The sequence below is a fragment of the Thermodesulfobacteriota bacterium genome (assembly GCA_040757775.1).
GTDB lineage: Bacteria > Desulfobacterota > UBA8473 > UBA8473 > UBA8473 > UBA8473.
Map to the genome: position 1 here is coordinate 1 of JBFLWQ010000003.1, position 57,671 is coordinate 57,671.

Consider the following 57,671-nt stretch of genomic DNA (forward strand, 5'->3'; position numbering starts at 1 on the left):
CTAGTTATATGTCTGGGCAAAAGGTACTATAGTTACTTTTTTAGTTCTTAACCGCGAATAGGAGAAAGTTGAGGAAGTCAGTGGCATGTGGAAATCTGGAGGAGGTCTTTAATTCTGCTATGATTTTAAATCGTTAAGAGAAACCTCTACCTCTTCGCAAAATCATCATTGCAAAGCTTTTTTTCTGGACAACGGGAGGCATTATAAGTGTGTTGGGCATCGTTCATGCATATTCGTAAACAGGGGTCTCAATCACTCTGGCTGGCTTTCCCCCCCCCCCCCCTTGATCAAATCTTGGAGATGTTCCACTGTATCAGGGGAAAAGAATTGCTCTCCGGTTTCCCTGCATACACGGGCTGGCACATGCTCAATAATATAGAATTTCCCTCCGTGAGTCAAAGTGTACGTGACTTCTGTTTCAATCATTGTTTCCTTCATAATTACTCACCTAATTGGTTTTGCTGCCTGATCCTGAAGTCCACCCATAGATCCAGGTCTGGTTCATAGAGTGTTATAATCTTGATCAGTGTACGGCTGGGGTAGCTGCACTGTCTTCCCCTAATAGTGTTTTACATCATCACTATCACTACCTGAAATAGCTGTCGGCTTTTTCAAAATAACAAGATTCCTTACTTCGTTCGGAATGACAAATGAGAGAGTCAAAATGATATAGCGGGAGTTTTTTAAAGCTCTCAAACCAATCAGGGTAAAATCTGTAAAAATTTAGCAGCGTGCATGACTCGCACCCGGCCATCGAGAAAATCTTCATTTCCTTCTAATGTGAGTTGATATAGACAAGGAATATTTAACCGCTCCCCGGGATAGTTGTCGTTTAATAAGCATGATTATTTTTACCATGAGGCAAAAATAATCACAACTAAATTTGCCGATAAGCAAAATAATTACGGTACTAACGCCCATTTCTCTACATACTTTTTTAATATGTTTCCTTCGCTCAAAAACCTAGAAACCCTGGAAAATCCTGAATAAGACTGGCTAAAATAATTTCGCGGATTATATTCAATCCCTGGTTTTATCATATACAGATTCTCCTTAGCCCTGGTTGTTGCCACATAAAAAAGCCTTCTTTCTTCTTCGATATTTTCCGCACTGTCCAGAGAATAGGAGGATGGTAAGTAACCGTCAACAAGGAATATTATGAAGACTGTATGCCATTCGAGTCCTTTAGCTGAATGAATTGTAGACAAGGTTAAATTTTCTTTTTCTTTATCAATGGCACCTGCATCAATTTGACTTATTTCCAGTGGTTCCAGGGTTACATCGACTAAAAATTGCTCTAAATTATCATATCTTTCACAAATTTTTACTAATGAATAAAGGTCATTGAGCCTTTTGTTGAAATCATCATATTTATTCTCTAAGAGAGGTTTGTAGTATTCAAGAAGTATTCTTATTTGTTCTGTTGGAGGGATGTCTTTAGCGGAAATCTGTTCAAGCGTTGAAAATAACTTAGTTAAATCTTTATGGTATTTCTTCATTAAAAAGCTGTTTTCTTTTAAAAACTGCAGCCCGGTTTTATTGTCAACGATTTCAGAGGTAATATCATTTGCCGTCTTTGGACCTATCCCTTCTATCAAAAGTAATGTCCTATGCCAGCTGATAGAATCCAGGGGATTGAAAACAACCCTTAAATGGGCGATTACATCTTTAACATGGGCTGTTTCAATGAATTTAAAGCCGCCATATTTTACATAAGGGATTTTGTGGCTTGCCAATTCAATCTCTAAATCATTTGAATGCCAGGCAGCTCGAAACAGAACAGCAATATTATTTAAAGGTATACCCCCATCTCTTAATTCTGAGATTCTCTGGATTATAAATTTTGACTGGTAATTTTCATTTTGTGTCTCAATGAAAACAGGTTTTTTTTTGCCTTCTTTTCTGGTGAATAAGGTTTTAGAATATTTTTCCTTTGCATGTTGGATAATCTCGTTAGTCAGGTCAAGAACCGACTGGATGCTTCTATAGTTTTGCTCTATGGTTATGATCTTTGTGTCTGGAAATATTCTGGGGAAGTCCATAATATTCCTGAAGTTGGCTCCCCGGAAGGAATATATACTCTGGGAATCGTCTCCTACTGCCATAATATTTTGATGTTCTGAGGCAAGGAGCCGGGCTATGTTTGCCTGTAATCTGTTTGTATCCTGGTATTCATCTATCATTATAAATCTGTAAAAATTGGATAGTTTGGCTCTGATGTCATCATTTTCCTGCAGGAGGATTTTCAGGTAAATAAGCAAGTCATCATAATCCATAATGGATTTGGTTTTTTTATATCTTTTGTATTCTTCGTATATCTTTTGCAGATCATATGAATTTTCTGCGAACTGAGGGTAATCTTCTATCAGGACGTCTTCAATGGGACAGCCTTTGTTGATGGATTTGCTAATAACATTTGTAACAGCCTGTTTCCTGGGAAATCTTAATTCCTTCTTGTGAAATCCAAATTGTGCCCTTATCAGGTTAATAACATCTTCGGAGTCCCCGCGATCCAGGATAGTAAAATTATTGTTGAATCCGATAAGATTGGCATATCTTCTGAGGATGGTATTCGCAAAAGAATGGAAAGTCCCCCCTGATACCTTTCCGCATCTTTCATCCAGGATTTCAGAAGCTCTTCTCAGCATCTCATGGGAAGCTTTTCTGGTAAAGGTAAGCAGTAATATATGCTCTGGTTTTACACCCTCTTCCACCAATCTGGCTACCCTATATACCAAAGTTCTGGTTTTTCCACTGCCTGCGCCTGCAATAACCAGAATTGGCCCATCAACGACCTCTACAGCCTTAAGCTGAGCTTCGTTAAGCTCATCTTCGTATTTAATCTTAAAGGGCTTCTTTGCATCTGCCTCTGATTCTATGGTTTTTAAGGTGTATTTTTTCATGTGTTATTTCTCATTTCAAGTGGGTCAAGGGTGAGGGTAAAGTTTATATTACCTCTCACTCACTTTAAGAAAGAAGCTACTATATCTTGCTGATGGCTAAATGCTGACCGCTGAATGCTTACTATAATTCCAACTCCTCTAAATCATGTATAATGAAGTCCCCTGCCATCTTCTTCTCTCTATCAAGAAAGATGGCATTGGCACCTGCCTCCCTGGGGGCGATGTAATCATATTCCCAATGGTCGCCGATATGGAGGAACTCCGAGGGCGATATATCCAGTCTATTACAGATAGTCAGATAGCTGTCCGGGGTCTTCAACTGTTTGAAATCGGATATTACAGAAAAATCAAACTTAAAGAACTGCTTGATTGTCTTTATCTTTACATCCAGGAATTCCCTTGGCATGGCTGTAGTAAGTATCAGGGTAAACCTGTCCTCCAGCCTCTCCAGGGTAGGAATGACATCCGGAAATACCTCTATTCTGGACTCATACTTGGAAAGTATCTCTTCAAAGCTGGTTTGCAGACCGAAGTGCTCAATCCAGTGATTCATCTCGTACCAGCGCAAATCACCTTCTCCGACCTTCTCATACTCCGATATGGTATAAGCCTGAGCATCTTCAAAATTCATACCCTCTTTTTTTGCTATGAGGCAGGGAAGCTCCTCCAGCCAGATCAGGTTGTTGAACTCCATAGGAACCAGCGTACCGTCCACATCAAAGGATACTACCTCTATTTTCTCTTTCATCGGCTTACTCTCTTTCTCCGAATATTGCCGTTCCTATCCTGACTATGGTTGCCCCCTCTTCAATGGCTATCTCAAAATCACTGGACATCCCCATAGAGAGCTCCCTCATGGAGATATTTTCAAGTCCTTCTCGCTCAATCTCCTCTTTTAATTCCCTCAATGATTTAAAGTAAGAACGGGCGTCTTCCGGATCATCGAAGTAGGGGGGCATTGTCATCAGACCTTCTACCTTTATGTTTGTTAAGTTGGCGATTTCTGAGACAAGGGAGATAGCTCTATCTCTTTCTATGCCCGATTTTGTAGTCTCATGGGAGATGTTTACCTGAATCAAGACACTGACTCTCTTCCCGGATTGTTTTGCCCTTTTATCAATCTCTTCTGCCAAAACTTTCCTGTCCACTGAATGGAACATGTCGAACATGCTAACTGCCTGTTTTACCTTATTGGTCTGGAGATGACCAATCATGTGCCAGAATAAGGGCACGACGCGCCGTGCCCCTACCTGATGGCCTATCTCTTCAATCTTTTCCTTCGCCTCCTGCACGTAACTCTCACCTAAAATGGTTGCCCCTGCTGATATAGCCTCCCTGATCTCTTCAACCTCTATCGTTTTCGAAACAACTACAAGTTTAACCTCCCCAGGGTCTCTGCCAGCCTTAAGAGCAGCCTTTTCAATCCTTTCTTTTACCGATAATAAGTTGTCAGCGATTTTCGACATCTGGTAATCCTGAGAAAGAATGTTGGTAGTGTCTTTTATTACATGTTAGCCGTCTGTTGCAGGCAGTTTTAAAAGAACCATCCTATTTTTCTCTAAGGAATCGCTACTTCTTTTTCTTTAACAACACTGGAAAGAGAGTCAAGAACGAAATCCTTTGCATTGAGTATTTCAAGAAGAACAGGCTCACCGTCTTTTGAAAAATGGATAATCATCTGCCCTTCTTCCTCTGCGTAATCTATCTGCTTATCTGAAAGCTCGATAAGAAGGGCATCAACATCCTTGCTGTATCTAATCTTTCTCATACCTTGACCTCCTTCCGGGATAAACGGTTACAATATAATATCCCTCTGTTCCTGTTTCATAGACAACCCTAACTACATGAGAATCATCTATACCTTTTTGGGCGACCAATCTTCCCTCGTAACCTTCTTCTATTTTATCAGGAAATCTGATAATATCTTCAACCATTTCTTTTGAGATATCAAAACCATGTGCCTTTAAAATCTCAATTTTTAACAGAGAATGTAAGCTAAACTCTATCTTTTTGGACATTATAACCCTTTTCCATAAACATTCATGTTGAACAAAGCCTTACCCCCCACCCACTCTTTGCAAAGCCTCCACCACTTCACATATTGGAAGACCAATCACATTGGTATACGAACCTTTTATCTCCCTGATCATAAAAGAACCCTTTCCCTGAATCGCATAACCTCCAGCCTTATCAAACGGCTCCCTGGTCTTAATATATCTCTGGATTTCCTCTTCGGTAAGCTCCTTAAACGTTACGGTTGTTTCCACAGACTCCTTGACTGATTCTCCATTACCTGTGTTAAGGATACAGAAACCTGTTATTACACGGTGGTCTTTACCGCTGAGTTTTAAGAGCATTTGACAGGCATCCTGTTCTCTGGCAGGTTTCCCTAAAATTTCCCCATCCACCAAAACAATAGTATCAGCTGCTATTACACATGAGTCTTCTGAGAGGGGTATGGCGAACTGTGCCCCTACTAAGGCTTTCTCTTCAGCCAGGCGAAGTACATGTTCTACTGGATTCTCTCCGTCTTTGATCTTCTCCTCCACTTCGCTGGGAATAACCTCAAACCGCAGCCCAATCTGCTCCAGTAACTCCTTCCGTCTTGGTGAAGATGAAGCAAGAAACAGTTTCATAATCTTCAGAATAGCTCCCCCAGTTCCTTTGAGCGATTGGTGGCAGCCTCAACGGCATCTATTATGACTGCTCTCAGTCTGCCTGCCTCCATGACGTGGAGACCTGTAATGGTTGTACCTCCGGGCGATGTAACCCTGTCTCTCAGTTGAGAAGGAGTTTCTCCGGTTTCGAATATCATCTTTGCCGAGCCGAAGACTGTCTGTACAGCCAGAGTTTTGGCAGTATCCCGATTCAGGCCAACCTTCACTCCTGCATCTATAAGGGCATCAATAATTAAGAAAACATAAGCAGGACCGCTCCCGCTAAGCCCTGTTACCGCATCCATGTATCTCTCTTCAACTACTACTGTCTTACCAACGGCATCAAATATATTCCTGGCAATATCCAAATCCTCTTTGGTAGCTTTCGATCCGGGAGAGACGGCTGTAACCCCTTCTCCGACCAATGCCGGTGTATTTGGCATAACTCTGACTATCCGGCTGTTGTTTTTGAAATTGCTCTCAATATACTTTAATGTAACACCAGCAGCAATGGATATTACAAGTTTAGAAATATCAACAGCCTTGGCAATCTCCTTTAGAACAAACCCTATAGTCTGGGGTTTTATTGCTAAAACAATAACTTCCGCCTGAGATATAAGCTCAAGGTTACTTGGGGTAGTTATGATCCCAAAGGAATTGCTGAATAATCTCCTTCTGTCCTCCGATACATCTGATGATACTATGTTCTTCGGAGAAACTACCCCTGCCCTTATAATCCCTTTAATAATTGCCTCTGCCATATTGCCTGATCCAATAAATCCGATTTTTTTATCATCAAGCATCTTTCTCCCCTTCTATTTACTTATTTTGAGGGCTTTTAAAAAATATCCCTTTTTGCTTCAGCGTTCATTTAATGAATCTAAGCCATTTTCATAATAAAGTCAATCTATTATACCTACCGTTCTTATCAATCACCATCGGTTTTTCTACCTTGTTTATGGTTATTCAAATTTAGGGTAACTACATACTTGACATACCTTATAAAACAGACTAGTATTATTTTCCAGGGTATAAGCATTATTCCATTACTGCCCGGGAGGTTAACCCTCTGAGAAAATGGGTAATACAACTGTACCTCAGGAGAGTGAAGCGTTTAAACAGGGGGTTTTCTTTCCTGAAAAGAAAGGAAGGGAGGTTGGATCATGGCAAAAGAAAGGAAATTCTGGGATGAAGGGGTAGAGACTCTGCCTCTGGATAAGCTGAAGAAACTCCAGCTGGACAGGCTTCAGGAGATGGCTACACGAGCTTATGAAAAGACGCCTTTCTATAGAAAGAAGTTTGATAAAGCAGGGGTAAAACCTTCGGACATCGCAACGCTGGAAGACATTCGCAAACTCCCCATAACTGAAGATGCTGACACTCGGGGAAAACCGATTATTGACAGGCTGGCTGTCCCTGAAGAAGAGGTCAAAGTCTTCAGCTCTACAACAGGTACCACTACAGGTATCCCCGAACCTCTGGCTTTTAACAAACATGACATTAACACTTTCTTTGATGGAGAAGCAAGGGGAAAATGGGCAATAGGGGTCAGACCGGATGATGTTGTCCAGATCATGACCAGGTGAGACACCTGTAGCTTCAGCTACAGACTGTTCGGGGCAACAGTCATAATGCCAGCTATCCTTCGCTACAAACTAGACCAGGAGATAAACTTGGCTATAAAAGTCGGAGCCACAGTTATTGAATACATGCCCAGTTTCATGCTGGCGTACTTCGAGCGAGCCCGAGAAATAGGCATTGACATAAGACAGACGAAGTTGCGGATTGCAATAGGAATCGGTGAACCCTGGTCTGAAGCCAACAAGAAAAATTTCTTAGCCCAATATGGAATGCCCTATTTTTCATGGTGGGGATCTATGGATTTAGGCATAATGGGTGCTGATTGTGAAGCCCGAAGCGGAATGCACCTTTTCGCAGACCGCTATATTATTGAGGTTGTTGATCCAGAAACGGGGAAAGCTCTTCCGGACGGGGAGGAAGGAGAATTCATCATTACCGCCCTGTCCAATCAGACGATGCCCCTCATCAGATACAGACCTGGAGATGTAGGAAGGATGTTTCCCTATGAACCCTGCTCATGCGGTCGAACCCTGCCGAGGATGAGCTCTGTCAGAGGGAGAGTTTCTCACTTAATTAACATCCGGGGCAAAAAGATTCTGCCACTTGATGTTGAGGAGGTAGTTGCAAGTATCGACGGTCTGGCAGGCGATTATATGGTGGACGTATACAAACCTGGAGAAATGGAAAAACTAAAGGTGAAGATAGAATATAAACCAGATGTACAAAACCTGAAGACCCTTAAGGATAAGGTGCATGAAGCGTTTCAGCGTAATTACGGCTTAGACAGCGATGTAGAACTGGTTCTAAAAGGGTCCCTTAGCACCGGCTTCGCATTTAAGACAGCCCGCATAACCAAAACGTATTAGGAGGAAACCACATGGAAGATAAAAGAAAATACTGGGATCCTGAAAAAGAGACAATGCCCTTGGATAAGCTCCAGGAACTTCAGGGGCAAAGGCTCCGGGTGTTGACAACACTTGCTTATGAAAAGACATCACTCTACCGTCGAAAATTCGATGAAGCAGGTATAAAACCATCAGATATAAAGACAGTTGAGGATATCAGGAATCTCCCATTAACTGACGATGTAGAGGACATCCGAAACAGACCGCTCTCAGACAGACTGACCGTCCTGCCAGGGGAGATAGAAAGATTCAATTCCACCTCCGGCACCACGACGGGTATGCCTGAGCCCATACCATTCAATAAGAAAGACACAGATACCCTTATAGACGCTGAGGCACAGGGAAGATGGACGGTAGGAGTAAGGCGTAATGATACAGCTCAGATCCTGACCAATTATGACATTTCTGAAATGGGCTATGACAGGTTAGGTGCAACATTTCTCCTTCTCAGCGCAGGAAGATTTATGCTGGACAAGCAGATAATGATAAGCAAGACGGCCGGGGTAACGGTTTTAGAGCATTTCCCAAGCCAGCTGAAGAGGTTTGCGTCCCAGGCACAGGAAATGGGAATCAATGTAAGAGACCTTCATTTAAGGATGATTATAGGTGTGGGAGAACCTCTTCCGGATTCCGAGAAAATTCAACTGGAGGAACTCTTTGGTGCACCTGTAATGACCTTGTGGCATATGATGGAATCAGGACCCATCGCTGCAGAGTGTGAAGCAAGGAAAGGATTGCATATCTTTTCCCATCGGTCAATCCTTGAGGTTGTTGACCCTGAAAACGGAGAGGCACTTCCCTATGGTGAAGAGGGAGAATTGATTGTAACCCCCCTGCTATATGAAACGATGCCGCTAATCAGATACAGGACAGGTGATGTAGCAAAAATACTGCCCTATGAACCCTGTTCTTGTGGCCGCACACTGCCAAGGATGAGCCTTGTCAAAGGAAGGGTATCACAAATAACAGGCAGAAAGGGTAAAAAACGCGGGAGGCTATAAAATTCCGGACATTACGTCCTTTATCACCTGATATATTTACATATCTTCTTCCAGGGCGAATTCCCACTTACAACTGACATCCTCAGGAGACTTTCTGGGAGGGCCATCCAGGAACCTTACCTTTACCCTGGGGTCAATACTCTCGGCGTATTTCTGGAAAACTATAGTTCCCACCGGTTCACATGTGAATTCTTTTCTCCCTGCCCTTTCCATTGCCTCAAGGGAAGGACACTTGTAAAGGGCAAAGACCCCTCTTTTCTCCGATACTTCCTCTATCTTCTGTTCCATACAGGGGACAAAGGCAGACTGTTTTAAGGTCTCAATAATCCCCGGAATACCTTCCTCTTTTATCCCAAGGGTCTTTCTCAACAACCTTGCTTCATAAGGAAAGTATCCTTCCCATGCCTTCGTATCCATCTCGAGGGCCGCCTCATAGCCAAACTTCTTTTCCACTTCAAGAAACCAGAATCCGTCAAGGGCAAGAAATAATCTTGCATATACCTTTATCAGGTTTATCAGTTCCTCCTTAGAAAGCCTGGCGAGATCCATTTCCTTCATAATACTAACCTCCTTGTGTATTTTAGAATACTTACCTATCTGTAATTCTTAAGCCTCAAGCATTCCCCCCGAATCCTTGAATCCTTGACTCCTCATGATTTCACCAACTTTTTTGGAGATGATCCATGTTTATTGGTCAGACCCAGTCTCCTCCACGTTATCTTTTCCACTTTGATATTTCCAAACCGCCACGTTATGTTCTCGCAGGCTGCTAGAAAAGCAGTGAGTACCATCATTCTTTGAAACAAAATAGAGATAACCTACTTTAGCAGGGAAAAGAGCGGCTCTTATAGAGTCCTCTCCTGGGTTAGCAATCGGACCTGGAGGAAGCTTGTAATGTAAGTAGGTGTTGTAAGGGCTCCTTCTTTTGAGATGCCTTTTAGTTATATTGCCATCGAAATTGGCAATACCATAGATAACAGTTGGATCACTTTGCAGTTTGATACCCTTCTTAAGCCTGTTATGGAATACAGCCGAGATTAAAGGGCGCTCCGATGGTTTTCCAGTCTCCTTTTCAATAATAGAGGCAAGGGTAACAACTTTTTTCATTGTAAACCCCAACTGTTTTGCTCTTCCATCGTATCTACTGGTATAAACCCTTTTAAACCGGCTTACCATCATTTTCAATATATTGCTTTCGCCTATATATCGGGGCATACTGTAGGTATCCGGGAACAAATAACCCTCTAGGCTATCCCCCTCGATTCCCAAAGATGATATAAAAGAGGGGTCAAAACACTTTTCAAGAAAACTTTCACTATTGGCGAGTTCGAGACTGTCCAGTAAATCTGCTACCTGATATATATTATACCCCTCCGGTATTGTAACAAAATGCTCAACTACCTTTCCTTTAACCAATATATCCAATATCTCTAAAGGCACCATGGCTGTATTCAGGGAATACTCTCCCGGTTTAATCCTCTTAGCTGCCTGATGGAATCTAACTAATAAGGAAAACCCCCTTATATCTTTAATAATCCCTTCCTGTTTCAGAAGCTCAGCCGCTTCAGTGAAAGTGGCTCCTGGATGAATATAGACCACTTTATAGATCTTTGTATAGCTGGCAGGAGTAGCAAGATACAGAAAGATACTCAGTGCCACTAATAGTCCCAGGACAATCAACAACATCAGGATATAAGAAATAGCTCTCTTCATTTTAGCTTACCCTGTCCTGCTGTCTAAGTATCCCTGCAAAATGAATACTGCTGCCATTTTATTGATAACCTTCTTCCTCTTCTTACGACTGATATCCGCCTCTAACAAAAACCTGTTGGCAGCTACTGTAGAGAGCCGTTCGTCCCACGCAATTACAGGGATATTCAGAATCTTTTTAATGGTCTCTACCAGGGCTAGCACCTCTTCTGCCTGCTTACCTATGGTACCATCCATATTTTTAGGCAGCCCCACTACTATCTCTAAAGGATTATATTGGTCCATCAGCTTCCTGAGTTCTTCAAGGTCGCTATCCAGATTCTTACGCGTTATAGTCGTAACCCCTTGAGCGGTCCATCCCATATCATCGCTCACTGCCACACCAATGGTCTTACTCCCCACATCCAGACCCATTATCCTCATGTATCCTTCTCCAAGATTTTAGAATCAGACAGGTAAAAACCGGGCAAATTTATTGATTATGATATAATATACGCAACCTGGAAGTCAAGGAATTTGGACGTTTTTGTTCTTGACTAACTTATATATCTCAAGTAAATTAGCTAAGTCAACTACCATCGGCTAAAACCGATGATTTGAGGATTCAAGGATAATAAAAGGTCATTTCATGTTTAATGCGATAACGGATGTAGAAGGGATCAGGGTAGGACATGCCAGCGACTTTGAAGGTCTTACAGGGTGTACCGTAATCCTCTGTGAAGACGGGGCAACCGGCGGGATCGACATCAGAGGATCAGCGGCAGGAACACGCCAGACAGATTCCCTCCAGTCACAGCATCTCCTTGAAGAGGTCTATGCTATTCTCTTAGCTGGTGGGAGTGCCTTTGGCCTCGATGCTGCCGGAGGAGTAATGAAATATCTGGAAGAAAAGGGAAAGGGGTTTCCCACCTCTGCCACAAAAGTCCCTATCGTACCAACCGCAATAATCTATGACCTTTCCTTCGGAAGCTACAAGGTCCGACCCAATAAGGAGATGGGCTATAAAGCCTGTAAGGCTGCAACATCTGGAAAAGTCAAGGAGGGAAGCATTGGAGTGGGTACAGGAGCTACTGTTGGCAAGCTCTTTGGTATCGAGAGGGCAATGAAGGGAGGGTTTGGCACAGCCTCCAAAAAACTCTCAAATGGCCTGATTGTAGGAGCGGCTGTTGCAGTAAACGCATTCGGTGATGTAGTAAACAACGAGATTAGAGAAATAATTGCTGGTGCCAGGGATTCCGAGGATGGGCATTCGCTTATAAACTCTTTTGAACATATGAAGAAAGGGATAACGGGCAAAGAGGAATTCTTTCAGAATACAACCCTTGGGGTTGTGGCTACCAACGCCCTTTTAACTAAAATGCAGGCAATCAAGGTTGCCCAGATGGCACACACGGGGTTTGCCAAAACAATATCCCCAATACATCTGTCGTCTGATGGAGATCTGGTCATCACCCTTTCAACACGTAAATTAAAGGCAGAGATTAATACCATTGGACTTCTGGCTGAAGAGGCTATAATCGAAGCGGTCAAAAGAGCAGTCATTGCCGCTGATGGTTTCGGGATTGTACCGGCTTATAAGGATATTGTTAAGAATCACATCCCTTGAAATGATGTCTTTTGTAAACAACACTAAAGAAGTACTACGATTACTCAAAGATGCCGAAGGATACATATCCGGCGAGAGAGTCGCCCGGGGATTAAACATCTCAAGGGCAGCTGTCTGGAAACAGATATGTAAACTTCGGAAAGAGGGGTTTTGTATTGATGCCCAATCCAGATTAGGTTATCACCTGGTTATCCCCCCTGATAAGCTGATCCCCCTGGAAATCAAAGATGGCATTAAGACATCCTTCGTTGGACAGGAGATATTCTATTATCCAAAGACAGAATCAACAAATTTAATCGCCAAAAACCTGGCAATAAATGAAGCCAAAGAGGGAACTGTTGTCACAGCGGAGGAGCAGACTAAGGGGAGAGGCAGACTTGATAGAAGCTGGTTATCCCCTGCGTATAAAAATATTCTTATGTCTATAATCTTTCGTCCGGATGTTCGACCTTCGCAGGTATTCTCATTAACAATGCTTACCTCCCTGGCTGTAGTCAAGGCAATTAAAGCCATTACTACACTAAACGCTCTCATAAAATGGCCCAATGATATATACATAGGTGGTAAGAAAATAGGGGGGATTCTGACAGAGTTTAGCGCTGAACATGACCGGGTAAACTTTGTAATTGTGGGAGTAGGGTTAAACGTGAATTTTGATCCTTCAATTTATCCGGAAATTAAGGATACTGCTACGAGCCTTTCAAAGGCATTGGGAAAAGAAATCTCCAGAGTAGTACTGCTCCGATCTATTCTAGAAGAGACAGAGAAAGGCTACAATTTACTTAAGAAAGGCAAGGTTACTCAAATCCGTAATGAATGGAATGCACACTCTTTAATAACCGGAAAACCTGTAAGGATAGCCTCTTTCGGTATCACAGAAGAGGGGGTTGCTGAATCCGTGGATGAAGATGGTTGTCTTATTCTTCTGGATTATAAAGGTAAAAGAAAGAGGATTTTCAGTGGAGATGTATCCTTAAAGATTGACCGATAATTTTTTTTGGTCTATTTGTAAACCATATAATTGGTAATGGTTGACATTAAACTGAAATCCCCCTTTTTTTATGAGATTGCTTCATCCGCCTCTGGTGGATTCGCAATGACGTCTACAGATAAGTAGCCGTTTGAATACAACTTGGTATAACACATATTTACTAAGGAGATCTCAAAGTGTTAAAATTCCTTTATGGATTAACGGATAGGGTTTTAGGAGGCGGAGAGGTTACCTTTGAAGAGGCATCTCGCCTTATGGAGATCACAAAACAGAGAGATATAGTTTCTTTGATCAATTTCGCCAATATCATACGGGAAGAACTCAAAGGTCCCGTTATTGACCTTTGTGCTATTATAAATGCGAAATCGGGCAGGTGCAGCGAAGACTGTGCCTTCTGTTCCCAGTCGGCTCATTACCCCACTGATATTGAAAGATACCCTCTGGTAACTGAGGAGAAAATTGTAGAAAGTGCAAAAGAAGCCTCTAACATTGGGGCGAACAGGTTTGGCATAGTTGTAAGCGGAGAAAATGTCAAGGACCCTGGAGAATTGAAGTCTATATGCACAGCAATCGAGGATATGTCCTCCACGGTAGCCATAGGAAGATGCGCCTCATTGGGAACGCTTACAAGAGAAACTGCCCGTGACTTGAAGAAAGCGGGTTTGGAGCGCTATCACCATAATCTGGAAACATCAGAGAGCTTCTTCCCAGAGATATGCACAACCCACTCATATCAGGAAAGAGTAAACACAGTCAAGATAGCAAAGGAACAGGGGTTCAAGGTTTGTTGTGGTGGAATACTTGGTATTGGAGAGACTCCGGTGCAGAGAGTGGAATTCGCCTTTGCCCTGAAAGAATTGGAAGTGGATTCCATACCCCTTAACTTTTTAAATCCCATATCCGGGACACCATTAGAAAATGCTCCTCCTATTCCCCCAATGGAGTTATTGAAGATTATAGCAATATTCCGATTTATTCATCCCATAAAGGATATAAGGATATGTGGTGGAAGGCAAAGAAATCTGAGAGGTATTCAGCCCCTGATGTATCTGGCAGGTGCAAATGCATCCATGATAGGAAATTATCTGACTACCCCCGGCAGTAATCCCAAGGAGGATTTACAATTGATAGAGGATTTGATGCTGGTACCCCAGCCCCAGTAAGGGCACGGCGCCGCCATGCACCTACTAAAAGAACATACAGGAGACATAAATGGCTATCGAGAGTAAGCATCTTCAACTTGAACTGGATGATAAAAGGTATATATGGCATCCATTTACCCAGATGAAGGATTACATTCAGGAAAAACCCCTTATTATAGAAAAAGGAAAGGGCTCATTCCTATGGGACATATATGGGAATAAATACCTGGACGGCATATCATCTCTGTGGGTCACGGTACACGGACATTGTCGGGAAGAGATAACTCAGGCAATAACAGAACAGGTAAAAAAGGTCTCCCATACCACCCTTCTCGGCTTGTCCCATCCCCCTGCAATAGAGCTTGCCAGAAGGCTTGCAGAGATAACACCGAAGGGTCTCAATAAGGTGTTTTACTCTGACAGTGGTGCTACTGCAGTAGAGATAGCCTTGAAGATGGCGTTTCAATATTGGCTGCAAAAGCCCAACGGGTCCTCCGAGAAAAAAAAGTTTATCTCGTTAAAGAATGCTTACCATGGTGACACCATAGGCGCTGTAAGTGTGGGGGGGATTGAGTTGTTTCACAAAACCTATCAGCCCCTGCTCTTTGATTCCCTGAAGGGAGAGTCTCCATACTGTTATCGTTGCAGTCTTAAGAAGACCTATCCTTCCTGTGCCCTTGAATGTCTGACCCAGTTGGAAGGCATCATGAAACAACACCACCATGATACATCTGCCATGATTGTTGAACCCATGGTTCAGGGTGCAGCGGGGATGGTGGTTTTTCCTCCGGGTTATCTCAAGGGGGTAAGAGAACTCTGCACAAGATACAATATCCTTATGATTGCCGATGAAGTTGCCGTGGGTTTTGGCAGGACCGGCAAGATGTTCGCATGCGAGCACGAGAACGTAGCACCGGATATTCTCACATTGGGTAAAGGGATTACCGGCGGTTACCTTCCTCTGGCAGCCACTATTACAAGCGATGAGATATTTAATGCCTTTTTAGGAGAATACGATGAGTTTAAGACCTTCTTCCACGGTCATACCTACACAGGAAATCCCGTAGCATGTGCTGCTGCACTGGCAAGCCTGGATGTCTTTGAGAAGGATAGGAGTATTATTGAGCTTCAGGAAAAGATTGAGTTTATGGAGAAGGGGCTTAATAGGTTTTGGGATCTGGAACATGTGGGAGATGTGAGGCAAAAGGGATTTATGGCGGGAATAGAACTGGTTTCAAACAGGGATTCAAAAGAACCTTTCCCATCACAAAATAAGACAGGTATAAAGGTTATAATGGAGGCGAGAAGAAGGGGCGTAATATTGAGACCCCTGGGTGATATAATAGTCATCATGCCCCCTTTGAGTGTTACACTGCAAGAATTGGATGAGTTGCTCAAGGTAACTTTTGATTCTATTAGAATTGTAACAGAAAAGTAAACATTCAGGAAGTTCCTATACAATGGATCAATTATTGAATCAAGAGATAGAGAGACTGAAAAGATTAGGCCTCTATAGGGATCTAAAGACGATTGCAGGGTCTATAGACACAACAGTAGCTATAGACGGCAAAGAGGTTATTCTTCTGTCATCCAACAACTATTTGGGGATTGCTACCCACCCCAAATTGAAAGATGCCGCAGTTTCGGCCCTGAACGAGTATGGCACAGGGGCATGTGCATCCCGACTGATTTCTGGGAACATGGAAATCCATGAAGAGTTAGAGAAGAAAACAGCAAGATTTAAAGGGTGTCAATCGGCTATTGTATTTCCTACTGGATATATGGCCAATATTGGAGTAATAACCTCCTTAGTAAACAAGGGGGATCTTATTCTAAGTGACGAACTGAATCACGCCAGCATAGTAGATGGTTGCAAGTTAAGTGGGGCTAAAGTAAGGGTTTATCCTCATAAGAATATTGAAAAACTCAAAGAAATTCTCTTACAAGGCGATGCATCTTCCTCAAAGGATAGCTATAAGAGAATGCTTATAGTTACCGATGGGGTGTTCAGCATGGATGGAGATATAACCCCTTTGCCTGAGATACTAGATATTGCCAGGAAAGAAGATGCCCTGGTAATAGTTGATGATGCCCATGCCACAGGGGTGCTTGGTAAAAACGGAAAAGGCACGGCAGAATACTTTGGTTTAACAGATGAGAATTTAATTCATATGGGAACTTTTAGCAAGGCATTGGGGAGTATGGGTGGATATATAGCAGGATCAAAGGTTATAATCGAGTATCTGAGGAATAAGGCAAGGCCTTTTATCTTTTCCACAGCCCTGCCCCCAAGTGTTTGTGCTTCTTCTATCGCAGCCATTGAGATACTGGAAAAGGAATCTTGGATTCGAACCCGTTTATGGAGGAATATTGCCCGATTCAGGAAAGGATTGGCAAACCTGGGTTACAATACAATGGAAAGTCAAACTCAAATTATACCAATACTGATTGGGGATGCCTCCTTGACTATGGAATTCGCAAGGGCAATATTCCAAAAGGGGATATACGCCCCTGGAATACGGCCACCCGCCGTTCCCGAAGGAAAAAGCAGGATAAGAACCAGTTTAATGGCTTCCCACACAGATGAACAGATAGATAGGGTATTGGAAGTATTTGAGAGTGAGGGGCAAAGGTTGGGTATTATTTAGGTTATTAGATGAAAAAGGGTATCTTTATTACAGGAACAGATACGGAAGTTGGTAAAACAGTAGTAGCTGCTGGATTAGCAGGTGCAATAAAGGCCAAAGGCATAGACGTAGGGGTTATGAAGCCGGTTGCTACCGGGGCTATCAGAACCCCGGATGGGCTTATATCCACAGATGTCCAGTTTCTCCTAAAATCCATCGAATGCCATGATGAACTGAATCTGGTAAACCCTATAACCATAGAACTACCTCTGGCACCTCTGGTTGCTTCCAGGTTGGAGGGATGTGAAATAGAACTGGATAAGATTCGCAATGCCTATTTCAAGCTTAGCCAGAGGCATGATTTTATTGTTGTAGAAGGGATAGGAGGCATCCTGGTTCCAATAAAGGAGGATTACTTCGTTTCTGATATGATAAAGGAGTTAGATCTGCCTTGCATTATAGTTGCAAGACCTGGTCTGGGCACAATCAATCATGCCCTCCTAACCCTGAGAGAAGCACAGCAAAAGGGAATAGAAGTCAGAGGCTTTATTATCAATGGAATGGATGAACAAAAGGCAGGGATAGCCGAAAGAACAAATCCTGAAGTAATAAAGGGGCTGTCCCACATTCCAATGTTGGGGGTCTTGCCTTTTGACCCCAGGGTAGATATTTTTTCACTTGAAATGGGTGACATAATAGGGTTAACATTGAGGCATATAGATGTAGATAATATATTATCGGCTCTTTCTCCAAGTGAGTGGGTAATATAAACTTTTCCCTCTCCCTTGATGGGGGAGGGAAAAGTAGTTGGTGACTTTCCCATTAAGGGAAGGGAGTTTACCCACTTGCTGAACGCTTAAGTTATAATGTTGTAGTGGTCGTACAAATGGACCTGTTTGATCATTATACCAGGGATGAATTGAAGACGGGGGCACCGCTTGCTGACAGGATGCGTCCCCATACCCTGGAGGAGTTTGTTGGACAGGACCACATCCTGAAAAAAGGAAAGGTTCTTCGAAGAGCCATAGAGGCAGATGAGGTTCAGTCGTCAATTTTCTGGGGACCTCCAGGTACAGGCAAGACAACTCTGGCCCATATTTTAGCTGCAAAGACAGGGGCACATTTCATCTCATTCAGTGCAGTATTGGCAGGGATTAAAGATATAAGAGGGGTTATAGAGCAGGCAAGGAATCAGCGGAGATTTAAAAACAAACAAACCATCCTGTTTGTAGATGAAATCCACCGCTTCAATAAGGCACAGCAGGATGCCTTCCTCCCCCATGTTGAGGATGGAACGATAATCCTTATAGGGGCTACAACTGAAAATCCATCCTTTGAGGTTATATCTCCTCTGCTCTCCCGCGCTAAAGTCTTTGTCTTAAACCCCTTAAAGGAAGAGGATCTGGAGATTATACTTAAGCGGGCACTTTCAGATAAAGACAGGGGACTGGGAAACTACAGTGCCAGTATAGACCCGATTGCACTTAAGTATATTGCAGGTATGGCTGATGGTGATGCCCGTCGGGCATTGAATACCCTGGAACTGGCTGTTATGACCACAGTACCTGATAAGGGGGATACGAGACACATAACCAGAGAGATAGTAGAGGAGGTAGTACAGCGCAGGTTTCTACTCTATGACAAGGAAGGCGAGGAACACTATAACCTGATTTCAGCCCTGCATAAGAGCATGAGGGGAAGTGATCCCGATGCTGCCCTCTACTGGCTGGGAAGGATGCTGGAGGCAGGTGAAGATCCTCTCTATATAGCCAGGCGCCTGATACGCTTTGCATCTGAGGATGTGGGAAATGCGGATCCACGGGCGCTTCAGGTGGCGGTCTCCGCTATGCAGGCATATCAGTTTGTTGGTTCACCAGAGGGGGATCTGGCACTAGCTCAGTCTGCAACATACCTTGCCTGCGCCCCTAAGAGCAATGCCCTCTATACCTCATATTCAAAGGTAAAGAAAGACATTCAGGAAACTCAGGCACTGCCTGTCCCTCTCCATATACGCAATGCCCCCACTTCCCTGATGAAGAAGTTGGGTTATGGAAAGGGTTATAAGTATCCCCATAACTTCGCTGATAGTTATGTGGAGGAAGAGTATCTGCCTGAAAACCTCAAAGGCAGAATCTACTACGAACCCACCGATCATGGCTTTGAGGCAGAGATAAAGAGCAGGCTTGAAAAATGGCGGGGGAAAAAGAGGAGATAGTAGGACAGCCCCGATTATATCGGGGCTGTCAAATGGGGATTTTCAAGTGAAACAGTATATTTCCAGAGCCCGCATATTCGCTGACAGGTACGTTAAAGATGACTATGGGAGCTCGGATGATTTAGACAGATACGTAAGCAAATATGAAGAGAGGGTAAGACCGGTTGTTGCCGGAGCCATCTGTTCAAGGCTTGTAGAAAAGACCGACCTGAAGAATTACAAAAGGCTTCTAAAAGGGCTTAGAAGCCTGAGGGGATACATGAGTGACAATATTATGAGAGAGACAGAAGAAGGGATTATGGATGTCTGTGGAGAATATGAATCAAAGAAAGATGAGAGTTATAAGAATTTAAAGAAAAAATTAGAAGCATCCTTAAAAAACGGTTGGAAGCAAAAAGGCATTTCAGGGGCTGCTGTTGAGGTTAATGTGGAAGGGTCTTCTCAGTGGATGGGTATTCTGGATAAGATAGATTCAAAGTATAATAAGCTGCTAGAGGGAGTCAAAAGAGAATTTGAAGCCCTTCTCGGTAAAAACCTTTAAACAGGCATCCGCCACATCAGCATCATAAAGGATTCCCTTGTTCCGGGAGATTTCCTCTAAGGCTTTGTCTGTACCAAGGGCAGGTCTGTAAGGACGGTGAGAAGCCATAGCTTCAACAACATCGGCTACACCTAAAATTTTTGCTTCCATGAGAATGCCTTCACCCGAAAGCCCCTGAGGGTATCCGGAACCATTTATCCTCTCGTGATGCTGAAAGACAATTTGTGCCATGGGCCATGGGAAGTCTATATCTTTCAATATATTGTAACCCACCAGGGCATGGCCCTTAATCAAACCAAATTCAATCTCATTCAGACTGCCAGGCTTGCTGAGAATCTCAGAGGGTACGGATACCTTGCCAAGGTCGTGGATAGTTCCAGCCATACGGGTCCCTTCAAGCTTATCCTCCTGCAACCTCATCTCAGAGGCAATGATATAGGCAAGATTGGCCACACGCTTTTGATGTCCTGCCGTATATGGATCCCTTGATTCAACGGTCATTGCCACAGCCTGAATTATCCCGTCCATACTTTTTCTTAGCTTTTTCAATGCCTCCTGAAGCTCTCTGGTTCGTTCTTGAACCATTTGTTCCAGATTTTCTCGCAGGCACCTTTCATTTATTTCCGACTGGCGACGACGCAGCGCATTTTCCACACTGATTAATAACTCGTTGGCCTCAAATGGTTTAATGATGTATCCGTAGACGCCTAATTCCATAGCCTCCTTGGCAATGCCAGGGCTATCCATCACCGAGACCATTATAGCCCTGGTCTCCGGGTAATTGGGTAAGGCATACTTAAGGAATTCCAATCCTGTCTCTCCCGGCATAACCTGGTCAGAAAGTATCAGTTCGAAGTGGCTCTTTTTCAGGAACTCCCTGGCCTCTTCTGCATTAGCAGCCAGGGTGCACTGATAATCATTTGTCTCGAGCAATCGTTTGAGAAGATTCCTGATCGGTGACTCATCTTCTACAACCAGGATCCTGACCTTTTCCTCTTCCATCTTTTCCTTTCCATTTCCGTTAATTTGAAACTTTATAGATTCATTATGAATCTCGTATTCTGGAATCCGCAATCAGGAATCTAATACCTCCCTGACCTTTTGTGCCAGGACAACAGGTGTAAATGGCTTCTGGAGAAAAGGCATTCCAGGGTTCAAAACACCCTGATGGGCAATGGCGTTTTCCGTGTACCCCGACATATAAAGTACCTTCATTTGCGGTCGAAAGGTTTTTAACCGACCTACGAGATCACGGGCACTAATCCCTGGCATCACAATATCAACCAACATCAGATGAATAGACCCCTCATGTGCCTCACTGAGCTTCAGGGCAGATTCTCCGTCTTCCGCTTCTAAGGTTGTATATCCATAACCCCCGAGAACTTTCCTGGCAAGATTACGCACACTGTCGTTGTCTTCCACCACCAACAAGGTCTCTGTACCGTTGAGCACTTTTACAGGTAATTTTTCCTTTTCCTCTGGTTCTGCATTCCCCTCAATCCTGGGCAGATAAATCTTGAAGGTTGTTCCCCTTCCGGGTTCGGTGTAGACAAATATGTAACCGTTGCTCTGCCTGACGATTCCGTATACCGTGGACATGCCCAGCCCGGTACCCTTGCCTTCCTCCTTTGTGGTAAAAAATGGCTCGAATATGTGGGATTTGGTCTCCTCATCCATCCCGGTGCCTGTATCGGTCATAGCAAGCATCACGTAGGAGCCGGGCTGAAACCCAAGGTATTTCTGAGCATATCTCTCGTCCTGGTACACATTGCCTGTCTCAATGGTAAGCTTTCCTCCATTGGGCATGGCATCCCTGGCATTCACCGCAATATTCATGATTACCTGCTCTATCTGCCCGGGATCCACCGATATGTATCCCAGTTGTGGTTCCAGAACAGTTATCAGGCTGATGTCCTCACCTATCACACGCTGAAGCACCTTATCAACATCGTCTACAATATGATTGAGGTCCACTACTCTGGGCTGCAGAATCTGCTTTCGGCTGAAGGCAAGCAACTGACGGCTCAGGTTTGCCGCACTCTGTCCTGCCTTCTTTATCTGTTCGATATCTTTACAGATATCGCTGTCATGCCCGAGTTTCATCGTGAGAAGGTCGGAATAGCCTACTACAGCCGTCATCAGGTTGTTAAAGTCATGGGCAATACCGCCTGAAAGCCTTCCAATAGCTTCCAACCTCTGAGACTGGATAAGCTGATTTTCAAGTTCTTTGCGCTCGGTGATGTCGATGCAGGTACCAACCCATTCAAGTATACTTCCGTCTTTGGCGAAAAGAGGGACACCACGTGTCAGAAAGTAGCGGTAATTTCCATCGTATCTGCGTAAGCGGTATTCAATTTTATAGTTAGCTTTCTTTTCAACAGCTTCCTTCCACATTTGCACCGTACGCTCAACATCATCCGGATGCAATGCCTTTGACCATCCCCAGCCTTTGACCTCTTCATACGATTGACCGGTAAAATTCCGGAATGAAGGTATATCTTCAACTACCTCACCACTAGCATTAGTAACCCATCCAAGGCCTCCAGCTACCTCAATATATGACTGATAGCGCTTTTCAGATGCACGTAGCGCCTCCTCCGCCTGCTTGCGCTCTGCAACTTCTGCCATCAGTGTAGCGGTTCTTTCTTTAACTTTATCCTCCAGTTGTTCGTTCAGCTTCCTCAATTCTTCCTGTACCCTTTCCAACTCCCGGTTCTTATGGATGGCAGTCTCGTATGTGGATAGAAGGAGATTGAAAATTTGCAGGCGATTTGAACTGATAAAGTATTTCTGTTTCCCGAAGTGGATGGTCAGCCCTCCCTGCGATTCATCAATAGCCTGCAAATGCATATTTGCCAGGAGATAGTTAACACGGGAGATGAGATACTTTTCATCATAGGGCTTTGTAATGAAGTTGTCAGCCCCACACTCCAAGCCTCTGATGACGTCTTCAGGGTTAGACAAGGCGGTCAAGAGTATGACGGGGATACTCTTAAGCTTCTCATTTGCTTTAACCTGACGGCATAGTTCATAGCCGTCCATCTCTGGCATAATGATATCGCTGATGATAATCATTGGGCTGTGCTGCTGCAATAAATTCAAGGCATGTTTACCATTCTTACCAACTAAAACTTGATAGCCGTGTTTTTCCAGAAGGTATTTCAGTTGTTCAGCCTGTGTAGAGCTATCCTCGGCAATGAGAATCTCTACTTTCCCATTTCTGAGCTTTTCTTCTACATTCATAGCTTTACCTCCCCTTTGCTGTTAGTAAAGCTGATTAATGCATCTGCAATTTTTTCTGGCGGCAATACGTATGTAGCCGCGCCAAGGCTTATGGCTTCACCAGGCATACCGTGGACTACAGAGCTTTCCTTATCCTGCGCAATAGTGATAGCGCCCCTGTCCTTCATCAGCCTTAATTCCTTAGCGCCGTCTTTACCCATGCCGGTGAGCAAAATGCCAGCGGCATTCTTGTTAAAGAGCTGTGCTACCGAGCGGAAGAGATAAGAAACAGAAGGACGTAAACCGTTTTCAGATTCACTCTGGCTCAGCATTATTCGATTTCCAGGCACTGCTCCAATATGGAATCCATCCGGTGCCAGATAAGCATGCCCGGGCAGAAAAGGTTCATTGTTAACAGCGACATGAACTGAAAGAGCGGAAGACCCTGAGAGCCATTCTGCAAAACCGTGAACAAATCCGGCAGCCATGTGTTGGACAATCAGCACGGGAACTGGAAATTCTTTAGGAAGCCTGGATAAAATGGCTTGAAGGGCCAGCGGTCCACCTGTTGAGGCACCTATAGCTACCACCTTGACTTCTGCCGAGGATGCCTTGATTTCATTCGCAGTCGCTGGTATAACCTGTTCCTTTTTAGGGCGATGCCAGCGCTTGACCACCTTGACCTCGGCCATCAGTTTTACAGTTTGAACCAGCTCTCTGGCAGTTGTCTCGTATTCCGGGTCACCGATGCCTTTTGGCCGGGAGATGACAGTCAGGGCGCCTGCCTCCACAGCACGGAATGCCGTAGCCGCTTCTTTTACAGTCGAAGTACCGCTGACGATGACTATGGGCGTGGGCTGGGTTTCCATAATTCGGTGAGTTGCCTCAAAGCCGTTCATCTTTGGCATATGGATGTCCATAGTGATAACATCAGGCTTAAGGCACATAGCAGCTTCAACAGCTTCCTCACCATCCCTGGCAGTGTCAACGACCTCTAGTTCCGGATCAGAGCCAAGGATATGAACCAGGAACTCGCGGGCAACGGCAGAATCATCAACAATAAGGACTTTAATCATATCAGTCTCCTGATTACTTCCAGCAAATTGCTCTGGTCAAAACTACTCTTAACGATATAGGCATTAGCACCAACCTCAATGCCCCGCTCACGGTGTTCGCGAGAGTCGAGAGCCGTGACTAAAACTACGGGCAGTTCAGCTAGTTTTCTATCGGCACGAACCTTCGCTGTAAGATCAAAGCCATTCATCCTGGGCATATCCACATCTGATACGACCAGGTCAAACCTTTCGGTCTTCAATGCCGTAAAGGCATCAATGCCGTCAATGGCGGTTTTGATGTTGTATCCTGCTGCCTCCAGAATATTCTTCAGCAATGACCGTGCGGTGATTGAGTCCTCCACTACCAGTATAGACCTCATCTCAAATGCAGCTTTCTTCGCCACGGTGATTCTGGGAGGGGCAGCACTGACTTTCACTGCTGATTTCATCAGGTCACTGACATTGAGAACTGGCACTACCTTGCCTGTAGCTAAAACAGAGGCTCCAATTATATTTCGCACACGGGAAAGCTGCTTGCCAAGACTTTTCACTAAGACCTCCTGTTCATCAATAATCTCATCCACCGAAAAGGCAAGCCGCTTTTCAGCGGAAGCCAAAACCACGACAGGCAAAGTGTTTGCGGAATCTGCTGCAGTATCTTGCAGGGAAAGTTCCAGAACCTCTGTAAGCCTTACAAGCGAGAGGACCTGTCCGTCAAGCTGGATCGTCTCTCGATTTTCCACTGCTTTAATATCTTCCTTGTTCACACTTAGCACCCGCTCTATATTTGTCGTGGGTAAAACAAAGAGGCATTCGCCGGCACGAACGACAATCCCTCGAAATGTAGCCAACGTCAGCGGCAGACTAAGGCGGAATGTGGTGCCAACACCGTGTTCTGTTTCCACCGATACTGTACCGCCGAGTCTTTCTACTTTCTCCTGCACAATAGCCAGACCCAGGCCTCTGCCTGAGATGTTGGTAATGATGGGACTGGTGGAAACCCCTGATTGATAGAGTAGTGACAGTGCCACCTGTTCATCGGGTCTCTCTGCTTCTTCCTGAGAAATAATACCACGCCTCAGCGCTACCTCTCTAACCTTTGCCACGTCGATTCCAGTGCCGTCATCGGAGATTGTGATACCAACGCTGTTACTTTTTGTCTGAGAGATAGCAACGGTAACTGTGCCGCGAGGTGATTTTCCCTTGCGCTTTCGCTCCTCTGGCTTCTCTATGCCATGGTCAATACAGTTTCTGACCAGATGCATGAACGGGGCATTCATTTCTTCCAGGATACGCCTGTCGATTTCGATCTCCTGCCCGTTAATTACCAGCTCTACATCTTTGCCCTGGTCCCGTGAGAGGTCTCGCGCAAATTTGGGAAAAATCTCCAGAATCGACGATAGGGGAAGCATCGAAGCCACTCTCACATCCTGCAGGAGGTTGTTTACCACTCCGTCAAGCACATGACTGTCTTGCTTGGCTGTCTTTGTAAGCGCGTCAAGCCTGCTTTCCAGCGACATAATATGGCTCTGATTCCAATCAAGGAACTCCAGCAGTCGGGCAATGTGGGAATTGGTTCTGCCCTGGTCATGGCAGTTCTTTTCTTCCAGCGACTGTCGTACCATCCTTACATAGGGGAGGAGTTTATTCCACTCTTTTTCCCATTCGGTCAGGCTGGCATTGCACCCGCGCAGTTCAGTAACCAGATGGGCTGTGGCATGTTTGAATGAAAGAAGTTCCTCGATCTGTAGCAGCAAAGATTCCAGCCTTGAGGTGGATATCCGTACGGTATCAGTGGTCGGTGAGCGGTGATCAGGGGTCAGGGGTCGGTGGGCGGTTATCGGTTCCCTGTCCTCTGTCTTCTGTCCTCTGTCTTCTGATTCCTGACTACCAGTGGTGTCAGTCAATATAGACTGCAGTGCTTTAACCGTCGCCGCAGCTCTCGATTTCTCATCAGCGGTACGTTCTCTTTCTATAGATGTAAGGAGTGTCTTGAGATTGTCAACTGCATGGTGAAGCACATCCAGCAGCCTCACTGATACCGGTATTTTCTGGCTTTTTAAAGCGGAGAAGACGCTTTCCAGTGATTGGCATATTGCCTCAATTTCAGTAATGTTGACAGACCGGGCTGCCCCCTTCAGACTGTGTGCTTCCCTGAACACGGTCTCGGTTATCTGTACCTGCCTGTCAAAGCCAGGGTATTTCTCCAGTTCAATCAGCCCGGAGGACATGGCATTGATATGCTCATGGGCTTCGATTTTGAATGTTGCCAGAAGCTTTTTTAAGAAATCATTGTCGTTTTTAACCATGTTTACCTGTTTTTTTTACTCTCTATCAACGACCTTAACTGCAGTGCCAGTTTGTTGAGATCATGCGCCGCCTGCTCCGATTGCTTTATTCCAATCAGGTTCTGCTCGGTGGCATGGTTGATATTTTCCATCGCCTGAGCTACCTGATCCACTCCTACCATCTGCTGTTGGCTGGAAGCCGAAATCTGAATGGCTGCCTTTGCTGATTCATTGACGCTATCCGTCAGTATCCGGATAGACTCATTGGCTGCCGCTGATTGCTTTATGCCAGCTTCAACAGCTTTGTTGCCCTGTTCCGTAGCCATGACCGCGCTGCTGGTATCTCTCTGTATGTCAGTCAATATCGTCCGCACACGGGCTGTTGCCTGCCTTGACTGCTCTGCCAGACTCTTTATCTCCTGTGCCACAACGCCAAATCCTCTCCCCTGCTCCCCGGCCTTGGCAGCCTCAATGGCAGCATTTACAGCCAGAAGGTTGGATTGGTCAGCAATATCGTTAACAGTGGCAATTATCTCTCCGATTGTCTGGCTCTGCTCGCTCAGCCTGACAATGCTTTCGCCAACAGACTCCATCCGTTCCCGAATATTGCTTATCCCGGCAACCAAATCTTCTACGGCTTTTCTGCCATTCTGTGCCGACTGATTTGTCTTCTGGGCATTTTCAGATAAGTATTTAGCTTTCTCACTGGAGACCTGGGCTGTCTGTCTTACCTCTTCAACTGTTGTAGTGGTCTCACTTACGGCTGTAGCTGTTTCTGAGGATCCCGAGACAATCTCGGCCGTGGTAGCCAAAATCTGGGATGAGGAAGTAGATAGTTGAGAAATACTCTCACGTAATTGGCGGCTGGTCGATTGGCTGATAAAAAAGGCTATTGTCAGCCCGCATGCCAATGCGAGGACCAGAATGACCACAATCACAAAGGAAAGACGATTTATATTTGCCGTGAGTTCCGCTCTTCTTTCCACCATTAAATTCGCTTCTCTTTCTCCAAAGCGTTCTGCCTTAACCACCAGTTCATCGGTGAGAGGTTTGACCTCCTGGCTGAGCATTGTCAGCGCTATGGATTCTTTCCCCTGTTGCGCCAGAGCCAAAGCCTTTTCCAGCCCTTCCCTGTGCTTCTTGTGGAGGTTCAGAATATCAGAGAGCATACTGCGTCCTTCCCCGGTGGGAACAACTTTTTGCATCCCCTCAATCACGGCATCGAACTCATGATAACTTTCCCGTATTTTGTTCAAATATTCCTTTCGCTTATCAGGAAATAGAAAGAAGCCGCGATCGTAAGCGACCTGGTTCCTCAGCTCGAATTTGAGTGCCTCAGCATCATGATGTAACCTTGTCCTTAAATCAATAAATTCGTTGTATGAACCTTTCATAGTGCGGATAGTATAGAACGAGACAGATGCAATAATAACCAACAGCACCAATACAATTACGTACCCACCGATGATTTTTTTAGCTATAGTCATGTTCTCTCCTCCTTGAATCGAGTTTCCAGCTTATTTTTAAGCTGCAAGGTTCAAGATTTATCTTGTAACTTGTATTTTGTCTTTCTGAGCACGTTCCTAAGTTACCTCCTCATGCACCACTATCTTAGTGTCAGTCAGTAATTTGTTCATGTCAAGAATAACCGTCTGGTCATTGGCAACACCTCTCAGATACTCCTCCCGAATTCCGGTGAGCGTAGGGAGCGATGGTTGAATGTCTTCAACTGGTATGTGACGCACACCGTGAACTGCATCGGCAAGTATGCCAAGCTCTATTTCACCGGCTTCAACGATTATTATTCTGTCACGGTCGCCAAGCCCTGTCTCAGGGAGGTCGAAGAACTTTTTAATATCTATAACTGAGATAATCTTTCCACGGACGTTAGTTATACCCAGGACAAATGGCGGTGTGCATGGCAGGGGAGTCAATTCCTTCATAGAGTAGACCTCGCGAACGTAATGTGATTCAATACCGTACCTCTCATTTGCTAAAGTAGCCTCCACAACCTCAAGATAGTCTTGAGACCTTTCCTGTTCCTCTGATTCTCTGGCTAATGCCTTTGCTCTTGCATTAAGGATTTTTTTCTTTTCTGCCTGAGTTATCATTAATCCCCGTTCCAATACGACCTGGCTGTCCTGGATGGAGCGATGGGAACCAGCCAGATCAGTTGCTCTTTTTTGGTCTTCTTTTTCAGTAATCTATCATTCGTAGTTACAGGCATCAAGTCCTTACCTGCATCTTGCATCCTGCAAATTGCAGCTTAATGGCTGTTATAATTTCCATTAGCCTGCCAGCAGTCATCCCTTCCGATTCTGGCAGAACATCTTCCTGCTGATAGCTATCCAGCAGTGACAGTGCGTTTTCAAAATGCTTGCGAGCTTCCTGGAGCTTCCTCTGCTGCAGGGTCAGATTTCCCAGAGCAAAGTGAGCCAGCGCAAAATCCTGCTCCAAATAGAGCGCCTGTTTCAGCGAGACCGCTGCTTCGTCAACTTGGTTTTGTTCCTGAAGAATAGTCGCCAAAAGGTAGTAATAGCCTGGATTCAGCCTGTCTGTGGTTATGGCTTTTCGACAGTAATCAAGCGCATCAGAGAGCTTACCCTGGTTAGCATAGACCCGAGCCAGTAAAGCCATTGCTTTTGAGTCAGCTCCATCATGCGACAGCAGATCTATGACTTTTTCTTCGGCTTCTGCATAGTAACCCTGACCATATAACGACAAGGCTTCCTCATACGTGGCCGGGGTCGGGGGCCGGGGGTAATGGATCGTGGGTTGGGGTTCGGGGATCAGGGGTCGGGGTGTATCTTCCCTCTCATAACCTGTAACTTGCACCTTGTCACTTGGGATTGGTAGCTTGAAAGTTACATCTTGAAACCTGTAACTTTCAATCCGGAACTTACCACTTGCCACTTCTTTTCTATAGAGGATAACGCCGAGATAATTGACCGCTGTGAACTGCGGATAGAGGACATGCGATGCTTCGCTCGGGCTCACTATCAACCACCCGCCGTTTGTCAGGCAATCGTAAAAGCCCTGGATGACCTTATTTGCCTGCTCAGGAGCAAAGTACATCAACACATTACGGCAGAAGATTACGTCCATAGCATTGGTTTTATTTAACAATGAAGGATAGGGATCTTCGGCTAAATTATGATGGAAGAATATGACCATTTTCTTGATGCCGCGCGCGATTTCAAAGCGACCGTCCTTTGTCTTTTTGAAGTATTTCTCCTTTACCCATTGCGGGCAGCCTCGAAATGACCATTCACCGTAGATGCCATGTGATGCCTTCTGTAGAAAACGGGGATTTATGTCTGTAGCCAGGATAGCAGTATTCCAGTTGTTCAAATCAATGCTGATTTTGCCTAGTAATATGGCGATGGAATATGGTTCTTCACCTGTGGCACAGCCGGCGCTCCATATTCTTAGACGCTGATCGCCTCCACGGCGAGAGGCAATCAATTCCGGGAGGATATCCTCTTCAAGAACTCTGAAGCCTTTCTCTTCCCGGAAGAAATAAGTTTCCCCAACCGTAAGGTGGCTTGCCAGAGTCTCTATTTTATCTCTGGTCAATGATGAGGAAAGGAGCCAATGGACGCATGACTCTGCATTATCGAAGCCAAACTCCTTCGCGGCAGCTTCAATTCCACGTTGAAGGTCGTCCCACCGCTCTCTGGGGAAACGTAAGCCTGTCCGGGCAGTCACCAGATCACTTATTTGCGACAATGGTATATCTGAAATCAGGCTTTTCATTCTTTGCCTTTCAGCTCTTTCAGTGATTCATTCAAGACTTCCTCTTCTTCCAGCGAAAGAAAGGTGTCGAGGTCGTGAATGAGGACTAACCCATCTTCAAGCTTTATCACACCTTCAACATAATCCATGCAAGGAAGAACCTCCTCCGCAGCAACCACTTTTTGCTCCGGGCTTTCTACGACGCCCTTAGCCTCATCCACCACCAGGGCAACAGTCCGCATGGAAGTACGTGCTATGATTAACCGGTCGCTCAGGTCTATTTCTCGCTCTGACAAGCGGAACCGCTTGCGTATGCTGACCACTGGAACAACCTGTCCCCCAACATTGATTATACCCATAACGATCTCCGGTTCTTTAGGCAGAGGGGTAATCTCAACTATGCGAACAATCCTCTCCACATCTGAAAGATACAGAGCATAGCGTTGCTCATCTAAGGTAAAGACAACGTATTGATTTAGTTTATCCATAGAGTGTCTGCCTTAATGGGGGTAACATAGTATTGGACCTTATTATGCCACATAAAACACTAGACTCCTGTCTGGTGATGAATATGCCGTCCATACTGGTAAACCGGAAGGGGTATAACAAAACCAAAGTCATTAAACGTAAAGCCTACGGTTTTCATGGCTTGAGATACTTTACGCTGAAAATTTACCAGGCTTTCTTCAACTAATTCGGAGAAGAACCATAATCTATTGATTGCCGCCCTAAACACATGGACATATTATTTTTGATTGGGATAGCAATAATAGGGTTACATGATGTGCGTCATAAATGATGCCCTTACTTTCTTACCTCCCATTCTGATTCCAACTGCCGAATTCGTTGCCATCCTCTCCGATTTATAATGCTCAACTTACTGGTATCACGTCTGTTTTTTTACTGTCGGGGGGGGGGTAACATGTCTCCTTTCTTTTTCCAATAGCTACTCATCAATTACATCTTTTCGGAAGCGCAGATGGCGACCAATCTTACTCACCGGTATTTCCCTGTCCTTAACCAGACGGTAAATGCTTGCTTTCGAAACCCGCAGGTACCTGGCTACTTCATCGGTAGTCATTATTCTGAGTCTTCCTTTGCTTGGGGCTTTCACATTCACTCGTTTATCCTTTTTATCTTTGTTTTGATTTCAAACAATTGAGTATCATTATGTAGTCAATAGTGTTAATAATTCTTTAAAGACCTATAATTTTATAGGTTGCATAAAACAAGTTATATGTCAATCAGTATTATCAAAAAAAATAGTATTTAGAGTAAATTAAATGAAATTGGTGAAATCATGAGGGTTCAAGAGGGCAAGGATTCAAGGATTCGAGGATTCGAGGGGAATGCTTGAGGCTGAATAGTTACACTTTTACCCCTATTGACAAAAGTTCTTTTTAATCTTAAAGTAGCATAAAACTGCTGCCCGTGGCGAGAGCTTTAAAAACATAGTTTCTTAAAGCCTCAACTCTTTTTTAGAAAGGAGGTAGGTGTGTTTAAAACAGGTATAGTAAAAGACCAGAGATACTTAGAACACATTACATCAGATTATCATCCGGAAAACCACCATCGGTTAGAGGTTATTTACCGAGTGTTAAACGAAGGGGACATGGCAGGGAGGTTTGTGGAGGTTATGCCGCGGTTTGCCACAAATGAAGAGGTTGAATTGATTCATACCTCTGGTTATATATCACGAGTGGCTGCAACTGCTGGTAAACCCTATACCATGATCGACCCTGATACCCAGACGTCGCCAAAATCCTATGATGCAGCCAGGCTGGCAGTCGGGGGAGTGCTGGAGTCTATTGATAGAGTCATAGGTGGAGAGATAGATAACAGCTTTGCCCTTGTGCGTCCTCCCGGCCATCATGCTGAGTCCGGCAGAGGTATGGGTTTTTGCCTGTTTAACAATGTTGCTATCGGGGCAAGGTATGCAATTGAGAGGCATTCTCTGGAGCGTATCCTAATTGTGGATTGGGACCTTCACCACGGCAACGGCACCCAGAATTCCTTTTATGATGATCCCGGAGTGCTCTATTTTTCCACCCACCAATTTCCATACTACCCTGGGACAGGAGGCTTTAACGAGACAGGAACGGGAGAGGGTAGGGGGTTTACAGTCAATGTTCCTCTATCGGGAGGGCAGGGGGATAGTGATTACATTCAGATTTTTAAAAGGATTTTGAAACCAGTTTCCCTCCAGTTTAACCCTCAGCTCATCCTGGTTTCCGCCGGATTTGATACCTATTTCAGAGACCCTTTGGGCAGCATGAATGTAACCCCAAAGGGGTTTGCAAGGCTTACAAGACTTCTCATGGAGATTGGTGACCGGAGTTGTCAGGGCAGGGTTGTATTTGCCCTGGAGGGTGGGTATGACCTGGAAGGGCTAAAGGAATCTGTTAAGGCTGTTCTTAAGGAATTGAGGGGGGAATCCATTCTGGGAGAAGAGGAATTAAATTTTGAGGATGTGAGTTCTCCGTCTATTGATTCAGTAATAGACAGGGTAGCCGGTATTCATAAGGGGTTTTGGCGGTTTATTACGGTTTGATAATAAAGGATGGATTTTCTCTTGCCTTTTGCTCCTCTTCCCAGATAGCAGAGGATAGACTTCTCTTTACCAATTCTAGGAGAAAGGGATGATGTGAAGAAGGTATCCCTTCGCTCATTAAGGCTAAGGCTGCTGCAAGACAAATCCTAGCATCTTTTTCTTTCCCCAGTTTATAAATAATGTAAGCTGACTCTTCCAGCCTTCTCTTGTATAGAAGGCGTCTCTCTTCGTTGAATAATTCATCTGCGGCATCATTGTATATCTGAGAAATGCGCTCTTGCTTTTGAATAGGCGTCAGGACCAGCTTACTTTTACTGGCTTCATTTATCTTTTCAGCATATTGTTCTATCTCATCTGGTCTTATTACCCAGTTGCCGAATTCGGGCAGTTCAAATAGGGTTCCAGAACTTGTCAGGAGAGCTTCATCAGCTTTTATCGTATCTTCTTCGTAACAGGAATATATAAGTGGTCTTTGGACCTCGCCAGATGGTTTTCCAACTATATCCTTCCATTTCAGATACCCTGTGGGTACGGGGTGCCCTCTCTTAGTTGCCATGGTGTAACCTTCCTGGATGAGGAATTGGCAATAGGATGGTTCTGCCTCCACTATTGGCATTGGGCTTTTTTCTTTGAACCCTGTTAAATATTCCCTGTACATCTTTTTTGTTATTTCTGTACCATGGAAGTCTTTTATCCCTTCTGTATCATTTATTATTACCTGAAAAAAATAGAGGCCTTTTGTAAGTCGGGGTTGGGTCAGCCAGACTAATCTGTATCCAAGATAGTCTATGTACGACAGATACCCTTCAAATACCCTGGCAGGTGGACGAAGAACAGATAGCCGTGACTCCTCAGTGCCTCTGTCTTCTGTTATGATACCCTTCTCTTTCAGGCGATAGAGGGATCTCTTTATTGCCTTTTTAAGGGGTTTGCTTTGAGCTTCTGTAGCCATTTGAAGGAGCAGATTTGCAGACCCCTGTGTGGCAAGGTAAGCCAGAGATTCGGCAATTATCAAGTCCAGCTCTTCATTTTTTCCAAGAAGTTTGGTCAATAGAGACAGAGACTTTTCCCCTGCATCCTTGATCAGCCGGTGAACGAACACTGCCTTTGAGTCATTACTTAACTCCAGGATTCGGTTACTTATCGCAGAAGGGAATTCCTTGTCAGAGTTTGTCAGGGAATCAAGAGATTCCTGCATCAGCCCATAAACTGCCTTTAATGAACTTAGTCCGCCAGAGGCGGACTCGTCTATCGATACTCCAATATCCTTCAATGCTTCCAGTGCCTTTATCCTTGCAGCTAAACCATGTTCTTTGCCAAGGGCTATCCTTCTGAGTTCCAGTGTCCCTGTCCTGTCCATGGATTCATGGGTGTCCTTTAACTTCTTTTGTACCTTCTTAGTAGACTTCTTTACCATCGTCCTTGTGTTGTTCCTTCTTATACCTTCCGTCCTATACCATAATAGGTAAATCCCATCTCCTGTAATTTTCTGGGATTGAATATGTTCCGTCCATCAAAGATCACAGGAGCATTCATCAACTTCGAGATCCTCTCAAAGTCGGGTTCCCGAAATTCGTTCCATTCTGTTATTAAAACCAGGGCATCAGCATCCTTTAAGGCATCATAACTATTTTTACTGTACTCTATCCTGCCTGACTTCGAGCCCCGCTCAGGCAGGTTACCTAATTCCTTTTTTGCCTCAACCATAGCAGCAGGGTCGTAAACCTTTATCCGGGCCCCTACTTCCAGCAGTCTTTTTATGATTATGATTGACGGAGCCTCCCTGATGTCATCAGTATTGGGTTTAAAGGAAAGCCCCCAGATACCGATTATCCTGCCTTTCAGATTTCCACCGAAGTGCTTCAGTATCTTCTGTACCAGCATCTCTCTTTGATGGATATTTACCGAGTCAACAGCCTTCAGTATACTTAAGTCATAATTGTTCTCCTCCGCAGTTCTGATTATTGCCCTGACGTCCTTTGGGAAACAGGAACCGCCGTATCCAACACCAGGGAACAGGAATGAATACCCAATCCTGGGGTCTGCTCCTATGCCTTTTCTGACATCGCTGATATCTGCCCCAACCCTCTCACAGAGGTTTGCCAGTTCATTCATAAATGATATCCTGGTTGTTAACATGGCATTGGCAGCATATTTTGTCATCTCTGCGCTTTCGATATCCATGGTTAGTATAGGATTACCTGTCCTGACAAAGGGAGAATACAGCTCTTTCATTATATCGGCTGCTTCCTGGTTGTCTGTGCCAATTATTATTCTGTCAGGCTTCATAAAGTCATTGATGGCTGCCCCTTCTTTCAGAAACTCAGGATTTGATACGACACTGAAGGGGTATTCTGTTTCTTTGGCGATTGCCTGCCTGACCCTGTTTGTTGTTCCAACAGGGACAGTGCTTTTGGTAGCAATGATCTTGTATCCATTGATAGCTTTACCAATCAGTGCGGCTACCTCAAGTACGTGTTTAAGATCAGCGGATCCATCATCGCCCTGGGGTGTACCAACCGCAATAAAATTTATGAGGGATTCTTTTACAGCCTTCTTAAGATTGGTTGTGAACTTGAGCCTTTCTTTTTTTGTATTTCGTTTCAGGAATTCCTCTAAACCAGGTTCATAGATTGGTACCTTACCTTTCTTCAGCCCCTCAATCTTTTTACTATCTTTATCTACACAGGTCACATCGTTTCCGTTTTCCGCAAAACATGCCCCTGCCACTAGCCCAACGTAACCCGTTCCTATTATACAGATCTTCATGCTGTACTCCTAAAGATATTCATCCATTCCTTCTTTTTCGAGCCTTTCCACTATCTTCTTAACGTCCTGACATTTGTCCTTCCTGGATATGAGTATAGCGTCCCCTGTGTCCACAACAACTATCCCATCCAAGCCAAGGGTCGCTATGAGTTTATCTTTACCATACACCACTGTATCCCTGGTCTCCAGACTAATACATTTCCCTATTAAGATATTCTCGTCCTCATCTTTTGGTAACACTTCATCCAGTGATGCCCAACTTCCAACGTCATTCCACCCAAAATCAGAAGGGACCACCGCGGTAATATTCGATTTTTCCATGACACCATAGTCTATGGAGATACTTTCGATACTTGAATATACCTTTGAAATTGCTTCTCTTTCCCGATCTGTTCCTATAGCTCCTCTTATCTTCGTTAAACCGTTGTACAGGAATGGAAGATGTGTTTCTATCTGTTTTAGAATTGCTGGCACCTTCCAGACAAATATCCCGCTGTTCCAGAAGAAGTTGCCATCGGCTAAGAATTCTGTAGCAGTGGTAATATCAGGTTTTTCTGTGAACCTTTTCACCTTGAAAAATTCCTTGGAACCTGATTTCCCCAACAAATCCCCTTTCTCTATGTATCCAAAGCCTGTGGCAGGGTATCCTGGTTCTGTTCCCAGTGTAACCAGATACCCAGTGCTTCGGGCTACATCTTCTGCTGCCAGTAAGGTTTTCAGGAAGGCTTCCTGGTCTTCTATATGATGATCAGCCGGCAGGGCAACCATCACACCTTCAGGGTCTTTGCGTTGAATATACAATGCCGCCAGCCCAATACACGGGGCTGTATTTCGACCTACGGGCTCCATAATGATATTATCTGAAAGACCTGTCTGTTCAATGGTTTCCTGAAGGTGAGATTCATTTACAACCGCATAGATGTTCTCTCTGGGGATTAGAGGGGTCAATCTTTCAATGGTTTTCATAACCATGGTTTTGTTTCCGATAATATCCAGAAACTGTTTGGGCTTTGACCTTCTGCTTTTAGGCCAGAATCTGGTTCCTTGCCCTCCTGCCATTACTACAGCGAACATTAAATTGAACCCTTCAAAAGAGAGTACTTCCGATTTACGAATTACGACTCACGAATTTCCCCTGCCTGTGCAACGGCAGACAGGCCGTACATCTTATTATAGTATTCCTGGTATTCTCCGCTCTTGATCTTTTTCCACCAGGGCTTGTTCTCTATGTACCACCCGATGGTTTTCTCAATCCCTTCTTCGAACGTGTACCGGGGAGACCATCCAAGTTCCCTCTGAAGCTTGTTAGAGTCTATCGCGTACCGTCTGTCGTGACCAAGACGGTCTCTTACATATTTTATAAGCCTTTCAGGTTTCCCCAATATCTTGAGAATTGTTTTAGTTATCTCCAGATTTGTTTTTTCACAGTTCCCACCAATATTATATACTTCCCCGTTTTTCCCTTTCTCAATAACAAGATCGATTGCGCGGCAATGGTCCTCCACATATAACCAGTCTCTAATATTTAATCCATCGCCATACAGGGGGAGAGGTACATCTGCTAAGGCATTGGTAATGAACAGGGGGATAACCTTCTCAGGAAATTGGTAAGGGCCATAGTTGTTGGATGATCTGGTGATGATGGCTGGCAGATTATAGGTGTGGTGAAATGCCCTGACCAGGACATCTGCGCTGGCTTTACTTGCGGAATAGGGGCTGTTAGGTGCAAGAGGGGTGTTTTCTGTAAAGTATCCGTCAGTCCCCAGCGACCCATATACCTCATCAGTAGATATCTGAATGAACTTTTTAATCCGCCTATGGCGGGCAGCTTCTAATAGAACATGGGTGCCCAGCACGTTTGTATTAATAAATACGCTGGCATCCATAATACTTCTGTCTACGTGGGACTCTGCAGCAAAATTAACTATAATGTCAACCCCGTCTACCAGCCCATCGACTAATTTGGTATCGCATATGTCCCCCTTTATGAATCTGTAACCGGAAGCGGAGGATATGTCTCTCAGATTTTCCAGGTTGCCAGAATATGTTAATTTGTCCAGGTTAATAATCTTATAGTGAGGGTGCTTGGCAAAAATATACCTGATAAAGTTTGACCCAATAAACCCGGCACCCCCGGTCACAAGGATCTTCATGGGTTTATCCTTACCCGTCCTTTCTTTTCCAATCGTAGGGTATTTCATTGTTATAAGGGTCTATCCTGAACTCATCAGGATTGTCGTAACTGTAGGCTTCAGTGGGGCAGTTTATAGCTATCGATTCCTCTTCACTGATACATTTAAAACCATGATAGACAAATGGAGGTATCTGCACCAGGATAGGATTGTGTTCCCCCATAAAAAACTCATTCACCTCATCGTAAGTCTTCGAATCTTTCCGGCTATCATAAAGAACAACCTTCATCATACCCTTTGTAACCACCATGTTATCAATCTGTTTTTTGTGGTAATGCCAACCCTTGACTACTCCGGGATAGGCTGTTGTCATGTAAACCTGTCCGAATTTGACAAACAGGTCGTCATCTGCCCGCAGCATCTCCATCAGCCTGCCTCTTTCATCAGGGATGACCTTGAGTTTTTTAACTCTTACGCCTTCAATCATTGGTTACTCCATTGGATTGATCCATATCCATTTCGACCTTTGCACAATGCTAAGATATTTGAAGAAGTCTCCCTTTTACAACGAACAACTGTCAACCGAGTTTATTCGCCCCGGTCTTAGCCACTAAGTTGCTGGCATTGAGAAGGGATTCAAATGTCCCTGCGTCTGTCCACCACCCATCCAGTATCTCATAGGTCATCTTATCCCTTTCGATATAGGTATTGTTAACATCAGTGATTTCCAGTTCCCCCCTGTCTGAGGGTTTAAGGGTCTTTATAATATCGAAGACAGTCCTGTCATACATATAGATACCTGTAACAGCATATCTGGACTTGGGTTTCTTAGGCTTCTCTTCTATTCCAATGATCTTATCATTATGAATCTCGGGGACTCCAAAGCGTTCTGGATCCGGGACATCCTTTAACAGAATCTTTGCCCCATCCTTCTGTTTTTTGAATGCTTCCACGGCATTGATAATATTCTTTTCAATTATATTATCTCCAAGGATTATACAGATTTTATTGTCATCAGCAAAGAACTCCGCAAGGGCTAAAGCAGCGGCTATTCCTCCTTCTCCTTCCTGATACGTATAATTTATGTGCCTGAGGCCAAACTCTTTTCCATTCCCCAGGAGTTTAAGGAAGTCACCAGCGTTATTGCCTCCGGTAACTATCAGAATATCGTCTATCCCTGCATTGACGAGGGCCTGAATGGGGTAGTATATCATAGGCTTATCATGAACTGGTAAAAGATGTTTATTTGTAACCTTTGTCAGAGGGTATAATCGGGTTCCCAGTCCGCCAGCCAATACTATGCCTTTCATGTTTTCTCTATCTCCTGTTATTTATCTGTTCCTTTGAGTCCAAAACAGCGGGCTTAAGCCCGCTGTTGAATCCAGCTATCCCTATTTCCTGTTATTCATTTGTTCCGTTGAGAGGGTTAATGCTAAATGTTAACCATTTCAATTCTATTCCCATTTCTCCACAGATTGCTTTCAACTTTTCTAACCGGGGTTCTTCAAGGTTTCTGCAAGCCACCAGAACTTCAGCCACTTTGTGATTGGAAAGTATCTTTTTTAAGCGATGGATACCCCCTAGAATCGGATAGCCATGAATCATACGTTTGTATTTTTTTGGATCATCATCTAAGAATCCGGTGGGAACCAGTCCAAGTTTCTTGTTGTTAAGGATTTCTCTCAAAGCAAATTCTCCTCCATCCCCCGCCCCATATATTAAGACCCTTCTGCCACCATTTTGTTCTCTGTTAACGAATTCACCAATCATCCTGAAGGAAAGCCTAGAACCTGACAGGAACAGGAATAGGATTATCCAATCGATGATAAAAACTGAACGAGAGAAACCTAGAAAGCGATAGAGAAAGAGAATTATCAGCACTGATAAGATTGTACCAGATGTTACTGCCTTCAGATAGGTGGCTATGTCATTGAGCCCGGTGTACCTCCAGACCCCCTTGTATACCCCGAATATGAAGAAGCATAGAATCTGGGAGGCGATAATTATGGGAAGAGATTCTAGAAATAATCTAAAATCGTGACCTGTTAAGATGCCTTCGAATCGCAGGAGATATGAACCATAATAGGCTAAGGGAATAAGCATGAAGTCTAGAAGCACCTCAAATATCCGCCGCTTGTAAGTAAACTCGATTAAAAGAGGGGTTAAGGAGTCGTTTTTGAATAAGGTCATTCCCTGGTCTTTAGGGTATACTCTGACTTTTGCAAGGTACAGCCAGATAAATATAAGAACCAGGACAAAGAGGAAGAGAATCATCAGACTGGTATGTATGTTTACATGTTGAATACCCAGTGCAATACTCCCAGCCAAAGCAGCGATAGCATAAAGGAGCAGTACAGCCTTCTTTTCCGAAAAACCAATGGCTACCAGACGATGTGAGGTATGATCGCGGCCACCCTGGGAAATCGGTCTTCCAAATAGCTTTCTCATCACTGTAACTAAGCTGACATCGAATATCGGGATGAATAATATCAGTACAGGAACTGAGATTATGGACAGGAGATTGGTAGAATATCTGAAATCACCAGATATGGTGAGCCCAGCTATATAGAAACCAACAAAAAGACTTCCGGCATCACCCATAAAGATAGAGGCAGGATTAAAATTATAGACCAGAAATCCCAGCAGGGAACCCATAAGAATCAATGTTAAAAAGAATAAACTCTGGAAAGATGGAGATTGTAGATTGGGATTTAACCAGGAGATTAGAAAGATAAAAAGGCAGGCAATAAAGGCAATTCCTGTTGCCAGTCCATCCATATTGTCCAGCAGATTAAAGGCATTGGTTATCCCGACAATCCATATGATAGTAATAAGGGTATTCAGGGTTAAGGAATCAAACCAGTCAAGGATATAGCCGAATTTAATCAGAATTGCTGCTGCAACAATCTGGCCTATTAATTTACCCTGAGGCTGTATATTTTTTATGTCATCTAATAGTCCCAAGGTAAAAAGTATGACACTACAGAGTAGAAATATCCAGATGGAGTTGGAAAGGGAAAAATTAAAGGAGAGCTTATGGAATACTATCAGGGGGATGAAAAAAGAGAGAAGGATGGCAACCCCACCCATTATAGGAGTGACTTTTTTATGCCATCTATCCTCTTTGGGGCTGGCTACAAGATTATATTTTATGGCTAGTTTTTTGACCGAATGGGTTATTACTAAGGATAATACAAATGCTGTAGAGAACAGAATTATATATTGCAAAAAGCCCTCTGATTATTTCCTGCTTAGCAGGGGCATGTTGCATCATTCCCCTACTCTTTATAATATTCAATGACACTTTCTATTATTCCATCTATATCTACTGTAGGTTCAAAGCCTATAAGATTTTTAATCTTGCTTGTATTCGGACAGCGGCGCTGCATATCCTCAAACCCGGGACCGTATACCTCTTCATAGGGGATGTATATAATTTCTGAATTGCTTTTAGTCATCTTTTTCACCATTAATGCCAGATTTTCGATGGTAATCTCTTTTCCGTTACCGATGTTAAAGATATCTCCGACTGCATCTGGGTGTGCCATAATATCTATGAGACCTCTAACCGCATCCTTCACGTAAATAAAGCTCCTCGATTGCTTACCATCACCGTAGATGGCTATCGGTTTATTTAAGAGTGCCTTTTGGACAAAGTTGGGGATTACCATGCCGTACTGGCTGCTCTGCCTTGGTCCTACGGTATTAAAGAGCCTGACAATAATGGTAGGTAGTTTTTTTTCTTCATAGTAAGCAAGTGCCAGAAACTCATCGATGGTCTTAGAGCAGGCATAAGCCCAACGGCGCTTCTTTATGGAGCCCATCACCCGGTTATCATCTTCTTGAAGGGTATGCTCTAAATGTTTACCATAGACTTCAGAAGTGGAAATAATAAGTATTTTCTTCTTATATTTATTTGCCAGCCGTAAGACGATTTCTGTCCCTTTAACGTTGGTTTCAATAGTCTCAACCGGGTTATCCATTATCAGTTTTACCCCGACAGCTGCAGCTAAGTGATATATCTCATCACATTTCTTTATCAATTCCTCCATTACTCTTTCATTTAAGATAGTATCGATTGTCAGATGAAATCGCTTGTTTCCCCGGAGGTGCTTTGTATTTTCAAGCCGTCCCGTAGACAGATTGTCGATAACCGATACCTCGTGGTTCCTGGAAAGCAGCTCATCTGCTAAATGAGAACCGATAAAACCTGCTCCTCCTGTAATCAGTATTTTCATCAATTAACCCTGATGGCTTAGTAAAAAGTCCATCTGTCCGCCTCTGGCGGATTACTTTGCCATCCTAATTTTGATTTTTACGACTCCACCAACCCTACTAGTTAATTTTATTTATAAAACTGTCTTTTTTTAAAGAGATATTAATATAAAATATTTCCTTTTACCTGTCAACAAGAGATTAAAGACGGAACTATTTTCTTAATTTGACTCTCCATTGACCACCTTAAAGTACAGATTTTCAATATCTCTGAACAGCCTTTCTTTTCTGTATTTCTCTCTAACAAGTCTTCTTCCTTCATTCCCCATATCCTTTCTCAGTTCCTTATTGCTGAGTAGTAGTTTTAGTGCTTCTGCAAATCCATAGCCGTCTCCAGGTTCAACCAGGATACCTCCTTCATAGATTGTATACCCTGGGTTATTAATTCCTGCTTCTATTTTTTTCTCTTTATTTTTTTTGCTGACTGCTGACTGCTGGCTGCTGGCTACTAAGTCTAATATTCCCCCTGTATTTGTACTTATTATAGGTTTTCCCGATGCCATTGCCTCTATCAGAGAAACTGGTGTCCCCTCATTTAAAGAGGTTAAAGCCACTATGTCAAGATCAGCATATATAACATTGAGGTCTTCCCGCCAACCGGTAAAGGTTATATCATCTTCAATCCCAAGTTTTTGGGTATAGGCTTCCAGTTCGCTCCGCAACTCACCATCCCCTATGATTATAAATCTTACAGAAGGCTTTTCTGAAATGTCTCTGGTTTCTGGTTTAATTACCTCGGCTGCGGCATCCAGAAACATTCTGTGATTCTTAATGGGGACTAATCTTCCCACTATTCCCACCAAAAGGGTTTGTTCATCAACCCCCAGCTCCTTTCGCAGGTGTCCTTTTTTTGTGTCACATTGGAGGAACTTATCTATATCAAAGCCTAATGGAATTATAACAAATTTATCCGGGGGGGCTATTTTATACTTATAGCAGAGTTCCTTAAATTGTTGATTGCTCAATACGATGATTCTGTCCGTAAATCTAGCCAGTAGTCTCTCTATAGAGAGAAACAGCCTTGCCTTAAATGGGTTAAAATAGCCATGGAAGGTATGGCCGTGGAAGGTATGAATGATTTTTAGTTGTGATTTACGAACTGCGAGTCGGGAGTTTTTTTGCAATAATAGTTTTTTAAAACACCTGAAAAGCAACTCCTGTAACTTGATTAATATAGCTGCTCCTCGACCTATTGTTCCTGCCTTGGCAGTATGAGTATGGATTAAATCTGGCATTTCTTTTTTGATAGTCTTGAGGGTTTTCCAGAATGTCTTTAAATCATTCTTCAATGATATTTCTCTGCCCATCTCAGAGACAAATATTGGCTTGACGCCTCTTTCCTCGGCAAAGTAACGCATATCCCCTTCGCGGTCATCTACTGAACCTGTAAGGAGGATAGAATCAAATCTGTCCTTATCCAGCCCTTCGGTCAATAATACCGTGTGAATTGCAGGACCACCTATGTTTAATCTGGCTATTATTCTAAAAACCTTTATCTTCCTTCCCATTTTGATAGAAACTGATTGTCCTTTTAATACCTTCTTCAAAGTCTACAATGGGATTATATCCTAAAAGCTTTTTAGCCTTTGATATATCCGCTAAAGAGTGTTTAACATCCCCCTTTCTCGGTTCTTGATGAATGGGATTTATGTTCGTTCCTGTTATTGAATTGATGACTTCTATCAGTCTAACCATGTTATATCTTTCCCCACACGCTATATTGAAGACCTCTCCACCCACTCCCTCTGCCTCACATGCCTGCAGGTTTGCTTTTACTGCATTGTAAACATAGGTAAAATCTCTGGATTGTAACCCATCACCATAAACAATGGGAGGGATTCTGTTTAAAATTGCGGAGATAAATTTAGGTATAACAGCTGCGTAATGGGAGTTGGGGTCCTGGTGGGGTCCGAAGATATTAAAGTATCTCAGACACACTGTCTCTAAACCATATATGTGGTAGAAGACCTGACAATAATGCTCTCCCGCTAACTTAGAAACGGCATAGGGGGATTTGGGTAAGGGGGACATGCCCTCTATTTTTGGAAGGGTAGGGGTATCTCCGTAGATTGAAGAAGAAGAGGCATATACTACCCTTTTAACCTCTGATTCTCTGGATGCCACAAGTAAATTTAGTGTTCCTATTACATTGGCTTCAGTGCTCTTGAGCGGGTCTTCAATAGATCGTGGGACAGACGGGATTGCCCCCTGATGAAGTACATACTCAATACCATCAACAGCCTTTTTTACCGTAGGCAGATGGGTTAACTCCCCTTGAATAAATTCGATCTGGGATAATACACCAAGTAAATTTTCTTTTTTCCCTGTTGAAAGATTATCAATGACCCTTACCTGTTTTTTTTCTTTCAGTAATTTCCGGACTATGTTAGACCCTATAAATCCAGCTCCACCAGTTACTAAATACTTGGTCATATATAGTTACTCCACGTTATTAACGTATAAACGTTCAAACGGTTATTATATGTAACCCTTCCACCAATAGTAAAGAATTCCTGTATATTCATGCATGATGCCACGAATTTGTTCAATGGCAATCTGTTTGTGCACAGAAAACCACCTTAATTTTCTAGGCCATTGATAGTAATGGCTATAAGCTACCGGTGTATAGATGACCTCTTTGTCAGGAGCGACCTTGTCGAAAACAAGGGAAACCCTTCTCATATGAAAAGGGGAGCTTACCAGGATAAGCTTCTTCCAATCATTTTGATTCAATATCTCATTAACATATACAACATTCTGGTGTGTATTACTTGCCTTTTTCTCCAGGATGATATGGTTTTCAGGTACTCCCAGTGAAACAGCCAGCGCCTTCATAACATCAGGTTCTTTAAAAACAAAGACATACCCCGATGAGAAAATGATGTCCTGAGCATAACCCTTCTTATACAGCATAACTCCTGTTTCAACCCTTTCCTCATAACCCTCCCCGGCATTACCTGATTCTCCTACTCCCCCGGCTAATACGACAATAGCATCAGCTTTCTTTGGGGTTTCTTGGATTTTTAATGGGTTGGCTAAATACCAGATTAATGGGGAGAAGAATATTAGATATAAGATTGCTGCCAGCGTAACAACTGTTTTTGTGAGACTCTTCCTGTATCTCCAGTAAAAAGTAATCATTTGTTCCTGCCAGTTAAGCTTTTCTGACTCTTTTTTCGTTAATGCCTTCCCAATCAAGTTACTCATATCTTCGATTCTTTGTGTCCAGGAATTTTTCCTGGCTGCTTCAATCCTTAATTGAGGTGTTGTCAGGTCATTTTCTTTCAGTGCCTTGTTTATCTGTTCTTCAAAGTCGGTATTGTTTTTGCCGATGTAGACTAATGCTCCATTTTCCTCGTTGAACTTGATTACCTCCGGAAGCGGTGTGGAAACCACCGGCCTTTTCATAACTAAATATTCATTGATTTTTGTGGGATAGACTGTTCTGGTATATTCCGATAAGACATAGGGTATCAGACCAGCATCGAATGAATTGACATAGGCTGGCAGGTCAGTGAACTCTTTTTTGCCTAAAAAGTGGACGTTTTCTAAACGCTGGAGCTTAGAAATATCTGTTTGTAGAGGACCCACAAATACAAAAGACCACTTAGGGTTTCGTTTAGCCAGTGTTTTTACAAGGTCAAAATCGATATGTTTATGTATACCCCCGATATAGCCAAGCCTCGGTGTGGGAATACTCTTTATATCTTCGGGGACATTGGAATCCTCGTATGAGAAGGAAAGAAAATTCTCAATATTTACACCGAATGGGAATATATATACATTTTGATTGTGTTCTAAGCACCTGTTTTTAATCTCTTCTCCCTGGGCAAAAACCACATCGCAGATTCTCAATAATTGTCTCTCGGTTTCTTTTAGCTTTTTGGGGTTGTTGGTCAGCTGGGCAAAATCCGCTATAGAATAGTAAACAACAAGTTTGTGTTCGATATTATTTATTAAATTGATGGTAGTTTGGGTAGGTAAAAATGTCCATATAATGGGATTAGAGAATCTGGTTATTTTTAACCATTTTTTAAGTGTATTCAGAAAGAGAAAGCGATTGACAAGTTGAGCAATCTTTGAATAGGGAAAGGGGAAAAATATGGGTGAAAAGATATAAAGATTTTCCATTTCCTGTCGGAAACCCTTGACACTTTTAATCCAGTTGCCGATTCTTTTTTTTAGCCTGGGAATATCATGAAAGGTTAATGTTCTAACCCCTGTATTCTCAATAAACAATACTCTGTTACCATGTTTGGCAAATGTAGACATTATTTCTTGGTGCCCTTGCCAGACAAAGTCCCAGTCAATGGATGATATACAAATGATGTTCTGGTCTTGCAGCATATGTTCTAGCGTTATCCTTTAACCTTCAGAAAGTTTTTTCTGCGTTTTTTGATTTGAATTTTCGGGCCAAAATTTTGACAATCCTTTCTGATGCCTTGCCGTCACTTTGTTTAGAAAATTTACTCTTTTTCCCTCGTCCTTTCATAATTTTGGCTGCCTCTTCGATTATCTTTTGAGTATTGTTCCAGACCAGGATGTTTGTTCCTTCGGTAATGGTATCAGGACGCTCGGTAGTATCACGGAGGGTTAGACAGGGAACATTTAACACCATTGTTTCCTCCTGAATAGATCCAGAGTCGGTAAGAACGAACTTGGCATGCATCATTAGGTTTAGAAAATTCAGATAACTGAGAGGGTCGATGGAATATATTTTAGGAGGGAGTGGGTACCATGCATTATAAGGAGTATTTTCAAAAAACTGCTTTATGTTAAAAGTTTCTATCTGTTTTTTCGTCCGGGGATGGACTGGAAAAATAAGAGGTATCTGTTTTGATACTTTTTGTAATGCTTTTAGGATCTTTAAAAAGGAATTTTTATCATCAACATTTGAAGGGCGGTGCAGGGTTAATAAGCAATAGTCTATTATTTTTTCTTTATTATCAGATACGATGTTTAGCTTTCTCAGTATATCAGTTTTTAAAGCCTTTTCTCGATAAGCTAAGAGGGTATCTATCATAACGTCGCCCACCAAGAAAATCTTTTCTTCAGGGATGCCTTCTCTTCTCAAGTTGTTATTACCGGCTTCACAGGTAGTAAATAGATAATCTGACAACACATCGGTTACTATACGGTTGATCTCTTCAGGCATGGTTCTGTCAAGTGATCTAAGGCCGGCTTCAACATGAGCAATGGGGATATGGAGTTTAACAGCGGTTAATGCACAAGCTAGGGTGGAATTGACATCTCCAACAACCACTACCGCATCTGGGATATCTCCAGTAATGAGTTTTTCGAATTCAATCATGACTCTGCCTGTCTGTTCCCCGTGATTTCCAGAGCCTACTCCCAGATAGACATCTGGTTCAGGAATATTTAGGTTTTCGAAAAAAACCTTTGACATCTCGTAGTCATAGTGTTGACCTGTGTGAACCAGCGTATAATTGATAACAGGAGCAGATGAGGTTTTGTTTTCATTATGCCTATTGATGGCATTGATGATAGGGGCTATTTTCATGAAGTTGGGACGGGCACCAGCGACTAAGATTAATTTCATACTTTTTGGATTCATAAGATTTGGGATGTACTATATCTATATAATTACTGAGATGTGGTAATTATCTTTTCTTTTATCATTCATTGTCAACCTTGGCTAGACTTATTTTATTTCTTAGTACCCAGCCTCCATACCCAAAAAATCCCCCGAACACATAAAATATAGCAAAAATTATAGATGAAAAAGCAATGGCCTCTTCTTTTGGGATATTGATTAATGCAAAAAGATAAATCATAGAGGCTTCTCTGGTGCCAATTCCCAGTATTGATATGGGTACAAGGCTGACTAAATTAATTAAAGACATCAAAAATACGGTTATTAGAAAGTCTATTTTTATATTGAGGGATAGCAGCATTAAATGGCATTGAATAAAATATATAAGGTAGCTTATTACCGTGAGGAATCCTGGCAGGATAATCATCGGTCTGGCTAAATCTTTAAAACCGATGAAAAACTGTTCTAAGCTTATAACCAGACCACCAAATTTTTTTCTAAAGAATGGTACTATAAAATCTTTGAATCTGTTTTTAGAAATGAAATAGATAAAAATTGCCACAATTGTCAGGGATATTGAGATCATTGCCAATTGGTTAAGTTGTCCGAATATTCTCAAATGCCAACTACCCAAGATACCAAATAAAATCAAAAAGCATAAATCAAAAAGTCTGTCAGCCAAAACTCCTGATAATCCTTTGCTAAGAGGAATACCCCGGTCTTCTTTTAGATAAAAAATCTTTATAGCTTCTCCTAATCTTCCTGGGGTAACTATTCCGACGAAGAGACCACTCAGATAAGATACGAAGGTCTGGGATAGAGAATACCTAATGGACTGAAGTTTCAATATATATCTCCATCTTAAGGACTTGATAAAGATTGCAGGCAGGTTTAAAAGAAGTACAACTATCAAAATATCAATTTTTAAGGTCCCTATAATCTGAATCAATCGATGAATATCGATTTTCCAGATAATTAAAATCAGAATTACAAATCCTAAATACTTATAATATCTTTTCAGTTGCTAAATGCCTTTCTTCGCCTATTGAGTTTTAAGATAGGATGGGTGAGTTGAAGATTCTGTTTTGTGGAGGAGAAGAGGGGTGAGACCTATACCTATTAAAAACCAGAAGTGTCTCATAGTCAAAAGGTCAATTGTAAAACCATTTAAAAGAAATCCAATTATGCCTGCCAGTACGCACCATAAAACGTTTTGATTTACTCTTTCCGTAGCTAGCCTTATTTTTTTTGTTAAAAGATATATTATATTAGAGAAAAAGATCAATACCCCAACTAGACCGGCAATACCTGTTTCAGCCAATGAACCTAAATAAACGGAATGCGGATCGAAGTTTAGAGTTTTGTCTTTTACAAGTCTAACAAATTCGGGATATGCCTCAAAACCATAATTGGATTTCACCTTTTCCCATTCAACGTTGTCTCCGAAATTTTGGTTGTAGGTTCCTATCCCAACTCCAATCAAAGGATGTTTTTTAAACATGTTCAAAGAGGTTATCGGTTGCAGAAAATGCAGGCTATATGAATAAGATAAGTTGACCTGTACTTTTTTGGTTAACTTATCAAATTCAACTTTAACGGGGAAAATTACGAAGATAGTTGTTATCAATGAGACGAGAAAAAATATTATAAATCCGCAGAAGGTGGCATATTTGATTACAGACATTGTCCTATTCCGTCCAAATTTTGCTGCGATAATAAAGAGGCTGAACAAAATTCCGGTTATTCTTCGAGAACCTGTAAGGAAGGCTGTTCCTATGAAAATGAAAGAGATTGCCACTAAAATAATTTTAGAACCCCTGTCTTTTTGGTCTGTACCTGCCATGATTACTATCATTAGAAAAATTAAAGATGTGTGGATATAGGTTGTAAACATGTTGGGAGATAGCAAAGTTGACTGAACTCTGGGAAAATGATGTGCCTGTGATTCTATAGTCGAATAGTATAACATAGCATCGGACTTATCAATTACCCCTGCCAAACTTAAACCAAAAGCAGCCAGACCTATTAAACAGACAAAAAGTGCAGTAAAAATCCAGACATACAGTGCCCTTTTCAACTGTTCTGGTTTTGTGAAGATATTTATGATGAATGAAAGAAGAAGGACAAGATATATAAAACCAGCCAGTTCAGTAAGACTACTTCTCACGGCTACAGAATTTAAGATTGAAGGTATGAATGATAGAATCATAATGAAACAGGATAGTTGTAGCGGATTTTTCTTAAAATCTCTTTTGCCCAGGAAATAGTTGATAAGATAGGCAACGAAGATAACCATAAATATTAACTCAGACCACTGGATCCGTTTTTGTATATGGAGAATTGTGGGTGTCCATTGAAAAGGAATGGAAATAATATATATCCACAATAACTTCTCTAGGTTGTTAGAAGAGTACCAGGCGAGTTTTATTTTTTTTATCATCTTATAATTTTCTGGCTACAATTAGTTGATTAAAAAGAAGAAAATCCATTTTTATTTTTCTAAAAAATTTTTCTATGATTGTTTCAAAAGGAAATTGGAAAAAAGGAGAAATCATAAAGTGAGTAGCTTCTTCTATTTTAAAATTATGTGCTTTTAATAACTGTTTAATCTTACCCAGGGTAAACCTTTGGACATGGTATGTATTTACAAAGAGTCCATTAATAAAATCAAAAAAGGGATTCGGTAGTGTAATTATAAGAAATCCTTCAGACTTAAGTACGTTGAAGCATTCGTCTAAAAAGAGGGATGTTTCTTTAATATGTTCAATTACTGCTGTCGCTAGTATTACCCCGAAACTATCTTTTTTTAAAGGGAGACATTCACCTTTTGCTTGAATAACCCAATTAATTTTTTGACGTGCTATCTTTGCAAAATCGGGCAATATTTCTATTCCGACGACTTTTGTAAAGGAAAACCTGCTGGTAATTTCAGCTAGTACCCGACCATCAGCAGTTCCTATATCTAAAATACCCTCTGCTTTACCATTAGTTAGGTCTAATAAAACTTTTTCAATCTGATGTATTCTTTTCTTTAGTCGATACCGACTTATCGATTTCGCATCTCGTTTTTTTATATAACTTGAATCCATTTACCTTTAAATTCTATGTCTAATTTTGTTGCGGATGAACCTTTTCAATGTAAGTTTAAAGATCAAGAACATCCCTTCAAACATAATTCGCCATGACATCTTTGAACAGCCAACGCTACGCTCTATAAACAGGATAGGGATTTCTTTTATCCTGCCTTTGAGCCTTCTTACATAATACGAACCTTCTATTTGAAAAGCATAACCTTTGGATTTAATGTTATCCAAATCTATTTTTTCAAGTATCTTTCTCTGGAAACACTTAAACCCTGTAGTTACATCTGTCAGGTTTATGTCTGTAAGAATGTTCACAAACCATTTGGTAGTCTTGGATATTACATTTCTCCACAGAGTCCTGTCTTTTATACTAACCCTGTCAAAAAAACGTGTTCCAGTAACCAGGTCATAGCTTTGTGCATAATACAAAAACAATGGTAGATACCATGGATTATGGGAAAAATCGGCATCCATCTCAAATATATAATCCGAATCCAAATTGTCTAATATATATTTAAAACCATCCTTATAAGCGAACCCCAAACCCCTCTTTCCCGTTCGGTGAATCACATGAACATTGCTTTTTTCTTTTGCAATTCCCTCGGCAATGTCACCTGTGCCGTCAGGAGATTTGTCATCAACTATAACAATATTGGCATCTGGTAAAACATCTAAAACTTTTGATATTATTGGAACGATATTGTCTTTTTCATTATATGTAGGGACGACTACAGAGACTTTCAGGTTTTTTACTTCATCCAAATAAGTTTTACTTATTTCCAGCATTTTTTCAGCCTCAGTAGTGTCAGTAACTATAGAAGGAATTTGTGATTTCTGTACAATCATTTTTATCCCAACCCTGACATATCTTTTGAATTCTTCAAATGACTTCAACATCTTGAGCCTTCTGGCTATAATCTTAGGCCTGAAATAGAACTTCATGTAAAACTCTTTAGTTAATAAAGCCTTTTCCAGTTCACTCAAATCAGACCATGGGGAAGGAAGGCGCTTATCAATCTTTTTCCCTGAGACATGTTCTCTCCACAGGTCTTTCCCTGTAAACTCTACCATTTGTTTGTCAAGGTCCGTTCCTGGTTTGGCGATAGTCCTGCATACCTGGATAAAATCCAGATCAAGTTTTTTTGAAAATTCAATTGTTTTTCTGACGGTGTTGCATGTGTCCCCGGCATTTCCAACCATAAAAAATCCCATGCTGCTTATGTTGTATTTCCTCGTAAGTTCAAGGGCACGGATAACCTTTTTGGGCACTATATTCTTGTTAACAGCATCAAGAACCTTCTCATCGACTGACTCAATTCCATAATATATCTGACGGCAGCCTGCAGCAGCTGCCTCCCTTAGAACCTCATCATCAACGATATCAACACGAGCCCGGCATGACCACTCCAGATCATACTTGCGTTCCTTTAGAAGATGAAATATTTCCAGTATCCTTTTGCGGGGCGTAAAGAGCACAGCATCAAAGAAATCTATTTCTCTGATGTTAAAATCTTTGTAACACATATCTATTTCATCAATAACGCTCTGGGGTGACCTTACCCTGTGAACTCTGGGAATGGCACAGAATGTACACCTGAAAGGACACCCTGTGCTTGTAAGCATAATAGTGAAATTTTTCCTTTGTGATATAAACGAATAATACTGATCATTCGGGAGAAGATGCCTGGCCGGATACGGGTAAGAATCGAAGTCCACAAGGTTATTCGAAGGCGGATTTATTACAACAGAACCTTCCTGTGTCTTGTATGCAACCCCAGGAATACTGCTGAAGTCATCGTTATTTTCCAAAGCCGATATAAGCCTGGGTAAGGACTCTATAGCCTCCCCTATGATACCGTAATCTATCGCATCATGAGAAAGCGTCTCTTTTGGATACAGCGTCATATTAACTCCGCCAGTAACCACCGGTATATTCAGGTATGATTTCAGGTAACTTACCCATTCCAATGAATCGTGAAAATGGTATGTCTCTGCCCGAAATCCAATCATATCAGGATTAAACCCTCTAATCCTTTCCAGAGCTTGCTCCTTTGACATATTTAGGACACGGGCGTCAAGTAGCATTACTTCATGAGAGTGTTTCTCAAGTATAGCAGCTACATAAGCCAGTATTATCGGTGGTGCAATGGCAAACTCCTCATCTACCGTACTTAAATTCTCGGAAAATATTTTAGGAGAATACGGTGGAAATATGAGTGTTATTTTCATTAAAAACCCCCTGAATACCTAACAGCAAAGCACTGTTTTCTTATTTTTTGCACGTGTAAACGTGTGAACGTTTATCATCAAATATACATGACCCGTTCAATTAGCCTTTTGGTTATCTTCCCAGAATATTCAATAGGATGCATCAGTGCCCTTTTTGTATGAAAGATGATCTTCTGCCTTCTCACGAGAGAGTTCAATTCCGAGATATTGATTTCTTTTGTCGAAAACACAGGAAGATTAGACTTAAATTTTCTGAAATCTAATGATTCATCAATCAGGTGCTCCTTTACACATATGTCAAACAACTCAGTTCCGGGAAGCGGGGTGGCAAAGAAGAAGTTTATATGGTCCACAGGCAGGTTCCTTGCCATCCTGAATGTCCTCTCAAGATCTTCTTTTTTTTCGCCTGGCATACCAACTACAAAAAATACAGAGATTTCCAGACCCAACTGTTTTGCCTTTTTTAAAACAGTCTCCACCCTTTCGAGGTTTATAGGTTTTTTTATAATCTCCTTGAGTACCCTATTATCTCCTGATTCTATGGCAAGGCTTATGCTGTGACACCCGCTTTTTTTCATCAACTCCAGCAGTTCATCATCTAATGTCATGAGTGAAAGGCCATTCGGCGTAGACCAAGTAAAGTCAAAATCCCTATCAATAATTCCTTTAAAAATTGCTTTAGCTCTTTCCTTATCCAGAGTTAGGTTATCGTCTTCAAATAATATCTCCTTAACACCAAATTCGGAAACTATATACTCTAATTCAGAAAGGACGTTTTCCGCGCTTCTCTTTCTGAATTTTCTGCCCCATATATTATGTATAGAACAGAAAGTGCAATGATTTGGACACCCTCTGGAGGTAATAACAGGGAGAAAGGGTGATCTTTTCACATTTGCCCCATGGGGAGTATTTATAGTGAAATACTTTTTTAGCGGGAACTTCTTCCATATTGGAAAGGGTAAAGTATCCAGATTGTCTATAAATTCATTTTTCTTGTTAATAATAACTCTGCCATCCTTTCTATAGGCTAGCCCACTAATTTCATTGACAGTATTGTTCTTTCCAAATGTCTCAAGAAGATTTTTTAAGGTATTTTCTCCTTCGCCGATTACAATAAAGTCCACATCAGAATCTCTGAGAGTTAACTCTGGCATGGCCGATGGATGTGCCCCACCCATTATTGTAACAATTGAAGAATTGACCTCTTTAGCTATTTTGCAGATTCTATGCGCTTCCTCTGCCTGCGCCGTAAAAAGGTTTGAAACACCAACAACATCGGGATTTATTTTCTGAATCCTTCTTTTTATTTTATCTTCGGAAAGACCGTACCTCTTAAAATCTTTGTTCTGGACGCTTATATTGTTAAAACCCTCCGCTATACAGTCCAGTATTAAAACATCATGCTCTTTATCTAAAACAGACGCTAAATAGGCAAGTCCCAGAGGCGGTTGGCAGAATCTTGACTCTGTTTTAAGGATAGTATATGGAGGTTGTATCAGTAATACCTTCATCGAAACCTGTCCAACCAGTTATAAGCTCCGATTAACTTCAATCTGAATCTTGAAATATTATCATGCCAGTCTATTCTTATCCTCTTCAGACTATAGAAATCGGCATCATTTTTATTAATGCCCATGATATTTGAAACCGCACCTTTATAACCGGCATTTCTAACATGTTTTTTTATATCTTCAGTGATATGAACCCGTGCTCCAAAAGGGTAAGCAAAATAATCTACTGACTTCCCAAACTGTTCTTCCAGCCTTTTTTTTGACTCGCCAATCTCCCTGATACAGTCGTCATAAGCAAGCTTGGTCAGATCAGGATGAGACAGAGAATGGGATCCCACTGTAAAGTTGTCTTTTAGTATTTCCTTGATTTCTGGAATTGAGAGGGGAGAACCATATTGAGTACCATTTTTAATCCAACCGAAAGGTTCATTACTGTCCAGACATTCGCAGATAATAAATATCGTTGCAGGGTATCCGTATTTCTGCAAAATGGGATAAGCATTATGATGCCAATTTTTGTACCCATCATCGAAGGTTAAAACAACCATTTTGGAGCAATTTTGTTTGTCTTTCTTGAGATAATCCCCCAGATTATTCAATGAGATTACTCGATATCCAGCATTGACCAGGTATTTAATATGTTGTTCAAATAGACTCGGAGGAGTATTGAGTCGTTGTAAGTCTTCATGCGGGGGTATATCATCGACAGAATGATAGACTAAAATAGGTATTGAGTTTTCAATTTTTAAAGATGAAATTGGTAATAGTAAATATGTAATAAGATCTCTGATTAGAAGTTTCAGGCGGTAAGATATTTTAAGTTTAGTAAGTGTCATGTTTCTTTATTGCTTTGATAATGCAGTTCACACCCATCTGGTCAAGATGTAATTTTTCAAAGATATCCCCTTTTTTGCTTAACCATATACCAAAACTTGGGATCAGTGGATTTAAGAAGGCAAATCGATAAATATGGTATTTTTTATCAACTACTTTCAACCCCTCTTTTGCCAGTGTTCGGTCGAGCAAACGAGATGAATACAATCTGTTTGTAATATCTGTTCTTAAAGACAACTTTTTCTCCGGCAAATAAACCTCTCTGCCTAAAGATATGGACAAGTAGCGATAAATATGGAAACATATTCTGAAAAGTTTCATCAACAATCTATCGAGTTTATTAAAAGGACTTGTTATATTAGGTACAGTCAGGATTAGCTCTCCACCAGGCTTTAAAACCCGCGAGATTTCTTCAAGGGACTTTTTTTCATTATCTATATATTCAAGTACCCCTACACAAAGAACGCAATCAAAAAAATTATTGGGGAAGCTTAGATGCTCGGTATCTCCCACCAAAAATTCAACTTTCGCTGTCGATTCATTTTTCCCTAGTATTTTTTTTGCATGTTCAATCATTTTATGGGAGATGTCCACTTCCCATACCTGACAGCCTCTTTCCAGAAGTTCATTAATAAAGATCGCAGGGCCACATCCCACATCAAGAACACGACCTCCGTTCTTCCCCAAGAGATTTAAGATATATTCTTTCCTCTCTTGAAAGATATATGCCTGTATCGAATCTGAGGGCAAAACCTCAGTATAAACTTGAAGATAGTCATCTGAAACATAATTAAAATAGTCTCTGACTTTGCCTTTTTGCATGCTGTCCATAATGGATTCCAAAGTCTTTTGCTCTCAGGGTATCAATTACTATTTTTCAACTCAAGGATAGTTGAAAAGCCCAGGTATTTCAGTGGAAAGAAACAACCAAATGACCGTGAGATAAAAAACGAAAAGGTACCCAAAATTCTCTGAAGTATCGCAGGCAATCTTACTAAGGTACTTCCTGGCAAGAAATAAAATCCGTAAATATTCTTTATGTGAAGATTTTTAGAAGCAGTAAAACGAATAAATTCCCGAGACGAATATATATATTTATGACTAGAATCCCATGCACTCCATTTGTAGTCCCTTACAAAAATTTTTATTAGCTTTCCCTCAACTCCTGACAGAGAAAATCGATTTGGTGTAGAAATGTAGATAACAGCATCAGGCTTTGCAACTCTTAAAATCTCATTGATAACTCTTTCATGATCACATTTTGGAAGATGTTCTATGATTTCTAGAGCAATAATAGTATCAAAATAGGCATTCTGGAAAGGCAGGTTTCTAATATCAGCACATATAAAACTTGATTTTGGTAGATTTTTGTTTACATATCTTGTGCCTCTTATTAAGAATAAATCCATGTCACAACATATACTCTTTGATGAACGCCTTTCATAATATTTCACCATCTCACCAATACTGCAGCCTGTATCTAAGACAATCCCACTCAGGGATTTATTAAAAACCCTGCGCATTAGTTTTATTCTATATTTGTCAAATTGACTTAATTCCGTATGGAGTTTCTTTGTTCGGGTAAATTCTGCAATGTCATCAATATCCCTTGCTTTTTCTAATCTCCTTTCCAATTCTTTTAAACGATTCATTGTATACTCTTAGTTAATCGAGGAATCAAATAAGATCTGACATAACCGGTATTTTATGCTCAATTACCTTTTTCTTTTGAACCGATGATATTAAAGTCCTGCCGAAATAAAATAGTAACCCTGTTGTCAAAATTTCGCTAATAACAGTTGCAATAGATGCCCCGTTTATACCTAATTGTGGAATCATAATTAAATTCAGGATAATATTACATATAACTCCAGCTAAATATAGCCCGCATACTATTAACTGTTTCTCCAATCCATATAAGAATTTTTCTATTATAGGTTTAATAAAAAAAATTGGCAAAACCAGGGAAAGGATAAAAAAATAGTTCTTGGCATTTTCAAATTCTCTTCCATATATTAGTTCGATTGCTTTGTCTCCGAATAGATAACATAAACCCACGCCGCCAAACCCAAATATGAATAAAGTGGTTACAGCTCGCTTAAAAATCTTCTGTAAATTATCATATGATTTAGATAATTTTGAGAAGACTGGCAGGAACACATAGGATAACGTTATTGGTATAATGAAAAATTGCTCTAACAGTTTATAGTCAGCATTATACCATCCTGCTGCTACATCTCCTTCCATCACAGATAGCATTATAACATCTACTCTAAAGTTGATTAGTGCTAATATATAACCGAGGGCAAAAGGAAAGCTGTTCGCCAGGAGATAACGCCATAAATCTGAGGAAAAAGTAAAAGAAGATTTTTTATAATTAAAAATGAAAATTACAAAATTTATAAGGAAGTTCACAATACTTACTATAAGCAGGGCAATTGCTATCAGAATCGCACCATGAAGATCAAATTTTGATTTAATGGCTAAAAATACCATACCTATCTTTAGCACACCCTCTATAACCATTAAGATTGCTTCATATCCCATAGTTTCT

General features: G+C 42.1%; 53 protein-coding genes and 1 pseudogene (1 of these 54 running past the window's edge). 13 read left to right on the top strand and 41 right to left on the bottom strand.

Annotated features, from left to right (window positions below):
* Positions 1-223 precede the first annotated feature (223 nt).
* The 8 genes and pseudogenes from AB1401_02580 to proC form a co-directional block, all read right to left on the bottom strand.
* Positions 224-438: pseudogene (locus tag AB1401_02580) on the bottom strand (YgiT-type zinc finger protein).
* A gap of 464 nt (positions 439-902) precedes the next feature.
* Positions 903-2,903, bottom strand: a complete 2,001-nt coding sequence (locus AB1401_02585) for an ATP-dependent helicase (GenBank protein ID MEW6614344.1) — start codon at positions 2,901-2,903, stop codon at positions 903-905.
* 121 nt (positions 2,904-3,024) lie between these two features.
* The gene (locus tag AB1401_02590) at positions 3,025-3,651 is read right to left on the bottom strand and encodes an HAD family hydrolase (protein ID MEW6614345.1); all 627 of its coding nucleotides are present in this window, start codon (positions 3,649-3,651) and stop codon (positions 3,025-3,027) included.
* Positions 3,652-3,655: 4 nt separating this feature from the next.
* Positions 3,656-4,369: a YggS family pyridoxal phosphate-dependent enzyme gene (locus AB1401_02595; GenBank protein ID MEW6614346.1), complete on the bottom strand. Its 714-nt coding sequence runs from the start codon at positions 4,367-4,369 to the stop codon at positions 3,656-3,658.
* Between the two features lie 92 nt (positions 4,370-4,461).
* The gene (locus tag AB1401_02600; GenBank protein MEW6614347.1) at positions 4,462-4,671 is read right to left on the bottom strand and encodes a DUF2283 domain-containing protein; all 210 of its coding nucleotides are present in this window, start codon (positions 4,669-4,671) and stop codon (positions 4,462-4,464) included.
* Positions 4,658-4,921, bottom strand: coding sequence for a DUF4258 domain-containing protein (locus tag AB1401_02605; protein MEW6614348.1), 264 nt, complete (start codon positions 4,919-4,921; stop codon positions 4,658-4,660). Before AB1401_02605 ends, AB1401_02600 begins: the two co-directional genes overlap by 14 nt.
* Before the next feature lie 39 nt (positions 4,922-4,960).
* Positions 4,961-5,548, bottom strand: coding sequence for a Maf family protein (locus tag AB1401_02610; protein ID MEW6614349.1), 588 nt, complete (start codon positions 5,546-5,548; stop codon positions 4,961-4,963).
* Complete coding sequence (gene proC / locus AB1401_02615) at positions 5,545-6,363, bottom strand: pyrroline-5-carboxylate reductase (GenBank protein ID MEW6614350.1); 819 nt, start codon at positions 6,361-6,363, stop codon at positions 5,545-5,547. Before proC ends, AB1401_02610 begins: the two co-directional genes overlap by 4 nt.
* A gap of 360 nt (positions 6,364-6,723) precedes the next feature.
* On the opposite strand from proC, the gene AB1401_02620 reads away from it, so the two are divergent.
* The 3 genes from AB1401_02620 to AB1401_02630 all read left to right on the top strand — a co-directional run bounded on the left by AB1401_02620 (position 6,724) and on the right by AB1401_02630 (position 9,047).
* Entirely contained in the window at positions 6,724-7,146 is a 423-nt protein-coding gene (locus AB1401_02620) for a hypothetical protein (GenBank protein ID MEW6614351.1), read from the top strand.
* 87 nt (positions 7,147-7,233) lie between these two features.
* On the top strand, positions 7,234-8,007 hold the full coding sequence (locus AB1401_02625) for a hypothetical protein (GenBank protein ID MEW6614352.1): 774 nt from the start codon (positions 7,234-7,236) through the stop codon (positions 8,005-8,007).
* An 11-nt stretch (positions 8,008-8,018) separates the two neighbouring features.
* Positions 8,019-9,047: an AMP-binding protein gene (locus tag AB1401_02630; GenBank protein ID MEW6614353.1), complete on the top strand. Its 1,029-nt coding sequence runs from the start codon at positions 8,019-8,021 to the stop codon at positions 9,045-9,047.
* A 36-nt stretch (positions 9,048-9,083) separates the two neighbouring features.
* Here AB1401_02630 and AB1401_02635 read toward each other — a convergent pair whose 3' ends face one another.
* The 3 genes from AB1401_02635 to ruvX form a co-directional block, all read right to left on the bottom strand.
* Positions 9,084-9,605, bottom strand: coding sequence for a DUF6125 family protein (locus AB1401_02635; protein MEW6614354.1), 522 nt, complete (start codon positions 9,603-9,605; stop codon positions 9,084-9,086).
* 129 nt (positions 9,606-9,734) lie between these two features.
* The gene (gene mltG / locus AB1401_02640; protein MEW6614355.1) at positions 9,735-10,760 is read right to left on the bottom strand and encodes an endolytic transglycosylase MltG; all 1,026 of its coding nucleotides are present in this window, start codon (positions 10,758-10,760) and stop codon (positions 9,735-9,737) included.
* A gap of 6 nt (positions 10,761-10,766) precedes the next feature.
* Positions 10,767-11,180: a Holliday junction resolvase RuvX gene (gene ruvX, locus AB1401_02645; protein ID MEW6614356.1), complete on the bottom strand. Its 414-nt coding sequence runs from the start codon at positions 11,178-11,180 to the stop codon at positions 10,767-10,769.
* Positions 11,181-11,385: 205 nt separating this feature from the next.
* Here ruvX and AB1401_02650 point away from each other — a divergent pair, with 205 nt between their 5' ends.
* The 8 genes from AB1401_02650 (at position 11,386) to AB1401_02685 (ending at position 19,879) form a co-directional block, all read left to right on the top strand.
* Positions 11,386-12,363 (top strand): P1 family peptidase, encoded by a 978-nt coding sequence (locus AB1401_02650; GenBank protein ID MEW6614357.1) that lies wholly within the window; start codon positions 11,386-11,388, stop codon positions 12,361-12,363.
* Entirely contained in the window at positions 12,308-13,354 is a 1,047-nt protein-coding gene (locus AB1401_02655) for a biotin--[acetyl-CoA-carboxylase] ligase (protein ID MEW6614358.1), read from the top strand. Before AB1401_02650 ends, AB1401_02655 begins: the two co-directional genes overlap by 56 nt.
* Before the next feature lie 176 nt (positions 13,355-13,530).
* Positions 13,531-14,517, top strand: coding sequence for a biotin synthase BioB (gene bioB, locus AB1401_02660; protein ID MEW6614359.1), 987 nt, complete (start codon positions 13,531-13,533; stop codon positions 14,515-14,517).
* Between the two features lie 49 nt (positions 14,518-14,566).
* Positions 14,567-15,934, top strand: a complete 1,368-nt coding sequence (gene bioA, locus AB1401_02665) for an adenosylmethionine--8-amino-7-oxononanoate transaminase (protein MEW6614360.1) — start codon at positions 14,567-14,569, stop codon at positions 15,932-15,934.
* Between the two features lie 22 nt (positions 15,935-15,956).
* Positions 15,957-17,144 (top strand): 8-amino-7-oxononanoate synthase, encoded by a 1,188-nt coding sequence (bioF, locus tag AB1401_02670; GenBank protein ID MEW6614361.1) that lies wholly within the window; start codon positions 15,957-15,959, stop codon positions 17,142-17,144.
* Between the two features lie 8 nt (positions 17,145-17,152).
* A complete protein-coding gene (bioD, locus tag AB1401_02675; protein ID MEW6614362.1) occupies positions 17,153-17,893 on the top strand; it encodes a dethiobiotin synthase in 741 nt (246 codons plus the stop codon).
* A gap of 116 nt (positions 17,894-18,009) precedes the next feature.
* Positions 18,010-19,338, top strand: a complete 1,329-nt coding sequence (locus AB1401_02680; protein MEW6614363.1) for a replication-associated recombination protein A — start codon at positions 18,010-18,012, stop codon at positions 19,336-19,338.
* A gap of 46 nt (positions 19,339-19,384) precedes the next feature.
* Positions 19,385-19,879, top strand: a complete 495-nt coding sequence (locus tag AB1401_02685) for a hypothetical protein (GenBank protein ID MEW6614364.1) — start codon at positions 19,385-19,387, stop codon at positions 19,877-19,879.
* Here the strand turns inward: AB1401_02685 and AB1401_02690 are convergent.
* The 9 genes from AB1401_02690 to AB1401_02730 all read right to left on the bottom strand — a co-directional run bounded on the left by AB1401_02690 (position 19,829) and on the right by AB1401_02730 (position 31,260).
* On the bottom strand, positions 19,829-20,953 hold the full coding sequence (locus AB1401_02690; protein MEW6614365.1) for an HD domain-containing phosphohydrolase: 1,125 nt from the start codon (positions 20,951-20,953) through the stop codon (positions 19,829-19,831). The two genes, AB1401_02685 and AB1401_02690, sit on opposite strands and share 51 nt — an antisense overlap.
* Complete coding sequence (locus AB1401_02695; protein MEW6614366.1) at positions 20,954-23,122, bottom strand: response regulator; 2,169 nt, start codon at positions 23,120-23,122, stop codon at positions 20,954-20,956.
* Positions 23,119-24,177, bottom strand: a complete 1,059-nt coding sequence (locus tag AB1401_02700) for a chemotaxis response regulator protein-glutamate methylesterase (GenBank protein ID MEW6614367.1) — start codon at positions 24,175-24,177, stop codon at positions 23,119-23,121. Before AB1401_02700 ends, AB1401_02695 begins: the two co-directional genes overlap by 4 nt.
* Complete coding sequence (locus tag AB1401_02705; protein ID MEW6614368.1) at positions 24,174-26,465, bottom strand: hybrid sensor histidine kinase/response regulator; 2,292 nt, start codon at positions 26,463-26,465, stop codon at positions 24,174-24,176. The genes AB1401_02700 and AB1401_02705 overlap by 4 nt, the downstream gene beginning before the upstream one ends.
* A 2-nt stretch (positions 26,466-26,467) precedes the next feature.
* Positions 26,468-27,931, bottom strand: a complete 1,464-nt coding sequence (locus AB1401_02710; protein MEW6614369.1) for a methyl-accepting chemotaxis protein — start codon at positions 27,929-27,931, stop codon at positions 26,468-26,470.
* Between the two features lie 96 nt (positions 27,932-28,027).
* A complete protein-coding gene (locus AB1401_02715; GenBank protein MEW6614370.1) occupies positions 28,028-28,555 on the bottom strand; it encodes a chemotaxis protein CheW in 528 nt (175 codons plus the stop codon).
* A 115-nt stretch (positions 28,556-28,670) separates the two neighbouring features.
* Positions 28,671-30,200 carry a CheR family methyltransferase gene (locus AB1401_02720; protein MEW6614371.1) on the bottom strand — a complete coding sequence of 510 codons (1,530 nt, stop codon included), beginning with the start codon at positions 30,198-30,200 and terminating at the stop codon, positions 28,671-28,673.
* Positions 30,197-30,667, bottom strand: a complete 471-nt coding sequence (locus AB1401_02725; GenBank protein MEW6614372.1) for a chemotaxis protein CheW — start codon at positions 30,665-30,667, stop codon at positions 30,197-30,199. The genes AB1401_02720 and AB1401_02725 overlap by 4 nt, the downstream gene beginning before the upstream one ends.
* Positions 30,668-31,125: 458 nt before the next feature.
* Positions 31,126-31,260 (bottom strand): helix-turn-helix domain-containing protein, encoded by a 135-nt coding sequence (locus AB1401_02730; protein MEW6614373.1) that lies wholly within the window; start codon positions 31,258-31,260, stop codon positions 31,126-31,128.
* Positions 31,261-31,674: 414 nt separating this feature from the next.
* On the opposite strand from AB1401_02730, the gene AB1401_02735 reads away from it, so the two are divergent.
* On the top strand, positions 31,675-32,730 hold the full coding sequence (locus AB1401_02735) for a histone deacetylase (GenBank protein ID MEW6614374.1): 1,056 nt from the start codon (positions 31,675-31,677) through the stop codon (positions 32,728-32,730).
* On the opposite strand, the gene AB1401_02740 is transcribed toward AB1401_02735, so the two are convergent.
* The 14 genes from AB1401_02740 to AB1401_02805 all read right to left on the bottom strand — a co-directional run bounded on the left by AB1401_02740 (position 32,720) and on the right by AB1401_02805 (position 49,303).
* A complete protein-coding gene (locus tag AB1401_02740) occupies positions 32,720-34,147 on the bottom strand; it encodes a hypothetical protein (GenBank protein ID MEW6614375.1) in 1,428 nt (475 codons plus the stop codon). The genes AB1401_02735 and AB1401_02740 overlap by 11 nt on opposite strands.
* A 20-nt stretch (positions 34,148-34,167) precedes the next feature.
* Positions 34,168-35,499, bottom strand: coding sequence for a UDP-glucose/GDP-mannose dehydrogenase family protein (locus AB1401_02745; GenBank protein MEW6614376.1), 1,332 nt, complete (start codon positions 35,497-35,499; stop codon positions 34,168-34,170).
* A gap of 9 nt (positions 35,500-35,508) precedes the next feature.
* Complete coding sequence (locus AB1401_02750) at positions 35,509-36,573, bottom strand: mannose-1-phosphate guanylyltransferase (GenBank protein MEW6614377.1); 1,065 nt, start codon at positions 36,571-36,573, stop codon at positions 35,509-35,511.
* A 41-nt stretch (positions 36,574-36,614) separates the two neighbouring features.
* Positions 36,615-37,652 carry a dTDP-glucose 4,6-dehydratase gene (gene rfbB / locus AB1401_02755; GenBank protein MEW6614378.1) on the bottom strand — a complete coding sequence of 346 codons (1,038 nt, stop codon included), beginning with the start codon at positions 37,650-37,652 and terminating at the stop codon, positions 36,615-36,617.
* Positions 37,653-37,662: 10 nt separating this feature from the next.
* Positions 37,663-38,118, bottom strand: a complete 456-nt coding sequence (locus tag AB1401_02760; protein MEW6614379.1) for a dTDP-4-dehydrorhamnose 3,5-epimerase family protein — start codon at positions 38,116-38,118, stop codon at positions 37,663-37,665.
* Between the two features lie 91 nt (positions 38,119-38,209).
* On the bottom strand, positions 38,210-38,941 hold the full coding sequence (locus AB1401_02765; protein ID MEW6614380.1) for a sugar phosphate nucleotidyltransferase: 732 nt from the start codon (positions 38,939-38,941) through the stop codon (positions 38,210-38,212).
* Between the two features lie 91 nt (positions 38,942-39,032).
* On the bottom strand, positions 39,033-40,859 hold the full coding sequence (locus AB1401_02770) for a glycosyl transferase (GenBank protein ID MEW6614381.1): 1,827 nt from the start codon (positions 40,857-40,859) through the stop codon (positions 39,033-39,035).
* A 50-nt stretch (positions 40,860-40,909) separates the two neighbouring features.
* Positions 40,910-41,869, bottom strand: coding sequence for a GDP-mannose 4,6-dehydratase (locus AB1401_02775; protein MEW6614382.1), 960 nt, complete (start codon positions 41,867-41,869; stop codon positions 40,910-40,912).
* Between the two features lie 198 nt (positions 41,870-42,067).
* The gene (locus tag AB1401_02780) at positions 42,068-43,414 is read right to left on the bottom strand and encodes a glycosyltransferase (GenBank protein MEW6614383.1); all 1,347 of its coding nucleotides are present in this window, start codon (positions 43,412-43,414) and stop codon (positions 42,068-42,070) included.
* Positions 43,389-44,339, bottom strand: a complete 951-nt coding sequence (locus AB1401_02785; GenBank protein ID MEW6614384.1) for an SDR family oxidoreductase — start codon at positions 44,337-44,339, stop codon at positions 43,389-43,391. Before AB1401_02785 ends, AB1401_02780 begins: the two co-directional genes overlap by 26 nt.
* Before the next feature lie 45 nt (positions 44,340-44,384).
* On the bottom strand, positions 44,385-46,178 hold the full coding sequence (locus tag AB1401_02790) for an ElyC/SanA/YdcF family protein (GenBank protein ID MEW6614385.1): 1,794 nt from the start codon (positions 46,176-46,178) through the stop codon (positions 44,385-44,387).
* A gap of 100 nt (positions 46,179-46,278) precedes the next feature.
* Positions 46,279-47,466, bottom strand: a complete 1,188-nt coding sequence (gene wecB, locus AB1401_02795; protein MEW6614386.1) for a UDP-N-acetylglucosamine 2-epimerase (non-hydrolyzing) — start codon at positions 47,464-47,466, stop codon at positions 46,279-46,281.
* Between the two features lie 76 nt (positions 47,467-47,542).
* Positions 47,543-48,481, bottom strand: coding sequence for a lysylphosphatidylglycerol synthase transmembrane domain-containing protein (locus AB1401_02800; GenBank protein MEW6614387.1), 939 nt, complete (start codon positions 48,479-48,481; stop codon positions 47,543-47,545).
* Between the two features lie 21 nt (positions 48,482-48,502).
* Positions 48,503-49,303, bottom strand: coding sequence for an O-antigen ligase family protein (locus AB1401_02805; protein MEW6614388.1), 801 nt, complete (start codon positions 49,301-49,303; stop codon positions 48,503-48,505).
* 259 nt (positions 49,304-49,562) lie between these two features.
* Here AB1401_02805 and AB1401_02810 point away from each other — a divergent pair, with 259 nt between their 5' ends.
* Positions 49,563-49,727, top strand: coding sequence for a hypothetical protein (locus tag AB1401_02810; GenBank protein ID MEW6614389.1), 165 nt, complete (start codon positions 49,563-49,565; stop codon positions 49,725-49,727).
* A 174-nt stretch (positions 49,728-49,901) separates the two neighbouring features.
* Here AB1401_02810 and AB1401_02815 read toward each other — a convergent pair whose 3' ends face one another.
* From AB1401_02815 to AB1401_02845, 7 genes are all read right to left on the bottom strand, one after another.
* On the bottom strand, positions 49,902-50,549 hold the full coding sequence (locus AB1401_02815; protein ID MEW6614390.1) for a class I SAM-dependent methyltransferase: 648 nt from the start codon (positions 50,547-50,549) through the stop codon (positions 49,902-49,904).
* Positions 50,550-50,555: 6 nt separating this feature from the next.
* Entirely contained in the window at positions 50,556-52,772 is a 2,217-nt protein-coding gene (locus AB1401_02820; protein ID MEW6614391.1) for a glycosyltransferase, read from the bottom strand.
* A 77-nt stretch (positions 52,773-52,849) separates the two neighbouring features.
* Complete coding sequence (locus AB1401_02825; GenBank protein MEW6614392.1) at positions 52,850-54,283, bottom strand: radical SAM protein; 1,434 nt, start codon at positions 54,281-54,283, stop codon at positions 52,850-52,852.
* Complete coding sequence (locus AB1401_02830; protein ID MEW6614393.1) at positions 54,280-55,119, bottom strand: polysaccharide deacetylase family protein; 840 nt, start codon at positions 55,117-55,119, stop codon at positions 54,280-54,282. Before AB1401_02830 ends, AB1401_02825 begins: the two co-directional genes overlap by 4 nt.
* Entirely contained in the window at positions 55,106-55,948 is an 843-nt protein-coding gene (locus tag AB1401_02835) for a methyltransferase domain-containing protein (GenBank protein ID MEW6614394.1), read from the bottom strand. The genes AB1401_02830 and AB1401_02835 overlap by 14 nt, the downstream gene beginning before the upstream one ends.
* Before the next feature lie 32 nt (positions 55,949-55,980).
* Entirely contained in the window at positions 55,981-56,769 is a 789-nt protein-coding gene (locus tag AB1401_02840; GenBank protein ID MEW6614395.1) for a class I SAM-dependent methyltransferase, read from the bottom strand.
* A 25-nt stretch (positions 56,770-56,794) separates the two neighbouring features.
* A protein-coding gene (locus AB1401_02845; protein ID MEW6614396.1) for a flippase crosses the window boundary here: on the bottom strand, positions 56,795-57,671 show its 3' portion. The gene runs 422 nt beyond the window's last position; 877 of the gene's 1,299 nt are visible here — the last part of the coding sequence; its start codon lies off the right edge, out of view; it ends in the stop codon at positions 56,795-56,797.

What these genes read in the sequence shown, in the direction of transcription:
- AB1401_02585 (MEW6614344.1), bottom strand. Translation starts at nt 2,903, where the DNA reads ATGAAAAAATACACCTTAAAAACCATAGAATCAGAGGCAGATGCAAAG.
- AB1401_02590 (MEW6614345.1), bottom strand. Translation starts at nt 3,651, where the DNA reads ATGAAAGAGAAAATAGAGGTAGTATCCTTTGATGTGGACGGTACGCTG.
- AB1401_02595 (MEW6614346.1), bottom strand. Translation starts at nt 4,369, where the DNA reads ATGTCGAAAATCGCTGACAACTTATTATCGGTAAAAGAAAGGATTGAA.
- AB1401_02600 (MEW6614347.1), bottom strand. Translation starts at nt 4,671, where the DNA reads ATGAGAAAGATTAGATACAGCAAGGATGTTGATGCCCTTCTTATCGAG.
- AB1401_02605 (MEW6614348.1), bottom strand. Translation starts at nt 4,921, where the DNA reads ATGTCCAAAAAGATAGAGTTTAGCTTACATTCTCTGTTAAAAATTGAG.
- proC (MEW6614350.1), bottom strand. Translation starts at nt 6,363, where the DNA reads ATGCTTGATGATAAAAAAATCGGATTTATTGGATCAGGCAATATGGCA.
- AB1401_02620 (MEW6614351.1), top strand. Translation starts at nt 6,724, where the DNA reads ATGGCAAAAGAAAGGAAATTCTGGGATGAAGGGGTAGAGACTCTGCCT.
- AB1401_02630 (MEW6614353.1), top strand. Translation starts at nt 8,019, where the DNA reads ATGGAAGATAAAAGAAAATACTGGGATCCTGAAAAAGAGACAATGCCC.
- AB1401_02635 (MEW6614354.1), bottom strand. Translation starts at nt 9,605, where the DNA reads ATGAAGGAAATGGATCTCGCCAGGCTTTCTAAGGAGGAACTGATAAAC.
- mltG (MEW6614355.1), bottom strand. Translation starts at nt 10,760, where the DNA reads ATGAAGAGAGCTATTTCTTATATCCTGATGTTGTTGATTGTCCTGGGA.
- ruvX (MEW6614356.1), bottom strand. Translation starts at nt 11,180, where the DNA reads ATGAGGATAATGGGTCTGGATGTGGGGAGTAAGACCATTGGTGTGGCA.
- AB1401_02650 (MEW6614357.1), top strand. Translation starts at nt 11,386, where the DNA reads ATGTTTAATGCGATAACGGATGTAGAAGGGATCAGGGTAGGACATGCC.
- AB1401_02655 (MEW6614358.1), top strand. Translation starts at nt 12,308, where the DNA reads ATGGTTTCGGGATTGTACCGGCTTATAAGGATATTGTTAAGAATCACA.
- bioA (MEW6614360.1), top strand. Translation starts at nt 14,567, where the DNA reads ATGGCTATCGAGAGTAAGCATCTTCAACTTGAACTGGATGATAAAAGG.
- bioF (MEW6614361.1), top strand. Translation starts at nt 15,957, where the DNA reads ATGGATCAATTATTGAATCAAGAGATAGAGAGACTGAAAAGATTAGGC.
- bioD (MEW6614362.1), top strand. Translation starts at nt 17,153, where the DNA reads ATGAAAAAGGGTATCTTTATTACAGGAACAGATACGGAAGTTGGTAAA.
- AB1401_02680 (MEW6614363.1), top strand. Translation starts at nt 18,010, where the DNA reads ATGGACCTGTTTGATCATTATACCAGGGATGAATTGAAGACGGGGGCA.
- AB1401_02695 (MEW6614366.1), bottom strand. Translation starts at nt 23,122, where the DNA reads ATGAATGTAGAAGAAAAGCTCAGAAATGGGAAAGTAGAGATTCTCATT.
- AB1401_02700 (MEW6614367.1), bottom strand. Translation starts at nt 24,177, where the DNA reads ATGATTAAAGTCCTTATTGTTGATGATTCTGCCGTTGCCCGCGAGTTC.
- AB1401_02705 (MEW6614368.1), bottom strand. Translation starts at nt 26,465, where the DNA reads ATGGTTAAAAACGACAATGATTTCTTAAAAAAGCTTCTGGCAACATTC.
- AB1401_02710 (MEW6614369.1), bottom strand. Translation starts at nt 27,931, where the DNA reads ATGACTATAGCTAAAAAAATCATCGGTGGGTACGTAATTGTATTGGTG.
- AB1401_02715 (MEW6614370.1), bottom strand. Translation starts at nt 28,555, where the DNA reads ATGATAACTCAGGCAGAAAAGAAAAAAATCCTTAATGCAAGAGCAAAG.
- AB1401_02720 (MEW6614371.1), bottom strand. Translation starts at nt 30,200, where the DNA reads ATGAAAAGCCTGATTTCAGATATACCATTGTCGCAAATAAGTGATCTG.
- AB1401_02725 (MEW6614372.1), bottom strand. Translation starts at nt 30,667, where the DNA reads ATGGATAAACTAAATCAATACGTTGTCTTTACCTTAGATGAGCAACGC.
- AB1401_02730 (MEW6614373.1), bottom strand. Translation starts at nt 31,260, where the DNA reads ATGACTACCGATGAAGTAGCCAGGTACCTGCGGGTTTCGAAAGCAAGC.
- AB1401_02740 (MEW6614375.1), bottom strand. Translation starts at nt 34,147, where the DNA reads ATGGTAAAGAAGTCTACTAAGAAGGTACAAAAGAAGTTAAAGGACACC.
- AB1401_02745 (MEW6614376.1), bottom strand. Translation starts at nt 35,499, where the DNA reads ATGAAGATCTGTATAATAGGAACGGGTTACGTTGGGCTAGTGGCAGGG.
- AB1401_02750 (MEW6614377.1), bottom strand. Translation starts at nt 36,573, where the DNA reads ATGTTCGCTGTAGTAATGGCAGGAGGGCAAGGAACCAGATTCTGGCCT.
- rfbB (MEW6614378.1), bottom strand. Translation starts at nt 37,652, where the DNA reads ATGAAGATCCTTGTGACCGGGGGTGCCGGGTTTATTGGGTCAAACTTT.
- AB1401_02760 (MEW6614379.1), bottom strand. Translation starts at nt 38,118, where the DNA reads ATGATTGAAGGCGTAAGAGTTAAAAAACTCAAGGTCATCCCTGATGAA.
- AB1401_02765 (MEW6614380.1), bottom strand. Translation starts at nt 38,941, where the DNA reads ATGAAAGGCATAGTATTGGCTGGCGGACTGGGAACCCGATTATACCCT.
- AB1401_02775 (MEW6614382.1), bottom strand. Translation starts at nt 41,869, where the DNA reads ATGAAAATACTGATTACAGGAGGAGCAGGTTTTATCGGTTCTCATTTA.
- AB1401_02780 (MEW6614383.1), bottom strand. Translation starts at nt 43,414, where the DNA reads ATGGGAAGGAAGATAAAGGTTTTTAGAATAATAGCCAGATTAAACATA.
- AB1401_02785 (MEW6614384.1), bottom strand. Translation starts at nt 44,339, where the DNA reads ATGACCAAGTATTTAGTAACTGGTGGAGCTGGATTTATAGGGTCTAAC.
- AB1401_02790 (MEW6614385.1), bottom strand. Translation starts at nt 46,178, where the DNA reads ATGTCTACATTTGCCAAACATGGTAACAGAGTATTGTTTATTGAGAAT.
- wecB (MEW6614386.1), bottom strand. Translation starts at nt 47,466, where the DNA reads ATGAAATTAATCTTAGTCGCTGGTGCCCGTCCCAACTTCATGAAAATA.
- AB1401_02805 (MEW6614388.1), bottom strand. Translation starts at nt 49,303, where the DNA reads ATGGCAGGTACAGACCAAAAAGACAGGGGTTCTAAAATTATTTTAGTG.
- AB1401_02810 (MEW6614389.1), top strand. Translation starts at nt 49,563, where the DNA reads ATGATGAATGAAAGAAGAAGGACAAGATATATAAAACCAGCCAGTTCA.
- AB1401_02815 (MEW6614390.1), bottom strand. Translation starts at nt 50,549, where the DNA reads ATGGATTCAAGTTATATAAAAAAACGAGATGCGAAATCGATAAGTCGG.
- AB1401_02820 (MEW6614391.1), bottom strand. Translation starts at nt 52,772, where the DNA reads ATGAAAATAACACTCATATTTCCACCGTATTCTCCTAAAATATTTTCC.
- AB1401_02825 (MEW6614392.1), bottom strand. Translation starts at nt 54,283, where the DNA reads ATGAAGGTATTACTGATACAACCTCCATATACTATCCTTAAAACAGAG.
- AB1401_02830 (MEW6614393.1), bottom strand. Translation starts at nt 55,119, where the DNA reads ATGACACTTACTAAACTTAAAATATCTTACCGCCTGAAACTTCTAATC.
- AB1401_02835 (MEW6614394.1), bottom strand. Translation starts at nt 55,948, where the DNA reads ATGGACAGCATGCAAAAAGGCAAAGTCAGAGACTATTTTAATTATGTT.
- AB1401_02840 (MEW6614395.1), bottom strand. Translation starts at nt 56,769, where the DNA reads ATGAATCGTTTAAAAGAATTGGAAAGGAGATTAGAAAAAGCAAGGGAT.